We start from the raw sequence: 57671 nt of genomic DNA, 5'->3' as shown, positions 1-57671 counted from the left end.
AGCATCGCTACGATTTTCTGCAAAAGGTGCAGAACTTATTCAGCGGGCTGAGTCTTGGAAGTATCCTGATCCTGATTGCCCTTGGCCTATCGATTGTCTATGGTCTTGCAGGTATCATCAACATGGCGCACGGGGAGTTTCTTATGATCGGCGCTTATACCACTTATTGTATCCAGACTTTATTTACTGAGGTACTAAAGATGCCTTATACTGACCTGCTCTTTCTGATCTCTCTCCCACTCTCTTTCCTGGTAGCGGGTTTACTGGGTCTCCTGCTGGAAAGACTGGTAGTGCGGCACCTCTATGCCAAACCGCTGGAAAGTTTGCTGGCTACCTGGGGTGTCAGCCTGATCTTCATCCAGACAGCGCGTTCTCTTTTTGGTGATCTTACTGCGGTAAAAACGCCAGCCTTCCTTGCCGGTGGCTGGGCAGTATCTCCTCATCTTGTATTGCCTTATAACCGCCTGTTTATTATCGGCCTGACATGCCTGGTCGTTGTGCTCACTTATCTCATGCTCTACAGGACCAGACTGGGTTTACAGATCAGGGCCGTTACACAGAACCGGGATATGAGTGCATGCCTGGGTATTGATACGAAAAGGGTGGCGGCACTGACGTTCTTTTTCGGTTCCGGACTTGCGGGCATAGCGGGTTGTGCGATGACACTGATCGGGAACGTAGTACCTGATATGGGGCAGACTTATATCGTGGATTCATTCCTGGTGGTGGTGACAGGCGGCGTAGGTAAGATAGTCGGCACGATTGTATCCGGACTGGGAATCGGGTTCTTCACGAAGATACTGGAAGCATTTTTCCAGGCGGTATATGGAAAGGTGTGTATCCTTTTGTTCATCATGTTGTTCATGCAGTACAAACCTAAAGGGCTCTTTCCTTATAAAGGGCGTTTAGCAGAAGATTAAATTTATGGAAAAGGAAAAGAAAATTTACTACCTGCTCTTCATCGCTTTCTTCGCCTTGCTGCTGCCGGCGGGGCATTTGATGGGATGGGTATCTATCAATACCATATCACTGTGGGGCCGGTATTTTTGTTTTGCCATTGCAGCATTGGGCATTGACCTGGTATGGGGGTATACTGGTATTCTCTCCATGTGTCAGGCGTTCTTCTTTTGTCTAGGGAGTTATGGCATTGCCATGCATATGCTGCTCAAGACAAGTGGTGCTGCGTTGCCGGAGTTTATGGTATGGAATAAAGTAGCCGCTTTACCATTTTTCTGGGTACCGTTTCAATCTCTCAGCCTGTCTGTGATCTTATGCCTGCTCATCCCTTCCCTCCTGGCTTTTATTATTGGATATGTATTGTTCAGAAGCAGGATCAAAGGGGTGTATATGGCCATCATCACACAGGCCCTGGCACTGGCGATGTGGTTGTTGTTTTTGCGGAATGAAACGGGACTGGGTGGTACGAATGGACTGACCGATTTCAGGACGTTACTGGGATTGCCGTTGTCGAATACCTATGTGAAGCTGGGTTTGTATTTAGTGTCCTTATTGCTTTTGTGCCTGGCTTATTTCGCCTGTTACAAAATGACGCATTCCAAATTCGGAAAGGTTTTGCAGGCAATTCGCGACAGTGAACCGAGGGTGAATTTTACAGCCTATAAGGTAATGGATTATAAACTGGCAGTGTTCGTAGTCGCGGCTTTGCTGGCGGCGGCAGGTGGTATGCTGTACGCCCCGCAGACAGGTATCATTACCCCGGGTCGTATGGATGTAAAAGCATCCGTAGAAATGGTGATGTGGGTAGCACTCGGCGGCAGAGGTAAGCTGAAAGGAGCGGTAGCCGGTGCTTTGCTGGTAAACTTCCTGTATAGCATCTGCACCAGTTTATTCCCTGACTCCTGGTTGTATATACTGGGCTTCCTGTTTGTCATCACGGTATTATTCTTTGACAAGGGTTTTGTAGGATTAATAGATACGCTGACTAAAAGAAAAGAACCATGCTACTAGATGTGAATAACCTGGCAGTGTCCTTTGGCGGGGTGCATGCATTATCGCTCAGTCAGTTCAGGCTGCATGACAGGGAGCTGCGTGTGATCATTGGTCCTAATGGAGCAGGGAAAAGCACCTTCCTGGATATTCTTTGTGGCAGGACAAAGCCGGATACGGGGGAAGTAATGTTCAATGGCAGGGCGATACTGGGAATGACGGAAGTGAACATTGCGCGGTTGGGGATAGGCCGGAAATTTCAAAAGCCCTCCGTATTCCCGGGACTTACGGTGTACGATAATTTATTGCTGGCGGCGAAGATGAAGAAGGACATCTGGTCTTCCTTATTTTTCAGGCCATCGCAACTATTGCAAACGCGTATCCATGAGGTAGCGGAGAAAATCGGGCTGACGAACGTGCTGTCGTCTGTAGCAGGCGCTTTGTCGCACGGCCAGAAGCAGTGGCTGGAGATAGGAATTGTGGTATTGCAGGATCCGAAGTTATTATTGATAGACGAACCTGCAGCGGGGATGAGTGATGAAGAGACGTATAAGACAGGAGAATTATTGCTGGAATTAGCCAACAATCATGGCATCATCGTGATTGAGCATGATATGAAGTTTGTACAACAGATTGCCCGGGAAAGGGTAACAGTATTGGAAAGAGGGAAATTGCTGGTAGAAGGGAGTTTTGAAGATATCAGGAATGATCAGCGGGTGATCGACTGCTACCTGGGGCGTAATAATACTCAACTCGAAAATTTATGAGCAAGATTTTACAGGTACAAAATGTGGTGGCGGCTTATGGGCAAAGTACCATCCTGTGGGGCACCAGTCTGGAGGTAACAGCGGGTGCGGTGACGACGGTAATGGGGCGTAACGGAGTGGGTAAGACCACGCTTTTAAAAACGATTATGGGTATGATCAGTGCACGGGAAGGAGCAGTGATTTTCAAAGACAGGAATATTACTGCGATGGGGCCTGCAGGCAAAGCGAAAGCGGGCATAGCTTATGTACCGCAGGGCAGGGAGATTATCCCGAAACTGACGGTGTACGAGAACCTGCTGCTGGGATTGGAGGCAGCACCAGACCGGAGGGCAGGTATTCCGGAGGAGGAGATCTATCATTTGTTCCCGATACTGCGTGATTTCAGGAAAAGGGCTGGCGGTAACCTGAGTGGTGGCCAGCAGCAACAACTGGCAATAGCGCGGGCGCTGGTAAGCCGTCCTTCCCTCCTGCTGCTGGATGAGCCGACAGAAGGAATACAACCCAGTATCGCACAGGAGATCGGGCATATTTTGCAACGGCTGGTGCAGGAGAAGGGTTTGTCTGTACTGCTGGTAGAGCAAAAGATTGACTTTGCCAGGCAGGTGAGTGACTATTATTATTTTATGGATAGAGGCAAAATGATCAATCATGGGAGTGCGGAGGAAATGGACTTTGCTTCACTGGAAAGGCATATCGCGGTTTAATAAAAGACTACCTGGCAGCAAGGAATTTTATTATCTTCATAGCTATATGCATCGTATCTCAGAAGATCGCCGGGTTTTCAAATTTTTCACTGCTATGTATGCGGTGGCGCTCACTACGCTGGCCGTGCTTTCCATTGTGAGCCAGATTGGTATCCAACAGGCATTGAGTCACCAGATGCACGATTCTCATGTAATCAATTTCGCTGCGCGGCTACGTACATATAGTCAGACGCTCAGCAAACTGGCCTTACTGATCGAATCGGGGCAGGATATTGAGACGAATCGAAAAGAGTTTACCAACACCTTCATGCAGTGGCAGAAGTCACACGAAGGCCTGCAATCCGGCAATAACTTCCTGAACCTGCCTGCCAATGACCAGGATGAATTAAAGCAGATGTTCGACATTATACGAACGCCGCACCAGGAGATCTGGAAGGCTGCTTCGCAAATGAGTGCGATACTGAGCAGTGATAAGCCTGTTGATACAGCGGTCATTCATCCTTATGTGCAGACGATTTTAGCGTACGAAAAGTCGTACCTGCTGGGAATGGAGCTGATTGTATTTGATTATGATCGTTTTTCCAAGGAGCGGGTACGCAAGTTGAAGCAGGTAGAATTCCTGATGCTGGGATTGGTATTGCTCACATTGGTCATTGAGGCAGCGGTGATCTTTTACCCGCTATCGATGCGGATCAGAAAGGTCATCAAAGGATTGATCGCTTCGGAGGAAACTTCCAAGCAACTGGCAGACCAGCTACAGGAGGCCAACCGGTTGATGGAGCAATCGCATAGTGAACTGCGGGAGGTGACCTATGCACTGGACAGGGCGACCTATCTGGTAAAAACAGATCATGAGGGGCATATCATTTATGCCAATGATAAATATTGCCATGTAACACGATATAGTATGTCGGAGTTGCGTGGCAAACCGCTTTTCCATCATTACTTTGACCACCTGAATGATCCTGCGAGGAAGCTGGAGGTATGGCAGGGCGAGATCTTTGATCATGCGGCTGATGGTACGGGGTTCTGGCTGGATGTAACGATGATCCCAGTTTTTGATAACACGGGCAGGTTGTACCAGTACATGGTGATCTGCAGTGATATTACGAAGCGTAAAAATACGGAAAGAGAGATCCGGCAACTCACGGAAGAGAAGCTGCGGCGGCAGGACATGGAGCAGAAGATACGGAGTTATGCGATCATCAGCGGGCAGGAGAAAGAGCGTAAGCGGGTAGCGGCAGAGATTCATGATGGCATTGGGCAGATGCTGACCAGCCTGCGTATGAAACTGGAGCTGGTAGAAGATAGACTCCCCGAGCCGAATGTGGAGATCAGTAAAGTAAATGGGTTGCTGGTGAATATTATTACGGAAACGAAGCGGATCTGTTCTGACCTGTTGCCCAGTGTGCTGGAGGATTTTGGGTTGCGGGCGGCGATAGAGGAACTGATCAAGACCTGCCGGGAGACGGCCAGGAATGTGGCATTTAACCTGGAAGAATGCAACCTCTCCCAACCATTGCCACGGGAGGTGGAGATCGGTATTTATCGTATACTGCAGGAGGCACTGAACAATGCGATCAAGCACGCACAGGCTACGCAGATAGATGTTCATATAGACAGGGAGGAAGGTTTTCTGAACCTGATGATCCACGATAATGGAAAAGGGTTCTACTACGACAGTCAGCATTTCTTTTCACGCGAGCAGGTGAGGAAGATCAATGGGCTGCGTAATATGAAGGAACGCGCGGAACTGTTAGGCGGCACCTTAAGCATCAATTCACAACCCGGAAAAGGCACAATTATACAATTAGAAATCTCATTTTAAACCCATGGATAAAATCTCGGTATTTTTAGTCGATGATCACGAAATCTTCAGGAATGGCTTGAAACAATTGATCAACAGTGAACCGGATATGGAGGTATCGGGAGAGGCGAGTACTGGTGAAGATGCGTTGCACGCATTGAGTAGTAGTCAGCCAGATGTTGTGATCATGGATATCCGGATGCCGGGTATCAATGGTCTGGAGACGAGTACGGCCCTGTTAAAGGCAAGTCCGCGCACGCATATTTTATTCTTCAGTTTATTTGACGAACCGGACTATGTGGCAGCAGCGCTGGAAATGGGGGCAAGTGGCTACATCCTCAAGGACACCAGTAATAAGATCTTCCTGAATGCGATCAGGACGATCTACAGCGGGAAGTACTATTTTATCGGGGAGGTGAGCGATATATTGGTGAAGAAGTACCAGGCGGCACGGCAGAGTGCAGCACACCCGGTGGCGCAGGCGGCAGATATCTCATTGAGCAGAAGGGAGGAACAGATTATCAGGATGGTGAATAATGGGCTCAACAATAAGGATATAGCCGAGTCGCTGGGGTTGAGTATCAGGACGATAGAAGCCCATCGGATGAACATCCTGAGAAAGTTCCAGGTGAATAGTATCGAGGAGGTAATTGAGTACTGCAGAAGTGCAAATTTGTTGAAGGAAGAGTAGCTACCTCATTTTTCACATGTAAAATAGTCTGGTTCCTGTGAGAAATCTCCATTCAAAGGTGAAGATTTCTCACAGGAATTTCTTTTTAGGATCAATTTGTACAATTTTTTCCGTGTTTTGTGCATTGTTCCCCTTCCCCATCCTTCCTACTTTTGTTATACTAATTTGATCATTATCATATTAAAATAAACAGTTACAAAAACAGTGTAACAGTTGTAGGTTTAAGAAATGGCCGGAATACTCATATTCCGGCTTTGTCATTTGGTCAGGTTTTTTCTGCCGAACCCGACTTTCCGTCACACTCTTCCATTCCGGACTGACTTTTGTTGCTATTACCGCAGGAGAATAAATATTACATATGGCTTTTATAGATTATTATAAAGTACTGGGACTGGAAAAAACAGCTTCAGCCGATGATATCAAGAAAGCGTACCGTAAGCTGGCGAGGAAGCACCACCCCGACATGAACCCAAATGATAAGGAAGCAAACCTTAAATTTCAACAGATCAATGAGGCGAACGAGGTGTTAAGCGACCCTGAAAAGCGTAAGAAATACGACGAGTACGGCGAGAACTGGCGTCATGCGGAGCAATTTGAACATGCTAAGCAGCAACAGCAGCAGCAGGGTTACACCTATGGTGGTCAGACGGGTTTTGAGGGCTTTGGCGGAGGTGGAGAATTCTCTGAGGAGCATTTCTCTGACTTCTTTGAGTCCTTATTTGGCCGCGGAGGCGGAGCTGGTAGTAGCAGGGCCCGTGGTAAGTACCGTGGGCAGGATTATCAGGCAGAACTGCACCTTGGGTTGCGGGAAGCGGCTACTACACATCAGCATACGCTGAAAGTGAATGACAGGAATGTGAGAATTACTATCCCGGCGGGTATTGCCAATGGCCAGGTGATCAAACTGAAAGGTCATGGGGCGCCTGGTGGTAATGGCGGGCCTGCGGGCGATCTGTATATCACTTTCATAGTAGAGGATGATGAACACTTTAAGCGCGTTGGAGATGACCTTTATGCTAATGTAGATGTAGACCTCTATGCGGCATTACTGGGTGGAGACATCACATTTGATACCTTGAACGGAAAAGTAAAACTGAAGGTAAAACCGGAAACACAGAACGGAACGAAAGTCAGGCTGAAGGGTAAAGGGTTCCCTATTTACAAGAAAGAAGGAGAAGCGGGGGATCTGATCATCACGTACAACGTGAAACTACCTACAGGGCTGAGTGAAAAAGAGAAGGAACTGATCCGTGAGTTAGCAAGTGTTTCATCCAAAAACTAAGTATCATGATTAGCATTACGCATTATTGCACGATTCATAATATAGATACATCTTTTGTACATGCCTTGGCAGATGAGGGGCTAATCGTACTCACCATTGCAACTGACGGACCTTTTATTGAAGAAGAGCAGTTGCCTGACCTGGAGAGCTATACACGCTGGCATTATGAAATGGGCGTGAATACAGAGGGGATTGACGTGATCAGGCATTTGCTGGCCAGAATCCGTAACATGCAGCATGAGATGCATAATCTCCAGATGCGGCTACGGTTGTATGAGGATGGAGATTGAATAAAAAAAGCGATCGGTTTTTAGTCCGATCGCTTTTTTTTTTGAGATAGTTGTTGCGTTATTTTTCCATCAGCCATTGCTGCTGCTTAGTGGCCAGCTCGTAGGTCAGTACCCCATTTCGCATGCCTACGTAAATTTTCCCCTGGTACACGACCAATGATCGCGGAAATAGATATCCATTCCAGAAGCCCTTTTCGATCAGCATGTGTGATACACCATTTTTATCTACTGACAACAGGGACTTGTCGGTGATGATGATGATATTACCTGCGTCATCGATGTCTGCAGCAAGGGGTGTTGATTTCAGCTTTTTAAACGGAACGATTCCTTTCTTTTTGTCTACTTTGACAATGCTGTTGACCGTATCTGCATTGACACCATAGACTACACTTTCACCATCCAGTAATTTAATCAGTGGTTGTTCTGCTATTTTGGTTTTGCTTTTCCCATTGGAATCAAACCAATACAGGCTCCCTCCAGCCGCGGCCCGGTAAAATGCTACGAGGTAACCTTCATCTGTTTTTACGATCGAGCGATTTCCTGTCAGTTTACCGGAATCTGCCGGTGTCGGTGTGATCAAAAAAGGTAAAGGCTGATTAGCCGACATCAATCCTTTTGTTGCATACACTTCGCCGTATTTCATATATACAATGTAATCGGCGGCGCTTTCTTTATACTTTGACAAAGTCGGCGTGTCTTTCGGGATAGGGTGTGACTTCCAGTTGCTCAGGAGTAAATCTCCGTCCTGAAAGGAAGTTACGCATAGGGATAGTAGTAACAAAAGGCGCATAGTTGCTATTTTTTCCAGTCATTGTCTGCCGGTGTTGCATCCATAAAGATGCCGCCATCCAGTTTAATACCGGTCAGCTTTTTGGCTGCTGGTACAGTGAGTGCCAGGTCTTTGGTACCGGACTTCCACACGGCAGGTGTTTTATGTATCGTATCGGTGGTACCGTCTTCATAGGTCAGCACGATATCAAAAGGGATCGCGAAACCACCAACATTGTTGATGCCCAAATTTACTTTATTTCCGTGTTGATCGAAACGATAGAGTTTCAGGTCGATATAGTTATTGGAAAAGAACCAGTTATTGAAGAACCAATTCAGGTTCTGACCGCTGCCGGCATTGATGGAATTGAAATAATCCCATGGAATAGGGTGTTTCCCATTCCAGTTGTTCATGTAGGTATGCAGGGCCTTTTTGAACACATCATCGCCGAGTAGGTCTTTCAGGGCGAGATAAGACAGAGAAGCCTTACCGTAGGAATTGTTCCCGTATCCATGACCACTCACCTGGTTGGATTGGGTAATGATGGGCTGATCTTCTTCGGAAGACAGATCGCTGATATAGCTTCTTACGCGGAAGTTTTTGTAAAACTGATCTGCTTTCTCTTTTCCTCTTTCCGCGATACCGATCAGGTATTCAAAGGTGGTTGCCCATCCTTCGTCCATGTAGGCATAACGGCTTTCGTTGATACCCATGTAGAAAGGGAAGTAGGTATGTGCGATCTCGTGGTCCTGCACCAGTTGGGCAAACTCGAGATTGTCACCGGTGGTTTCATCATTCACCATCATGGGATACTCCATGTCTGCATAGCCCTGGAAAGCCGTCATCGTGGGGAAAGGATAGGCTACACCGGGCCACCGGGTGGAGAAGAAATTGAGGGCATAATGAGAGAACGCTACGGAATGATGGAAATCGGCGGCTTCATCGCTGTAAGCAGCCTGTATGCTGGTTCTGCGGTTGGTAGCGCTATCTACCACTACACTGGCAGCATCCCACACATAGTGATTACTGATACCGAGGGTAGCATCAGCGATGTTCCGGGAGGTGAAGACCCAGGTATTCCATGGGTGCTGGCTGGTCACCTGGTGGGTTTCCATATCTGCTTTGGTGGCAATATGGGTGATATCGTCGGTGGTATAGCTGTTTTTCAGTTTTTTGGCGACGGCAGGTTGCAGTACTTCGTCAGGGTTCTGTAAGGTGCCGGTACCCCATACAACGTAGTTAGCGGGCACTTTAACAGCTACTTTATAGTCGTTGAAGTCACTGTAGAATTCCACCCTATCCGCGTGCTCTATTTTGTCCCAGCCGTTGTAATCATCGTATACGGAAATGCGGGGATAGAAATAAGCGAGGAAGAAGGTGGTGCTGTCGATTGCGCCTTCCCTGCCACTCTGTACAGACATATCGTAATGCCAGCTGATGTGGAACTGCATACTGTCTCCGGCATTGAGTGGCTGGGGGAGTTTTACATCCGCTACGGTGCCCACATTATTATCGAATTGCACGCGCATACCGTTGATGAGGAGGGTATCGACGAAGACGCCGTCCGTGAGGAAGTCTTTGCTGACATAACCTGAGCGGGGTGCCTGATTCTTGTGAATATTACAGATCAGTCTGAGCACTATTTTCTTTAATGTATCAGGACTGTTGTTGATGTAACGGATAGATTCTGTGCCGTAGATGGTACGGGATGGCGGGTTAGCGGTGACCTGGATGTCGTATCTGCCTGTATTTTGCCAATACTTAGGACCAGGTTTACCGTTCAGGTCTCTGGTTTGATTGGTATAGGCTTTCTTAATGTTGCGTGGCTGATAAATGTCCTGCGCTTGTGCGATGGAAAAGAGACCCAGTAAAGCTACCAGGCTGCTAAAAGATTTGATCATGTGTTACCTGCTTTCGAAATTTATATAAAAATATATAGAATTTTCAGGGTGATGACCAAATATTCCAGCAGCGGTAGGCTTGTTATTTAGGCGTTCTGACGGATTATCTGTTCGATATTATGACCTGGGACAACGCCGGACTGGCGCCAGAGCACTTTACCATTTTTGAAGAGGATAAGGGTAGGTACACCTTGTATCTGGTAAGCGGAGGCTGCCTGCGGGTTTTTATCTACGTCTACTTTGATAATGCTGGCAGATTCGCCCACTTTCTTCTTCACATCTTCAAGGATGGGGGCCATCGTTTTACAGGGTCCGCACCAGGTAGCAAAGAAGTCTACCAATACCGGTTTATCGCTGTTGATCATTTCTGCAAATGTTGCCATGGTAGTTGTTTTAAGAAGGGGTGCAATTATTATTCCAGCACGCGAACACGTGTCAGAGTGGCAGGGAAAGAAGCTATGCTGTGAGAAATGGATACTGATCCAACAACTTCCACGGTCCATGCAGGTACTTCCACGTGCTGAAACCGGTAGTTGTAATTACAAACGGCTGAAATTGCTGTGATAATTCCTGGTGCAACTGCTGTGCCTTGAAAGCGGTTACTTTGTTTTGTACAGTGATATGGGGCCGTAAGGGCAGCTGATCCTGCCTGATTAGCCAGGGAGCAAATGCCTGCTGCATTTGTTCGTGTAGTTTTTTCAATTCATCAGAGACAAGTGTGTATGCCACGCAGGTACCCATCAGGTGCACTTTATCTACCGTCAACTGTAACGCGGGTCTTAACGCATGTTTCCTGAGTACATCCGGAATACTTGCTTCATTAGCAGGTAATTTATGAAACAACGTAATGTGTGCATCCAGGTAATTCGCATGCGCAGGAAAATGCTTTTCCCTCAACGCATTGAAGAATGCCTGGTCTTCCTTTGCCATATTCAGTGTAATGATCAGCGTACCCGTTTGTAAAATTTGTTCCATATAAGGAGACAAAATTACGTAAATTAGGAAACGATCTAATTCCGGCGTTTATGAGACACACTATTCTACTGGCGGTGATCATTTCATGGTCCCTCCCAGCCCTATCCCAGACGCATCCTGTTGAATACTACCTAAACAAGGCACCTTTTCCAATGCAGACAATTCATGACCCGGTCATTCCAGCAACGCAGTTTATCCTGAGTGATTATGGCGGTGTGGAAGGCGGCACTGTATTAAATACAGCAGCTTTTGAGCGGGCTATTAATGCCTGTGCAGCAGCCGGTGGCGGACATGTGATTGTGCCTGCAGGTACCTGGCTAACAGGACCGATTGTATTAAAAAGCCGGGTAGACCTGCATGTAGAGAAGGGAGCATGCGTATTGTTTACACCTGATCGTACATTATATCCGTTATTGCCCAATGGTCACAAGTTCGAAGTAGCGCCCCCCATCAGTGGCCGGGACCTGGAAAATGTATCTATCACCGGCGAAGGTACTTTTGACGGAAATGGACAGAGCTGGCGACCGTTGAAAAAGATGAAAGTGACCGCCGCACAATGGGATAAGGTAGTTGCCTCTGGCGGTGTATTGAGTGACGATGGAAAGATCTGGTGGCCGAGTCGGGAGGCCATGAATGGAGAGCAATATCTGAAGACGCTGAAAGAAGGAGCTACAGCAGCAGATTACCTGCCGGCAAGAGATTTTCTGCGACCTAAAATGGTAGTGATCACCAATAGTAAACGTGTTTTGATTGATGGCCCTACCTTCCGGAACTCGCCCAATTTTGTGATCAATCCGCAGAGGGTGAATGACCTCATCATCCGCAATACAAATGTATTTAACGAGGCCTGGGCGCAGAACGGAGATGGGATTGATATCAGCGCCTGTAAGGGAGTGATTATCTATCACACTACGGTGAATGCAGGAGATGACGGGATCTGTATGAAGTCGAGCGGAGATGGATCCACCGTGGCATTGAGTGATATTTTGGTAGCAGAATGTATTGTGTATCGCGCGCACGGAGGCTTCGTGATTGGAAGTAATACAGATGGGGGCATGCGGAATATCTATGTCACGCACTGTTTATTCGAGGGAAGTGATGTAGGCATACGGGTGAAGAGTAATAAAGGCCGGGGAGGACTGGTAAAGGATATTTATATTGATAGTATCCGGATGGTGTCAATTGTGAATGAGGCGGTGTCATTTGATACTTATTATGAGGCGGGAACACTATCGGGGGCAGCGGTGAAAATTCCTGAGTTCACAGACTTCTACATCAGTAATATTATTTGTAATAGTGCGAAAACAGCGATGTTGTTCCGTGGATTACCAGAAATGCCGGTACATCATCTGCACTTTGAAAATGTATATATACAGGCAGACAAAGGCGTAACAGCCGAGGCCATCAAAGACATCACCTTCAAAAATGTAAACTTTAAAACAACCCGGCAGCCAGCGATTCCACCAGATGCTGCACCATTTATTAAAATCACCTTATGAAACCTTATTACTTATTGTTGTTTGTAACTTGTACGGCCTGTAATCTGTATGATAAAGACCTGATGCACGCGGTTATCAATAAAGATGAAGCCAGTATACGTTATGACCTGAAACATCATGCGGACACAGAGGTCAGGGATGCGGAGGGATTTACGCCACTGATCAGGGCCGCAGCGGACGACGAGCCGAATATTGTAGCGACCTTATTAGGTGCACATGCACAGATTGAAGCAAAGAATAATTTCGGAGAGACGGCGCTATCATTGGCCGCTTTTAAAGGCTTTACAACTACAGTGAATGTCTTGCTATCACATCATGCGAATGTAAATACCCTGAACAGGGATAGCGTATCGCCATTAATGTATGCAGCCAGCAGAGGTCATTCAGAGATAACCGCGTTATTGTTACAACGGGGGGCACAACTGGAATCGGTTTCCAGGGAAGGATTGACACCGTTGGCGTACGCAGTATCCAATGAACATGAAGATATAGCGAAATTATTTTTAGATCATGGGGCGAAGGTCAACTTCACAACGCATGATCATGAAACAATGCTCATGTTGCTGGCAAACAGGCATAATGTATCATTAACAAAGTTACTGCTGGATAGAGGGGCGGATGTAAATGCGGTGGATGATAACGGGAATACCGCGTTGATGAATGCTTGCAGGAACAGGGATACGGGGATGGTGAAATTGCTGCTGAGCTATCATGCCCGTGTGGATGTGAAGGATGGGAACGGGGATTCGCCTTTGGAGCATGCGAAGCGTACAGGAGATAGTGCCGTGATTGCCCTGGTAGAGAAATGAAATTATTTATTAAAAGGACTCGCGATGGATAAACGCGAGTCCTTTTAATGTGATCTTATAAATCAATTAAACCACTCGCATTTCCTGTGCCACTCAAACCGCTGTATTTAACTACTCCTTTCGCATTACCATTTCTTGTAAAGCCCCAACCTGGAGAGTTATAATTAGCCACGCAGTTAGTAATCGTATGCGCAATGCTCTGACCGGAGCTGCCTAATTTAAATCCATTTCCATCGCCGTTAACTCCTTTACCATTATGTTCAGCAGTACAGCCGGTGATCTTTACAGGGTAAGGGTTGCCATAGAGGTCCCATCCATCATCTGAATTATAGGAGGCATAGCAACCTGTGAATGAATTACCCGCACCGCTGGAAAGTTTGCAGGCAAAGCCATCAGCATCTTCGCCACCAGCAGCAGCATCGTAGTTCTGATTAGAGTGGCAGTTGTTGACGCTTACATTATATGCACCGTTGTACACCTGGATGCCGGTATTGCCATTGTAATCGGCAGTAACGTTATTTACATAGTTATTACCGCCTGACTGGAATACGATGCCTGAGCTGGGGCCTCCGGTAATGCGTATGTTCTGGATATTCCAATAACTACCATTTACTTTTACTGCCCAACTGCCGGCTTTGGCGGCATTGAGCGTACCGCCGGAGATATTAATTTTGGAACTGGCAGTGCCGCTATTGAGTAATTGAAGGGTACTGGTAAGGTTGATAGTACCGCTGATAGTGATGATATCACCGGCTTTGGCATTAGCCACGGCTGTTTTCAGAGCGGCTTCAGTGGTGACAGTGGTGGAAGCGGCCGCGGTCACTTCGCCCAGGGCAGCTGTAGTAGCAGGAGGAGGCAGCTTTACCTGGTCTTCGTTTTTGCTGCAGCTGGTACATGCCATTAGCATTAGGGCAATCATGAGATTGTTCTTCATAACTAGGAAAATAAGAGGTTAAAAAATGAGGGTATGTTAGCTGCGCAACCAGTTCAAGTTTACAATAAATGGAGGATAAGTGAATGAGAAGACGGGGATTTATTTACGCAATCGTTCCCGGCAACGATGGCGGATCTACATTTGATTCGGGAGATAGAGGAGAAATTGCCTTCTCCTCTATCCTGTATGTGATGATGTTTCTATGGTGCATCTATTTTAGGGTAGTTATCTGTATTGTTATGGGTATTTCAACTCCCCTTTTTCCTGCATGTGCATTATCTTCAACAGCACGCCATTGGTCCATCCAAATCCATCCTGATTAGGGTACTCCCCTCCTCCACCGGCCAATGTTGTATCTACCACGTTATATTTCTCTAATAACTTACCGGTCGCCCTGAAAGTCTTTATATTCAAATGAGACCATCGGGATGCAATCTCGCCGGCCAATGAATCCTTATGATATTTCATCAGTCCTGCAATGGACATCCACTGTAATGGAGCCCAGCCATTTGGTGCATCCCATTGTTGACCCGTTTCAATGGGTGTAGCTACCAATCCTCCCGGCTGCAGGAATTCGGTTTGCAGTTCCCGCATCATTGTGTCGGCCTGTACCTGTGTAGCAATGCCAAAAAACAGCGGATACATGCCTGCCAGGCTGGGTATACCTGTACGGGCGTGCTTTTTGAAATCATAGTCCATGAACCATCCTTTGCCGTCATCCCAGCAATATCTGATGATATCAGCGGCTCTTTGCCTGGCGGCTTTTTCAAATTCAGCGGACCTGGCATTGTCACCTTTTTCGCGATAAGCAGTTGCCAACGTCATTTCCAGGTGATACAGCAGGCAATTCAGGTCTACCGGGATGATATCAGTCACATGAATGGTTTTTAATGTATGGCCGTCTTCAAACCAGCGGCTACTGAAATCCCAGCCGGTTTCGGCTCCGGAACGAAGTTCCCTGTAGACGTTTTCTTTAGATGTAGCAGCAGACTGTTGAGCGGTTTGAATATCTTCTGTATAGGCCTCTTCTCTGGGCCATGTTCCTTTATCAAAATAACGGTTCATCCTGTGTCCATCGGGGAGGTATACGACGTGTTCATCTGTTTCTTTTTTGGCAGTATGCATCCAGAAATCGTATTCCTTTTGTAATGCATCCAGGTAGGTAGAAACCGGGTGATTGCCGAGCGCCAGCATCAGGGAGAAGAAGGGAGGTTGTGAGCGTGTCAGGTAGTAGGTGCGGTTTCCATTGGGGATATAGCCATGGTTGTCGATCAGCCATACAAAGTTGTTGATGATATTATTAATCAGGGCAGTATCGCCGTCTTCTTTCAGGCCGAGCATGGTGAAGTAACTATCCCAGTAGTAAACTTCTCTGAACCGGCCACCCGGTACGATGTAGGGATGGGGCAGCGGGATGAGGGAGCCGCCTCGTTCCTGTTTATCAGGGGTCCGTTGCAATACGGTCCAGAGCGCATGAATGTGGGCAGAGACATCCTGGGTGGTATCGGTGATATAATTAGCGGCGGCGGGTGCGGGAATGATAAAGTGGTCATTTACGAATGCAGAGAGTTGAAAAGACGGTTGGTCTTTATATTTCCTGTAATCGGCCATGATTTCTCCGGGAGTTTGCTTTGGGATCGCATCGGCAAACGTCTTGCTGTCGGGGAAGATATGTGATGATTGGACCTGTTCAAAAAGCCCGGGATAGAGTTGTACGGGAGAGCCTTCCCTGGCAGAAGGTTTACAGGCTGCAAAACATACGATCAGGCAGATGATGTTTATTTTTCTCATATTCGTCTATATGATTAAGATATATTTTTCTGAATGTTTTTATATTGATTTTATTCGATATTGTAATTTACGTTAGTCATTTTTAAGATTTATAACGGGGGTGTTATTGTTTTGCTGTTTAATCCGATCGGAGTTTATTTGTTGTTTTATCCGATCGGAGTTTTATTTGCTGTTTAATACATCAGACTTTTACTTGATGTTTAACCCGATCAGCGTTTTGTTTGTTGTTTTATCCGATCAGTGTTTTATTTCCCATTTAATACATCAGACTTTTACTTGATGTTTAACCCGATCAGAGTTTTATTTGTTGTTTTATCCGATCAGCGTTTATTTCCCATTTAATACATCAGACTTTTACTTGATGTTTAACCCGATCAGAGTTTTATTTGTTGTTTTATCCGATCAGCGTTTTATTTCCCATTTAATACATCAGACTTTTACTTGATGTTTAACCCGATCAGAGTTTTATTTGATGCTTTATCCGATCGGAGTTTTATTTCCCATTTAATACATCAGACTTTTACTTGATGTTTAACCCGATCAGAGTTTTATTTGATGCTTTATCCGATCAGCGTTTTATTTGTTGTTTTATCCGATCGGAGTTTTATTTGATGTTTAACCCGATCAGAGTTTTATTTGATGCTTTATCCGATCAGTGTTTTATTTGATGTTTAACCCGATCAGCGTTTTATTTGATGCTTTATCCGATCGGAGTTTATTTGATGTTTTATCCGATCAGCATTTATTTGCCGTTTAATATGATCGGACTATTACTTGATGTTCAGACTTTATTGCCCTACTGAACTGTCATTTGCGATTTGCATAATACAATACAGTCCTGCTCAATTTTAATACTTTTTGTATTCGTTTTATGAGGGCTATACGTAATATCTTTTTTATCGGATCAATGACTTTGCTGCAATTCTCCTGCCATTTCTATTTTTTGTATTGGAGTCTCTTATCGTTGTGTTTGTGCTGCCTAGTTCCGGCAAAGCTAGATCTTTCGTGAATGGAAATGATTCCTGATAGTATATTTTCATTACCGGTTTCATAAATGTGCGCTGCTCCTGACTGTTTTATTCCCCGGTTGTCTTTTTTCTAATTGATGGCAATAACGGCATTTCCCGAGCGGATAATTATTAGAAGAAAATATGCAATTTTGTACAATGCCGCTCATACAGTCATACAATCCATTTGAACCACTCACGGTAGAAAGAATCCAGCAGTTACTGCTGATGGGCGAACCGATCCTGGTTGTACAGCGTTTTCAGTGGACAGGGATTATACCAGGAGCTGGGTTTATAGCGACGAGGTATCGTTATCCGAATGATGCGGAACTGCACCTGGCAGAGCTCTTACCTAATGAAGGTAAACTGGTAGATTTGGCACAACCTGCGCAGCGGGAGAAGTTACTGGGATTGTTGGCGCCGGGATCAACTTACCAGGTGTATGTTGATACGCTAAAAGACAAGAACTGGGCGAAGCTGATGAAGCAGGCCTATGCGGAGGATGTACGGAAATTTATCCAGCGTAAGACGTCGCTGAAAGTTGACAGGGATCACGGGGTGGACGTCGGCTTCCACCTCCGGTATGGACGGGTGCTGGCCGTGATAGACACGGGCACTCAGCAACTGGAAGTTCCTTTTTTTGATATTATCAAATAATCTCTATGTGTTACGATATTTCTTTTCATACGGATATTCAATTGACGCTGGATGTTTTTCCTGATCTTGTAGACAACAGGCAATTGGAATTGAACAGTGATGCGCTTATTCATGTGGAGGGGCATGCACTCCCGGTTTACTATGTGATTCATCAGAAGGATCATATACCACAGCTGACGAATATGGAATGGGGGGTGACGCCTTTGTATGTAAAAGATCCCAAAGAAAGGAAAACGCGGCGGTCAGGGATGATCAACGCGCGGAGTGAGCGGATACTGGACGATCATCAGTCTTATTGGTACAGGATCCGGAACAACCGGTGTTTGATTCCCGTGAGTGGGATCTATGAGCATCGCCAGATCACTGGCTGGAAGAATAAAGTGCCTTACCTGGTGCGGTTAAAGGAGACACCCTTGTTCTTCTTACCGGGGTTGTACCAGGAAAGTACAGAGGTAGATATGACTACGGGAGAGTTGTACCAGGAAGGAACTTATACTTTAATTACACGGCCAGCGAATGGGCTGATGGCACAGATACATAATAGCGGGGAGAATAAACATCGGATGCCGCTATTTGTGCATCATGAGCTGGCGAAACGGTGGATTGACCCGGAATTACAGGAGGAGGAAGTAAGGGAGATTTTGAGTTATGAGATACCGGCGGAGGAGTTGAGTTATGACACGGTGTATACGATTCGTGGTGGGAAGCAGCGGCCGGATCACCTGGAGAAAGATGCGCATTGGGAGTGGGCGGCGTTGCCGCCGTTGGGAAATGACAGGCCGTTGAATGCCGGGATGCAGCAAAGTCTATTTTGATAAGAGTGTAATCAGGGGTTCGGCACATAGCGGGATTCTCATCACCCTGGTAAAAGCGATGAATGATCCTGACCTGCACCTTCAGCGCTCATACTAATAACAGTATCCGCCGCTTACGGGTGCCGAGCCCTGATTATTTTATTCGCGTAGCTGATCTATGATGGACCCGATTTCCTTCAGGTACTTCCCATATCCCACTTTAATTCCCAGTTCCATAAAAACATATACCAGTATTGTTGATGCTCCAAGGATCACGATTCCCAAGGTGAGCAGATGGCTTTGGTCCATGAGTGCACCTAAGGGAATTTTTGCAACTAAAAAGAGTGACAACATGATTACCAATATAGGAATGAGGGAATAATTGAAAGACCGATACATTTCGATATTAATCTTGATATCGTAATATAAAGTGAAGAGGCTTTCTTTGGAATTGAGGGTGTAATTGTAGAGGCGGTTGTAGAAGAAATAGAAGCGGATGAAGTAGTAGATTGAGATGATGAGCATAAATGCGTAGGTCATGTAGAAGGCCAGCAGGAAATTGCTGTTCAGGCTGAGTATCTGCGGGAAGAAACCGGTGATGGTGAGAGCGATTGATTGAAGGAATAGTTCAGTTCTCATGGCGGTTCGGATTTTTTTCACAGGAGAACTTTTACCCTTGAGATCGTTGAGTGCGGTTGGTAGCTGGATGTTGTTGTTACTGTCCTGGTTCCAGGCAGCCTGGATGTCGTCAAAATTCATATCCTTGTAGTTTTATGAGTTCTTTAAGTTTAGTTTTTGCTCTGTTTAGTTTTACCCTGGCGTTTACTTCGCTGATGCCAAGCTGAAGGCTTATTTCCTTGTGGGTGTAGCTTTCGAGATGATAGAAAATTAAGGCTTTTTCTATCTTTTCGAGTTGCTGGACGGCTTTGTAGAAGTGAGAAAGCTGGAGTTCCTTGGTGTTTGTTTCGTTTTCTTCAGACGGGAGGTGTTCCGGGAATGAAGGGGTGGTGGGAGGCTTTCTCTTTTGTTTTTTGAAAAAGGTGATGGCAGTGTTTACGGCGACGCGGTACATCCAGGTGGAAAATTTGCTTTGGTGGGAGAAGGTGTGGTGGCTTTTCCAAAGTTGGTAGATGATTTCCTGGAAGAGGTCTTGTTGGTCTTCCGGGGATTCCATGTACATTTTGGAGATTTTGTGGAGGATGCCTTTGTGTGCGTTGAGGAGGTGGAGGAAGTCATTTTCGGAAGTCAAGGTTTGGTTTTTAGGTGAATGTTTTATTGGTTTGTATGTGGGGAGGGGGGATTGTTACAGGGGGGAGGAGGATTTTTTTAGTAGAAATCCTCTTTTGATAGCTTCCAAACTGATGGTAAGAAAATTCTCTGCCCAACAATGCATTCGTTATTAATACTTAAGAACTCCCGATACTCAGTTAATTCAAATTTATCGTTGTAAATACTAATCTTTTCTTCCTCGTAATTATTCTTGCAGTTTACAATCATTGCGGTATTGAAAATATAATTCTTGTATGTTTTTACTATTACCGTGAATTCTGCTAAACGTTCAACCGTATGGAAAAAAGCTAAATCCTTAAAATTCACATTGTGATAATTAACAATGTCGCAAAAGCTTCCGCCTATGTAATAAACAGTATCAAATTTTCCATCAATATGTCTTTCTCCAACATCAATTCCAATCTCCGCTTCATGATAAAATCTGTAATAAACTTCTTCAGGAGACAAAGAGTCTAAATTAATTTCTGTATTCTCATTCTGAAAATAATAAGATCTATAAAATTTATATTCCATTACTACAATTTTAAATATGGGCCAATGTCTATTTTACCACCTTTCTTTACGACAGAAATTTGGATGTTTGCATTTCTAATTTTAGTTATTGTACTTGCTTTACTCTTTTGAAAATATAATTCAAGGAATTTCTTCGTAAAATTGTCGTTACCTCTATATATATTATACCCACTGATTTTACCACCTACACCAAAATTATCGAGGATAACCTTAATTTTAACTGATGACCTGTACTTAGAGCGAATAGACTCAAACTCAGCTTCCTCTACTCTTATTGTTACATCCAAATCCCCCGGATCATCCATCCTCAAAGCACTCCCCTGCACATATATCCTCCCCTCCGGCAGCCCCCACTCCTTCGCCAACCCCTTCAACAATTCTCCAAACTCATCAAACTCCCGCAGACTGCTAAACAAAACAGGAAACCCCTCTCTCTTCACCGACTCCCACTTCTCCAACTGCGACATCACCTCCTCCAACGAATACATCCTCCTGTTACACGCATTAAAGATAATATCCTCTATCTCTGCCCTCCCCAACCCCAACTCCTTCCCTCTCTTTACCAACTGCCACATATTCCTTTTGGAAAACCACATATCTTTCTCCCCGGCTATTTTCAATAGCTTCCTGATATTTTCATATATCCTATCCGCCAACTCCTCTTCTCCTAATAACTCACCTAATACCACCTTTGATCCCCTCGGTGCCTCATCTACCCCTACCCTCACAATCTCCGACGCCTTACTAGCCGGCATTAACTTTCTAAACCCTTGTTCAGCTTCTATCACCCTATTTTCAGAAATCTCAACAGCTCCAATATTAGTAATAATTGGCCTATTACATACATCACATAATTTTTGCACCGTCTCCTCATTGCCAGCTGTAAGAACCACCAATTCCTTGTCCATAGGAATCTTTCTTTCTAAAATATATTTGTGCAAGGATTTGTGTGCTAAACTGCTTTCTATACCATTCTCTATAACATTTACTGTCTCTCCCTCCGAATGCAATGCCAAATACACCTTATTATCATTCATGTTACCAAGAATGCGCCTTGCCGTCAAAGCCTGCTCTTTACCCATTGATACCGTCCGGTGCACTGTTTCCAATGCATCCTCCGCAAACATCGCCTCCATCATCTCCACCGGCACATTAATCCTTGCATTCCTTATCCCCTTCACCGTCCCAACCGTCAGCGTGCCCACTGTATAAGCAAGTGCCAGATAATTGACATACTCCACAAACTCCGGATGATCTTTCACTAACTCAGGAGCAGCATTGGCATATGTTACAAAGTCTGTAAGCCCCACATTCAACATCTCCCAACCAGTCACCACACTCTCCGCCCCCATCATTCCCTCCATCCCTACTGCACATAATCCTGTATTCAATACCAACCCTGCAGACGTTTCCAGTGCTGACTTAGTATCCATCTTAAACAGCTGATACACCGATATCGCCGGCAAAACATAAGGAATCCCTTTCTCTAAGGTCGCCCCGAACGCTTTTACATCCCGCTTTGGAATCAATATAACATAGTCCAATGGATTGAACTTCCCCTTAAAAGGATTGATACTGCCATAATCCGGGAATAAAGCGGTACTCCCTCCACCTAATATGGGTAAGACAACATTGAGGTAGCTCGTCATCCCATCCCGTACTTCCAACGCTATCTTTTGTTCTGCATCTCTGAACGCTTCCGCATTACTGGCTGTTAGATACCCATCATCAAATACCAACCACTTTCTCTCTTTCATTAACTGACTGATCAAACCAAGGTCCTGACCAGGTTTTTCTTCATCTAATATTGCAATTGTAATTGCATTGCATAATTGAGTAAAATTCCCTTTTGATAAATATAGAAAGTCATAGGTATCTGACAAGAATCTATACAACAAATGCTCGCGCTGTAAGGTCTTTATTACTTTATACAATTCCCCTGTACTTGCACAATTGCTCACTATCTCCAGCATTATATTCTGCCCGCCAAACTCACTACTTGTTGCAGACCAACGCTGCCCATAGTCCCCTGTTAAAAGCTTAGCGATCAGGCAGGCACGGGCTTCAGCAGTCAGCCTTGTAAAAGGTGCCCTGGAAAGAAAGGAGGTCTTGGTGCCGGGTGTCACGAATTTTGCATTGACAAAATCCACTACATCATTGCCTGTATTGAAGTCACAACGCTTTAAACGCTGAATGCTGCTATCCAGCTCCTTATATTGCTGATGCATTCTCTTTAACTGATCAAATGTAAACACATCAGGAGATGTATTCCAATCTATATAGTAGAGCGCCGGGTTTTCATAATAGTAGCTAAAAAGCTCCCGGCTGGTAGCAAGTACATCTCCGGGAAGTCCAAAGATGGTCTTACAAATGGCTGCAATTTCTGCCTGCACCGCTGGCTGTTCTGACCCGATCACTTCCCGCATATAACGCTTATATTGCTGCGTGAAGAAATTATCCTGGCAGATACAACCATCATTTGGATACGATACGCCATTTACCTTTACCTCACAGGTAAACATGTCCTTTCCAAAATCTATTCTATTTATCTCGCCTCCGGGCGTATGTGAATGCGCGTAGATGTAGCTGGACGAATCATACTTCTCATAACTGTATCCTTTAAACCTTCCGTTACTCACAAAATAAATGGCGTTGTATTCTTTCCCCCCATATTCAAAGCTATTCAGCGAACCTGGCATAGCCGGACTATTTTTCCCGATGTCGTCATAAAATACTGACAGCGGGACTGCTCCCGCTGGTAATTTCACAACTGTACTATCTGGTGCGTAATACAATGAAGACGTCAGGGCTGATTGAACATCCTTTTGCAGGCATTTGTAGAGAGATAAGCCTTTTGTAAGTTCACTGCCGGCATCCTCTTCGAAGATGCCCCACACACTACCCGGATCATGGACAATGTCCCACTGAAATTTGTATAAAGCAAGGCCGGTACCGGTGGTCATCAGGTTACCATCTCCATCGTTTAATGATTTATCCGGAACCCTCCCCGACGAATTCACTACATGCGCCAGGGTATACATCCCATGCCCTATCTCGTGCGCTACCGTACGGGCGATCTCCTGATCTGTACCACCCTTGAGCCATACAAAACCAAATTGACTTTTGCGTGGCATTTTCCCCAGCAATCCAACGTCCTCACGCGCCCCTTCATTTACCACGAACAAATAGACCTGATCATTTGCTATTTGATGAGATTGGATATAAGCTTTCTTCATCGCTCTTTCCTCCCCCGTAAAACCATTGCTCAACAAGGCACTTTTGCTGTCTTCTAATACCCCATCCTGATCCAGGTCCCAGGCACTGTTGCCCTTAAATGAGTTGTCTGTTTCAACCGTATACGTTATTCCTAATCGACCATAAACAGTGGCCAGCACCTGTTTGATCGCATTTTCAGGAATAGCAATGTGTTCACCTACCGGTATCAATACGACCTTTTTCTGCAATGCGGGGTAACTGGGAATGAGTAACTTTCCTACACTGCTACCATCGGGATGTATCGCATACAATTCCTGGGCATCTGCGGCCGGCCCACCGGTGATGGTCACGCTACAATCATTACCCGCACAACGGGAAGGGAAGACGATGCCCTTGCCGTTTACAAATAGGACAGGTGTTGTGTCAGACCTGTGAGCTATAATCGTTTCCCGGGCACCAGGTATGATAGCTTTGGCACTAACGCGATATTGGCCATCCGCCAATGACTCATAGGCTGCAGGATAACCGGCGTTAAACACATCGAATGCATATTTATTATCAGCTGCAGCTGTAAAATCGACACGTCCATCAGAAAGCCGCAGCTGATTAAAGCTGGCTGCTTTAACAGCCCATGCCATATTTCGCCGGCCAACTTCATGGACAGCTCCCTGTTGGCTGACCTGGTAAATATTGCCATCTGCATCTTCCAACAATAATGGCAGCGTGGTATACCGTATAGCCTGCGTACTTCCATCTTCACTATCCTTTAAAGTGATCGTACGGGAAACTGTATCTACCACGATTCCTTCTCTCGTAAAAAGGTGCAGGTGTGTAGTGATATCTGCCACCAGATCACCGGTTTTGACCTGCCCCATATCATCTCCTCCATGCTGGGCATCCAGCTCTTCTTTGATGAATTGGCCGATGCCTTTTGTGACCGCATGCATTTCACCACTGATGGCGACCAGGTCTGTATTGACGACTATATTCCTGCAATATACCGCTAAACCAAAGCCTAATCCGGGAGTGATGATCCGCCCGGTATTAAGGGTGGTCAGCAATACATCATAGTGACCAATACGGATAATATTGCCCGCAGTTAATATAGGCTGCACCTGTCTGTTAGCCGGCAATGAAAGGCTCGTTGCATTTCCACAGACGATACTTTGTAATGCGGGTGTCTTGATTGTCAGCAACGCACTGAATTGGCTGTATACACCAGCCAGCTTCCATTGAAGTTGTGCTTCATACTCCCGGTCCGGTTCCAGGCTTGAAATTACAGCCGTTGTATCTGTGCTTAACCCTATCGTCTGCCAATCATACGCAACATTATTTTTAGCGACAGCCCGGTATTGCAGCCGGTAGCCGTCTACTGCTGTAGCTGGCCAATGGTAGCGGATCTGGCGTTCGCCATTAGCCATTCCGTACAATACAGGTCTCGCAGCATTTTCAAATGGGTTGCTGCCCAGATAGGTGAATGTACTACTTTGGCTAAAGCCCTGATTTTTATAAAGATCTTTCCCCTCTTTGTCTATAGCCTGCACTATCCAGGCGTATTGCAGGCTGTCTGTAAGCGGAGGGGCTGCAGGACCGTACAGGATGGTGGTGTTATCCGTGGTGGTAGTATACAGGGGGCGCGTACTACGGACGATATGATCCGGATTGCTTCCCGCTGGCTTTATTTCATACAGCGAGAAATTGTAGGATGTACCTGCCTGGCTGGTATTTCGGTTTGACCAGTTAAAAACGAGCGATTGCGGCTCCCGCTTTTCCACCCTGCTGCCACAAATCGGGAAGTTCAATAATGGCGGATCACTTTTTTGCAAAAAGAATACACTGGCAATGGCATTGCTGACCTGAACCTCTGGCCGGAGGCGATCATATGCCTGAAAAGTGAGGCGATAGGAACCCTCCGGTAAAGATTTTGTTCGCTCATACTCTTCGCGGCTATAAGTACCGCTAAAAAGAAGGTGATCTACGGAAAAGTAATCTGCAAGCGCAGTACCGCTGATGATGACGGGTACGCCTGCCGCTAACGTTATTGCCGGAGGATGGTAAGACGGCGACGTCCGCATGATCACTGTACCATTCCGCTCCAGGGTCATCTGCAAACTCACGTCATAACCGGGTTGGGTAAGATCCCGTTGTAAAAGGATCACCCGCAGTTGCTCACCGGCTCCTGTATAATAATCCGGTACGTAAAGGCTGTAAGGAGGAATGATCTGTGTACTGGCGATAACAGGATAATCCTGCGCCTGTAAGGTACATGTATAGGTCAGTAATAAAAGTATTAAACTCCGTAAGCGCTTCATGGGATAGGATTTGAAAGATATGGTGGCCGGCAGTGACCGGCCATCGTTCCATATTCACTCATTAAAACTGGCTGATTATGAATGGCAGATCTTTACTCTCATTTTCGGTCAGCACACGTAACAGATACACTCCTGGCAACACCTTTCCAAGGTCAAAATTATCTTCTATTAAAAGCAGAGGAGCGTATTGCTTCCGCTCTATTAATCGCCCATTCAGGTCATAGACGGTAATAACGGTTTGCTGCCTTTTATTTAACTGCACTTTACACTTAAAGTAGCCTTGGTTCGGATTGGGAGACATCATCACGGTATCTATGATGCTGGCTGGTAACTGATATACAGGTATGGATAGCGGATCATAAGGCAGTATCCTGACTGCTTTCTGCAGGTTGTAACAGCAACCGCCGAAGACAGCAGACATTTTTATCCAGTAGTCTCCCTGTTGACTAAACCTGATTAAGGGCGCGTTGTAAAGATCCGTACCCAGCCACTCTGCCGCAGAGGAGAACTCCCAGTTGACAGTATCCGGTGCCGGGAGACAGATTTCCCTGACAGCAAGTGTATCCGATACATTGTTCTGTGAGACGACCAGGAAGTTCACTGATGGTTGTATATTCTTTTTCGTAAGGATTACCTGTTGTTGAAGCAGACAGTCATTGGCATCCTTTATGACTACCTGATAATTTCCTGCGGGCAAGTTGTTAAATACTGAATCAGGCACCCAGTCTGCATCTTCTAATGAATAGGTATAGTGGCCTGTGCCACCATTGGCCAGTACTTTTATTATGCCGTCCTGCAAGCCATCGCAAACTCCTGCAGAAGCGATGTCCATTCTTAAAACTGCCGGCTCGGCAATGTTGTAGTCGCCGGTTGCAGTACAACCCTTTCCGTCTGTTACCACCAGGCGATATTGACCGGCCTGCTGCCGGACGATATCTTGAGTGGTTAATGATAATCCCTCCCACGAAAAATGATAAATACCATCACCACCCGATGCCTCTATACTCACTTCTCCTGTAGCTGTTCCATGACACTGAACCGGTTTAATTCTGGCCGACAAACGAATGGCAGGATCTTCTGCCAGGATGGTAGTTGCATATTTTGTCTGGCAGCCCCGTTCATCCTTTGCCTGTATGGTATAGCTTCCCGCTGATAAACCTGAGAAGGAAGGCGTTGTTATCCAATTTGTATTGTCCAGAGAATACAGATACGGATACGTTCCTCCGGATGTACTAAAACGGATACTCCCTGTTGTATCGCTTCCACAATAAACACCTCTAAGTTCTCTGATACTTATATTCAATACCTCATGACTCGTGTCTTCCAATATTGTTACTGCTGATAACTTCTTACACCCCCGGTCATCCAATACAAAAACATTGTAGTCCCCGGCCGGTAAATTATCAAAGACAGGTGATCCCTGCCAATTGTCATTATCAAGACTATATGACAATCCATATCCATTGCCTGAAGCGCCGATATCTATGCGCCCATCATTATTCCCCCTGCAGCTTATATGTGACAACCTGGTCTCAAAGCAAAGACTGTCAGGTAATCTAATATTGTAGGTATCTTCTGCCCAGGCCATGCACCCTTTTCCATCGGTTACCTGTATGTCGTATTCTCCGGGAATGTGCACCGGTGCAAGTGAATGATAAGTTTCTCCATGATCCCGTGAATATGCAAATGTATAATTGCCATCTCCACCGGATGCCGCAATATCAAATGCCGCACCATCCTCCAGGCATACAGCTTCCCGAATTCCTACGAAGTCGATTGATAGCTCTAAAGGGTTCATTATTTGTACCGTATCTGAAGTTACACTACATGCATTATCCCGCACGGTCACCCTATATGTACCGGGTTCCACATCTTCTACCTGCATGCCGGCCGCCAACCAGGCAGGCTGCCGTAACCGCTCCCAGGTGTAATTGTACCTACCTGTACCACCCGTTGCGTTTGCCTGTAAATATCCATTCGCAGCGTTGTAACAGGTAATTGGTCTGTGAGTTATTGTCACCCGCAACAACGGTGGTTCATAGATCGTAAACCGGCGGGACAGCGTGTCATTGCAGGACGGGTTGTTTCTCCTTATCTGAACCGTATACTCACCTGCCGCAAGATGAGTAAAATCTCCGGTTGTATTGGTCATTTGTACGGGGCCGGAGAGATGGTAAATACTTCCCCCATTGCCTATCACCTGTAAATGTCCGTCGCTAGCACCATGGCAGCTTACTGAGTCCGTCTTTACCAGTTGCAATGACAGGGGAACAGCGTCATTCACCACCACCAATGTATCCCTGGAAGGGCAGGCCGGATAGCTGGAGTCGGCTAACCGGACGGTATATCTTCCTGCTGGTAACCCCGAAAAAGACGTCTGTAAAATACCGGCATCATTGTACAGGGTAATGAGTGCACCCGGTGCTGTCACCGCTATTCCTCCATCTGCAGGCAAATGGCAGGAAGCGCCCCATGTATGTATGCCGCCGGTTAATACTGCTGGCTCTGTGAGCGTTACGCTCACCCGCTGTACTTCATGACAGGTCGTGTCACTCACCATCGCCTCGTATACGCCGGCAGCCAGGTTATTCCAATACCCTGTCGTGTTGTCCAATACCCGCCCGCCGGGCATTTTCAATGTATACTGATACCCACCCCCACCCGTTGCCTGTACCAGTATTTCACCATTGCGGCCGCCATGACATCCAATATGTGTCACAGACTGTATGTTTAGGGCCAATGCCGCGACCTCCGGTACTATCACCTTTACCGGCGTCAGGCAGTTACCCGCACTCCCCCCGGCATTAATCAACCACAGCGTATACGTTCCCGCTGCCACACCTTCCACATTTACACCTTTGGCTACACTATCGATTCCATCACTCCAATCTACCAGGTCACCGCAATTCATTGTACAGGGTGTCGTCACATTTCCGGGGCGTAATAACCAGTACATAAAAGGAGATGCACTGGTGAGCGCACTTCCCGGGAGACAGATCCGGCCATTTGCCTTTCCTGTACAGGCGGGAGTTACCAACACCGCATGCCCGTTCTTCAATACCGGAGGAGCTGGTATGATCGTACAATAATCTGATGCCTTGCTGTAAGGAGAATAATATACCCTGTCATTATACTGTGCTTTGACACGACAACGAAAGCGGGCATTCACAATACTGGTCACCGCCGGCATATACAATGCAGGCACAAAAGAAAAGGAAAATCCTGCCGAGGAAGAATCCAGTCCTTCCCAGGTTGACAATCCATTCAGATTATATTCCCATATCACACTCGTGTTCAGAATATTATCATTAAACAAAGGCCAGTTATCCGTTGAACGCAACTCCATTGTAGCATTCGCACAAGTTTGTGTAGCTGCCGAAGCACCTGCACTCACCTGGTTTGGCGCTACCATCTCATACACATATCTTACCGAGAAGTAACCCATATTACGCTCCGAACCATAAAACCGGAGCTCTCCCCGGTTCGTACTTACAGGGTAAATATTATCACTACTCACAGTTCCCAGCCAGGCATTATTACGATATAATACATAGGGAGGCATATGGTCTGCCCGGGCCCTGTAAACCGGTCCCCCATCCGCATCCAATGGAGCAGTACTCAGTGATATTGTTTGATCAAATGAAAGTGTGCCGATCGATCCCGGCTGTGTGAGATGAGCATAAACATTTACACTAATTTGCGCAAAACCAGACAGATGTAATAATAACATTATTACCGTGGTAACAAACTTCATGATATAGGCTTAATTGTTATCTTTTTGGTTGATATTCTTATTAAGAATATGGTCGCTAATGCAGCATGGACAATGGTTAACAATCATGCTGCCGTGGTTATTACGAATATACGAATGTATTCGAAATAAAAAATTAATTTTGAGAAAAACGACATGGACGAATCGCTCCGACTCGCATTCAAGCAATTCCAACATCTCTGGAAACCGGCGTCTTTTCCTTCCAAAACATTATTGCTCAAGGAAGGTGATGTAGCACGTAAAATTTTCTTCATCAAAAAGGGGTGCATCCGCAATTGGTTCAATCATGAGGGAAAAGAAATCAGTTTTCAATTCTTCTTCGAGGGCGACGCAGTTGCCTCCGTGGAATCTTTCAATAAACAAACGCCCAGCCCCTATTCTATCGAAACCATCGAACCTACCGAAGTCAGCTGGCTCGTTGCTGAAGACATGCAGCAAATGCGTGCACATCCGCTCATCAATACTTACCTGATGGACCGTGCCATCGACAGACAAGCCGCTTTTATCCAGCATTTCTTTTCCTTCCTGCGCGATACCCCGAAGCAACGCTATCAAAATCTCCTTGCCGGGCGGCCCCAGGTAATACAGCGTGTTCCTTTGCAGTATATTGCATCTTATCTGGGCATTACGCAGGTTTCCCTGAGCAGGATCAGAGCGCAGATCAAATAAACGGCTTTTTAACAATCGTTAAATTTTAACTTCCCGCATCTCCGGATCTTTGTGCTATAAAAATGACCTTCATGCAATTGATTCCTGTTTTCCGTGTTTTCGACTACAATAAAACAATTGAATTTTATGTGAACTGGATGGGATGTACTATTGAGTGGGAATATCGCCCGGAGAATAGCCCCTTCTACATGCGTATGTCGCTGCGGGGACTGCTGTTCGACCTCTCTGAACACCATGGTGAATGTTCTCCGGGAGGACGTTTTTCCATCGCAGATTTTGAAGGACTTAAAAAATATCACGAGGAACTGTTACTCAAAAACTACCCTTACAACCGCCCGGGGCTTGAACGCGTTGAATGGGCATCGGATACCCTCGAGATGACCGTGACCGATCCCTTTTCCAACCGCATTATTTTCAATGAAAAAGTGAAGGACTTTAACACTGTCAGTCCATCCGCTACCGCGCTTCTTTTTATCAAGTCTTTTACGCAAATTCCCTTTATGAAGGAGGCGGCTGACTTAATCAGTGCCCCTGCCGGCGATGCTGAAAAATCGCCCTTCTTCCATGCAAAAGTGCAGCATTTTGAAAACAGGTATTATAGTATTAATCACATGCTACAGCCTACCGGCATTACGAATATCCTTGAACTCTCTTCAGGCTACTCTTTCAGAGGGCTGGACATGGCGGGTAAAAAAGCCGTGCATTACATTGATACAGATCTTGAAGATGTGATCAGCCGGAAAAAACAATTTATTGATCGCCTGCAACAAGCGCCGTTACAGGGATACCTGGAACTGAAAGCGCTGAACGTACTGGACGAACAGGCATTTGAAGCCATAGTCCGTTCATTTCCCGCAGGTCCTGTTGCAATTGTCAATGAAGGATTACTGATGTACCTGAACATGGATGAAAAGAAACAACTGTTGGCGACTATTCATAAAATATTGACGATAAGAGGCGGTTGCTGGATTACTGCCGATATCTATATTCCTTCTCCCCTCGATAGCAAACAGTATCATTCTGAGCGACAACAACGCTTCCTTGATTTTCATAAGGTGGAAGAAAACAAATTCGCTTCTTTCGAAGCAGCTGCCAACATCCTTGAAGATGCAGGTTTCACTATCACAAAAACAGCTTCAGACGAAATAAAGTTCCGGGATACCTGGCTGCTAAAAATAAAATAATATTTACGATTCTCCGTTTAAGTAGGCATGTAGCAAACTTTCCCTCACCATAAAATTGAAAGACCATGAAAACCATGCCTATGCTGCTATGGGCAGCGATGTTACTGCTATGCTTCGGTTGTAACAAACGAGAATCCTCTATTACTTTAAAAAACAACAAATTAGCTGTCGCCAATGCCTCTCCTGCCGGAGATGTGGTAGGCAAAATTGTCGTAGGTTACCAGGGTTGGTTCGCCTGTACCGGAGATGGCTCTCCTATCAATGCCTGGTGGCATTACACGCAGGATTGGTCAAAAATTCCCGCTGCTACCAACAACGGTATTAAATCATGGCCTGATGTCAGGGATTACACCACCACTTTTCAAACCGGATGGCCTGCATTGGGCAACGGCACTCCTGCCAGGTTGTTTTCTTCTTACAGTGACCAGACGGTGAACACACACTTTCGCTGGATGCAGGAGAATAATATTGATGCCGCTGCTTTGCAACGTTTCAATCCCAACGGGCAGGAAGGTCCTACCCGTGATGCGATTACTGCAAAAGTAAAAAGTGCTGCCGAAGCCTATGGCCGAAAGTTCTACATCATGTATGATGTAAGCGGATGGGCGAATATGCAGTCTGAAATAAAAACGGACTGGCTCACTAAAATGTCGGCCTACACTTCCTCTGCGGCCTATGCAATGCAGAATGGCAAACCGGTGGTTTGTATCTGGGGCTTTGGATTTAATGATGACAATCACCCCTGGTCTGCCGATGTATGCCTTGACGTCATTAACTGGTTTAAGAACCAGGGATGCTATGTAATTGGCGGCGTACCTACGCACTGGAGGGAGGAAAACAGTGATTCAAGACCTGCGTTCCTCACTGCATACAAAGCATTCAACATGCTTTCGCCCTGGATGGTTGGCAGGATCGGGAATGCCGGAGAATCTGACAACTTTTTCACCAACGTTAATACGCCTGATCAGGCTTATTGCAATGCGAATGGCATCGACTATCAACCCTGTGTGTTGCCCGGTGACCTGCAGGAAAAACAACGCGCACATGGAGACTTCATGTGGCGGCAATTTTACAACATGATCCGCGTAGGTTGCCAGGGTATTTATATCTCTATGTTCGACGAATACAACGAGGGCAACCAGATTGCAAAAACAGCAGAGAGTGCAGCCTTTATACCTGCCGGCTCGGGATTTGTTACTTTGGATGAAGACGGTGTAGCCTGTTCCGCTGATTATTATTTACGGCTGACCGGTGATGGTGGCAGAATGCTGAAAGGCCAGATCGCCTTAACTTCCATCAGACAGACACCTACTCAACCCGGAGGTACTGCCAATAATCCGGTAGGCATGACCGTTACCCTGAAAGGGACCAACAACCTGTATGTAAGCAGCGAGAATGGTACACAGCCGATGAACTGTAACCGTACCGCTGTCGGTGGCTGGGAATCCTTCCTGGTAGTGGATGCCGGCAATGGAAAAATTGCCCTCAGGAATAACGATAAATATGTATCGTCTGAGAACGGCTTACAGCCCATTACCTGCAATCGAACTGCCATTGGCATCTGGGAACAGTTTGACTGGATCACCAATACAGACGGGACCATTTCTTTGAAAGGGAGTAACGGGATGTATATTTCCAGCGAAGATGGTTTACAACCGATGACTTGTAGCAGCGCCAGCGCTGGCAGTTGGGAATCCTTCCGCATAAATATGTAATTTTAGCGACCCGCTTATGCCAAAACATAAGCGGGGCTTTTATGCTGGAAATCATTAAAGGCTTTACCCACTACCTGGGAGTATCTCCGCAAGTCTATCTGCAGTTACAGGTAGTGATGTGCATCGCTGGCAGATAAAAAAATGGCGCCATCTTATTGATGACGCCACTCCTGAAAATATACTATTGTGCTGCTTTAATATTATTGTTCGGTTCGTGATCTGCATACCACTTACCCAACGTAGTCAGGTTGCCATTGGCATCCACCAGCGAGGAAGGCCATAAACGGGCACTCGTTGGAGAACTGGAAAACCATGAATATCGCTGTACGTAAGGCAATGAATCCAACCTGGGCAGTAAACGCTGCATAAAGCCCAGTACCTGCGCCGGTGTATACATATTACCGGCTACAGTCGTTGCATTGTTATCAACTGTGGCAAACTCCGTAATCCAGATGGGTTTATGATATTTATTGTACAAGTCGGATAATACTGATACAAAGTGGTTATCATCCAATCCTACATACATGTGCACGCAAATAAAATCTACCCGGTAGTTCTTCACGATACAGGAATCCAGGAAATCGTAGATCCATTTCTGCGTAGGCCATGCTGCTGCGGGGCTACCCAGCGGCAAGCCGATGCTTTCCAGTTTAGGCCACAGTTCCAGTGCTTTTGCCACCGTCATATTAGACTGATCGGAAAGATCCGGTTCATTGAAACCAAGGATATACTTTACTTTTCCTTCTTTTTTCAGGTTATTTACGTAAGCGATGTTTGCATCGGTGACATTGCCCGTACCCCAGAACATGGTGACAAATTCTGCGTTCCGCGGTGCTACATCCAAAGGAGCATCGGTACCCCAGGTGTAGAACCAGTTGGCTTTTAGTTGTACGATGTTTCCATTCCAGGTACCATCTTTTGTATTCGTACTAAAGCAAGCACCCTTTTTGCCATTTGAAGAGCCGGATGTTGTTGTGTCATCTTTCTTGCTGCAGGCGAAAAGCAGGGTAAGGGAAAGAATGAGGAGTGAATTGGTTTTCATTAAAATAGGTTACTACAGTGAGTGATTAAAGGGGCAAAGATATTTATTTTCTATAATATTTACAGGACCGCCCGTTATTGTGTACTTTTAGTGTAAAGACACAACCTATGAAATTATTCTCCATTGTACTACTGCAATTGATCCTCTTTAATTGTTATTCACAGACGATTACAGACAAAAATTTTGCTGACCGGAATGGGTTTCAGGAAGCCAGTTATAATGGAAAAAACGGGCCGAACGGCAATGACGGCGCTAACCGTTTTGCCATTGTATTATTCCATATGGCCAAACGCGGTGGCAATGGAAAGCCGGGTAAACAGGGTCCTGCATTACAGGTACGGGTGTCCGCTTTTCCTTCCGGTGATTCTGCTATTTTGCTGGTGACGGTTACAAAAGATGGTGAAAAAAAAACAGACAAATACTATGTAAACCCGAAACATGGGAAGCTGACTATTTCAGCGAATGGAGGCGACGGTGGTAATGGCGGAGATGGGCAGGATGGTGCCGTGCCTACTGAAAAACGACCTTATGGTAACAGTGGAGGTAACGGCGGGAATGGTGCAGATGGCGGAAATGGCGGCACGATCAGGGTGATCTTTGATAACACGGCAGTTAAATATGCTGATTGCAATTGTATCTTCTATAATAATTTTGGTGGAAAGGGTGGAGAACATGGTAAAGGCGGGAAAGGTACCGGCACGACATCTGCAGATGGGGAACCGGGTACAGACGGGGGAAATGGAATATCCGGACCACGCGTGTTGATTGAGGGTCCGGATAAGAAGGTCATACAGATCAGATAATTTTAACCCCACCGGCATGCAACACAAAGCCAGTCTTCAGGCGAGATGCACCACCTTTGACAGTAGGTATTTGTTGCCGGTGCAGCACATGATTATTTACCCAGGCGGGTACTCATATCCACATCACCGGGATTCTCCACCACCGGTATTGCAATATCTGCCCGATGGCCTACAATGGGATTCAGGTAATTGTTGTATATGCCGAGCAGGCCATCTACCACATTGTCCGGGCCCAGGATGGGGCTATAGGAAAAAGCGTAGGAAAGGTCTTCGGTATCCTCTTCTTTTTTCATGAGGAAATAACTGCTTTTTATGAAGGAACCTGCATTTTCGGCTACTGCAGCGGCCGCGATGGGAGCTATTCTGGCCCATTCATCCGGCCAGATTTCTGATGCAGGACGGGCCATCATTGCAGGATGCCCTTTGCCTGCAAATGGGATAAATGCATCGTTGTAAAGATGTATAAATTGCTCGCCCCACCAGATAAACATGGGCTGCACCGAAGTGAGCATGATACGCACACAGGCGCGTAAATGCAGCGGCCATGTATCGGGCGTACCAATGATATTCTCATTCCATTGATGAATGTGCATCAATTGTCCGGTCTCCCCTCCATTTACAAATAATTCTTTTGGGTCCATAAGCGTCATTTTATTATTTCATACTCACTAATCATGCCTAAGCAACTCGTTCACCACTAATAATAATTAACATCCTTTTAGGTATTTATTAAGTACTTTAGCTGCTCTTACTTTATAACACCACCTCTTCTGCTCACCTTTAAATTTTAACCATATGAAACAGCAGCAGACAGTATTGATTATTGATGATGACGCAGACGACAGGCTCTTTTTGACAGAAGCAATCACAGATGTATCGCCCGGTTCACACATGCACAGCTGTAACAGCGGTTTAGAAGCCCTTGACCTGTTGACTAAAAAAATGATCGATTTACCTGACTTTATTTTCCTCGATCTGAACATGCCGAAGATGAATGGAAAAGAATGTCTTGTTGAATTGAAAAAAATCCTGCGTCAGACACTCACAAAGATCATTGTCATGAGCACCTCTAACATGAAACGTGATATTGAGGATGCACTGCAACTTGGTGCTCATTTATTTTTCACAAAACCCAGCACTTACACAGAACTGTGCAGTCATGTTAAGAAGATCATTCACGGCAAATCGATTCAACTTCCTTTTTTGATGAAATAGCTTATATAAGCATTATAGCTATGCGCCTCAGGCATCTATAATGGTTATAGCGGGCATATATGTTTGTATGGTTTCCGTGAGGAAACCGGGTGTACTTTTTCCATTAACCCTAATTGTCCGATCTTTGCGCTACGAAAAATGAAGGAGCAAATTATGGAATTCGGAATCAGCACTTTTGGAGAAGTTACACCAGATCATGTACCTGGCGGGGCGTTGAATGCCCATACCCGCATGCAGGAATTACTGGCAGAAGCCAGGTTATCCGACGAGATCGGACTAGATGTATTTGCGGTTGGTGAACATCACCGGCCTGATTTTATCATTTCCGCCCCGGAAGTTGCCCTGGGAGCAATTGCAGCCGTAACGAAAAATATCCGGTTGTCCAGTTCTGTCACGGTATTGAGTTCTGCCGATCCGGTACGGACCTTTCAAAACTTTGCCACCCTGGACCTTATTTCCAATGGCAGGGCCGAAATTATGGCCGGCAGGGGCTCTTTTATTGAGTCATTTCCCCTGTTTGGCTATCATTTAAATGATTATGATGAGCTGTTCATTGAGAAACTGGATATGCTCACCCAGATAAATAATAATGAAATTATCAGCTGGCAGGGTAAATTCCGGGCGCCCCTGCGGGAAAGAGGTATCTACCCCCGTCCTTACCAGCAAAAATTGCCTATCTGGCTTGCCATTGGCGGTACCCCCGCTTCTGCTGCCAGGGCCGGCAGAATGGGCTTAGGAATGACCGTTGCCATCCTGGGAGGCATGCCTAAGCAATTTCAGCAAATTGTACAGTTATTCCGCCAGTCAGCAGCCGATGCCGGTCATGATGCCGCACGCCTGCCACTGGCTATTAATAGTCAGATGTATATAGCAGAAGATTCGGCAACTGCTGCCAACGAATTCTGGCCCACTTACGAAAAACTCATGAACCGGGTGGGTGAAGAAAGAGGCTGGTCTCCTATTACCAGGGGCCAGTACGAGTATTTACGCTCTCCTGAAGGCCCGCTTTTCGTGGGAAGTGTGCAGGAAGTCGTGGATAAAATCATCTACCAAAGTAAACTTTTTAACAATACCCGTTTTCTCGCACAGATTATCAAAGGAGACCTTCCGCACGACAAGATGCTGAATTCCATCGAGTTGTTAGGAAGAAAGGTAGCCCCCGCCGTTCGCAGCCAGCTACAGGCTGAACAGTAAAAGGGAATACCGGTCATCCTGAATATTCTTGGGAAAAGACAGGGTTATATTTACATTTGTACCTGTTAGGATCAACGCTATAAACCGGACTAAGCATGTATGACATTTGTTGTATAGGACATATTACATTAGATAAGGTAGTGACTACCCGCTCGGTGGTACATATGCCAGGTGGAACTTCATTTTATTTCTCCAGTGCCATACGAAATATGGATGTTAAATATTCGATGGTAACAGCACTCGCTGAGAAGGAGATGTACATTGCCGAAGAAATGAGAGCAAAAGGCACTGAAATCGTGGTACTGCCAAGTACCAATACGCTCTACTTCGAAAACATTTACTCAGAAAATCAGGATCATAGAACACAACGGGTAAGTCAGCTGGCAGATCCGTTCACTCCTGGACAACTGTCTGACATACACGCCCGTTTCTTTCACCTCGGCCCGTTGGTAGCCGATGATATCCCGGTGTCTGTGATCAGGGAACTGTCTGCGAAAGGGAAAGTTTCCCTGGACGTACAGGGTTACCTGCGTAAGGTAGAAAATGAACAGGTGATTCATATTGACTGGCCTGCCAAAAAAGAAGCCCTCCAATATGTACACATCCTGAAAGCCAATGAATCTGAAATGGAAGTGCTGACTGGCACCAATGATGTTCGCAAAGGCGCTATTACCCTGGCATCATGGGGTGTAAAAGAGGTGATTATCACACTCGGCAGCAGAGGATCTGTCATCTACAAAGACCAGACTTTCTACGATATCCCGGCTTACATTCCAGCGACTTCGGTAGTGGACGCCACCGGTTGTGGAGACACTTATATGGCCGGCTACCTGTACCAGCGCGCGAAGAATGTGCATCCACAAGATGCAGGGGAATTTGCAGCAGCCATGGCAACGCTGAAGATTGAGGGATCCGGGCCTTTTACCGGAAATGCGGACGATGTGACCACGTTTCTGGCTGCTAACCACAGTTTTATGTTTTCACTGACGGCTTAAAAAGCCTGTAAATAATTGAAAAAGACCCGTTTGCTAAAAAAGCAAACGGGTCTTTTTTTTGCATTAAAATCCCTGTTTACAGGGATCTTATACATTGTAATATTATTTAAATTCGCCCCTGCAACCAGGTTCATCAAATAATCTGGCACAATTTTACAGGTCTATAAACAGATGACTTAAAAATTACGACCATGAAACAGATATTTTTAGCTTTAGCAACATCAACCGTTTTATTCGCATGTCATAACTCAGCAGACCAGGCGGCTATTGAAGCAGCCAAACAGGAGGCGGTGGACTCAGTAACTACAGCGAATGCTATTAAGCAACAGGTAATTGACTCTATGAAAGAAGTAAAGGCTGCCGCACGTGAACGCCACGCAGCAGTTGCCTCTCAGAGTAGCAGTGCAAATACCTACAGCAGCGAAGCCCCGGCTACTACAACGACTACCACCAAAAAGAAAGGCTGGAGCCATACCGCCAAAGGTGCCGTAGTAGGTGCGGGTGCAGGTGCCATTACGGGTGCTATTGTGAATCCTGATCACGTGAAAGGGGCTGCTATCGGTACCCTCATTGGTGCAGGTGTAGGTGCTGGTACCGGTGCTATCGTTGATCACGCGAAGAAGAAGAAAGAAGCGAACCAATAAAACAGAACCATACATTTAGATCCCGGCTACAGCAATGTGGCCGGGATTTTTTTTATTACCAGATATTGCCGCTCCTCCTTATCTTTAAGGCCTATGCAACTAACTTTTCGTACATCCCTGCTTTTTACGTTAATTTTTTTGGGCTTTAAAGCCATTCCGACCGTAGGTCAGGACAAACAAGCCATTGACGACCTGGTGAAAAGGATCATGCGATCACAGGCCATGCATTTTCAAACGCGCTTTATTCCACAGGAAAAAGGGCACGATGTGTTTGAACTGGAATCGCAGGGCAATACCATTCTCCTGCGAGGCAGCAATGGCCTGAGTATAGCCAGTGCACTGAATTATTATCTCAAGCATTACGTGCATTGCGATATCAGCTGGAATGGCACCAATATGGATCTGCCCAATCCACTGCCGAAAGTACCGGCCAAAGTGCATAAACGGACTCCTTATCAATATCGTTATTACCTGAACTATTGTACATTCAACTACACCATGAGCTGGTGGAAATGGGACCGCTGGCAATGGGAAATTGACTGGATGGCGCTGAATGGAGTGAATATGCCATTGGCACTAACTGGCCAGAACTCAGTGTGGAGCCGGGTGTACAAGAAGATGGGGTTCACGGATGCTGACCTGAATAGTTTTTTCAGTGGTCCCTGCTTCTTTAACTGGTTCTGGATGGGTAACCTGGATGGATGGGGCGGCCCGCTGCCACAGCAGTTCATGAAAGACCAGGAGGAGCTGCAGAAAAAGATCCTGGAAAGAGAACGGTCACTGGGCATGCGCCCCGTATTGCCTGCATTTACCGGGCATGTACCACCGGCATTCACAAAGAAATTCCCCAATGCCAAAGTGAAGAAAACAAACTGGGACGCAGGCTTTGATGATGTGTATATCCTGGAGCCGGAAGATCCCCTGTTTTCAAAGATCGGGAAGGAATTTATAGAAGAAGAAACCCGCACTTTTGGTACGGATCACTTCTACTCTTCTGATACCTTTAATGAAAACCTCCCCCCTACCAACGATTCTACTTACCTGCATACCATCAGCAAAAAGATCTTCCAGTCGATGATCGATGCTGACCCCAAAGCAATCTGGGTAATGCAGGGATGGATGTTTCATTACCAGAAAGATTTCTGGCATCCCGCACAGATCAAAGCCCTGCTCACAGCGGCGCCTGATGACAGGATGATAGTGCTGGATCTGTTCAGCGACAACTTCCCGGTATGGAACAGAACCCATGCATATTATGGTAAGCAATGGATCTGGTGTATGCTGCAGAACTTTGGCGGCAATATCGGCATGTATGGCAGAATGGATCATGTAGCACACGATCCGGCAAACGCCCTGCATGATTCTACCGCCGGTAATATGGTGGGTATTGGTGTGACACCTGAAGCGATTGAACAGAACCCTGTCATGTATGCGCTGATGATGGATAATGTATGGAATGATCAGCCGATTGATCTGGAGAACTGGTTAAAGGAATATGCATGGCGCCGTTATGGTAAGCAGGATCCGGATGCGGAAGCGGCATGGGCCATCCTGCACAAGACCGTATATGATGGCGGTTTAACAGAGGGTACACCTGAAAGTATCCTTACCGGCCGGCCTACATTTGATACCGTAGCACACCGAACGCTGACACACCTGAACTATGCGCCGGGCAATTTACTGCCGGCATGGGATCATTTGATCACGGCTGCAGAAGTCCTGAAAGGCAGCGATGGTTTCAGATATGATATTGTGGATGTAACCAGACAGGTGATGGCGAACTATGCGGATTCCCTGCAACAGCAGGTAGCCCGGGCCTACAAGGCAAAAGATAGTGAACGCTTTAAGAAATATAGCGAAGCGTTTTTAGTATTGCTGGATGATATGGATCGCCTGCTGGCAACAAGAAAAGATTTCCTGTTGGGGAAATGGCTGGCAGATGCAAAGAGTTGGGGAACGAATCAGCAGGAAAGGGCATTGTATGAAATGAATGCAAGAGACCTGATTACATTGTGGGGAGATAAAAAAAGTCCTTTGCATGAATATTCTTCCAGGCAATGGTCTGGAATGGTGAAGCACTTTTACAGGGCCAGGTGGCAGCAGTTCTTCGACTATGCAGGTGAATGCCTGAAAAAAGGACAGGCGATAGATGTAAAAGCGTTTGAAGAGAAAATGGAGGATTGGGAATGGAACTGGGTAAATGCAAAAGAGGTGTACCCGGTAACGACGAGTGGAGACGCGGTGGCAGTGTCGAAAGAGATGCACCATAAGTACCGGGAATTGCTCCGAAAAGTGTACTAATTCTGCCTGCATGTAAGCACCATGAAGGTGGGAATGGTAAAACAAACAGTTATCCGAATAAATCTTTGCAAAAACCGGCGTTCGCCAACGGTTTTCAGCCTGGAAGCCTGTATCAGAAGCATGATACAGGCTTCTCTTTTTCAGGGGATATCTACTATGATTCTTCAGTGCTTTTCCGATACCAAATGATCACCAATATATCACCAAAAGGGCACCTCAATATCCAATCGATATACAAGTGCCCTTTTGGTGTACTTATGATGAAGTAATAGTTACGGCGTCATACTATAGAAAGGAAAAAAAAGAGGCCCCTCAGCGTTGTGCTGAGGGGCCTCCTTACTGGCAGAACGTGCAGGTTTATATTTTGGCTGTTGCCAGCAGTGCTTTTATTTTCTGTAATTGTTCCGGCGTAGTGTATGCTGCCAGAATTTTCAGGCTGAAACAACCATAGTCCTTAAATACTGTTATCGTATTTGCATCGTTGGAAGTGCTGGCAGCCATTCCTTTCAGGGTTTCGGTACCTACAGTCAGTTCAGCATTTGCTTCCCCTTTTGATGCGGCATCTGCTAATCCGAATGTGATGGCAGCACCGGCACCTTCTTCAGGTTTCACATCGCAAATGGTGAACAGTGTACCTTTGTCTGCCTGTGCGTCTCCCAAAGTAAGGGTCTTTTGCCTTACCATGTCTTCGGGTGCGTTTTTGGCCATTGGTACGTAATACTGGATCCTTCCTAATGAGGTTTGCAGGAACCATTCATTGGGCAGCTTTAAAGAGAAGCCCAGCTCTTTGTTTTCATACATCCAGTTACCATCAAAGTGACTGGAAAGGTCGCCTGTGGAGATGGCGGTAGTTTTCGTACAGCTACTACCACATCCTGTCCCGATCAGACAGGTGATAATAGCTGCCAATAACAGGAATTTTGCCTTTGGCATAGGGTGTCATTTTTGGTTTATAGCACGGGAATATTCCCAAATATTTATTGCTTCAACTTTCTGTTTTACTGGATAGATATATTGTTTGGTTTTTCATCAGGATCTGGAAAATTTTTATTTATCTCGCGGAACTTCTCCTATACATTTACAACCAGTTATTTCAATAGGATCTGCAAAAATTTTTGGTTGTTCTATATAACCTTTAAATATACGAGTTCCGGGAAATTCTTCATTACGTCCAAGTGTCCATTTATTTCCGATGGACAGGTTAACCGGGTTATCCAGTTTTGTTTCCCCTTTCAAAACGCCGTCTATGTAAATCTTAAGTCCCTGTTTATCACACACACCGGCGATATGATGCCACTGGTTCAGCCAATGTTCCGGCAAAGGTACTGTAATATCTCCCCGGCCCCATCCCCCGGCAAAAAAACTTAACATTCGGCCATCTACGATCTGCAGCACGTGGGTATCTCCTTTGGCAAATACATCCACCAGGCCAGAGGTCTGTTCAAGCGGATAGATCCAGGCCATCATGGTGAGTGTCGTGCCCATTTCGTCGAGGCTGGGGGCGTTCGGTATTTCTATATAAGTGGTTGAGTCGGAAACGAATGGATGCTTATCAGGTGCTCCTTTCCCGCCTGTTGAAATAATGGCTGCATGGTTGCCGAAGCCAGATATATCTGTTGTACCGTCCAGGGATAATAACAGCGATTCCAGTGGATCTTTATATACTTTGAACCGGCTGCTAACCCCTAAAATGTTAACATTGTGCCAGCCGGTTGCCGCAGCTTTTACCTGGCAGCTGACTACTTTTTTCTCACCGGGTGCTAAGGTGAGTTTTGCCGTGTAAAAAGGCTTCCCATCCAGGCTGACGGGAATAGAGAATGATTTCGTGCTCCCCTGCTTATTCCGGACGGAAAAGGCTATCTGCTGCAGGCTGTCTTTCCTGATCAATGGTTTCAGTACAAGATCAGCGATAACAGGGGCGGCATGCAGCAATGGCGCCTTGATCATTACCTGTCGTTCTGCCGCTTCGTTCAATTGTACCAGGTTCTCTCCTGCTTTATACAAATACACCTGTATTGAGTCCCTTAACCTTGCACCTTTGCCTATCAGGCAATTTTTAGCACCGTAAAGCTGGCCGTTCAGCATCACATTTACCCTATATACACCTGCATCTCCATTGTTGATCAGGGTAAAACCTATGGGAAAAGGCTGGTCCGGAGCAGCCACTGAATCCATCGTGATTTCTGTGAGCCGGACGACGGTACGATTCACATTTTCACGGGCTGCCACAGGGGCTATGGTCGTTTCGAATTCCAGGGTGCCCCCCTGCTTAATGAAATCATGCGCCATATTCAAGCCATTGTAGGCTATCCCATTTAAGCGTACCTGTTGTACATATGGATAGTGGGTATTATGGTTTTTAATGAGCAGCGTCCTGCCGTTTTTCAGGTGCAATTTCATTTCCCTGAAAAACGGAATACCCAGGACATACACCGGTTTACCTGGTGCTACCGGATATAGGCCCATGGCACTAAAAATATACCAGCTGGAGGTAGCACCCAGGTCATCATTGCCGGGTAATCCGCCAGGTGTATTGGCGAACCTGTCTTCCATAATTTTCCTTACCCACAATTGTGTCAGGTCGGGCCGGTTAGCCTCGTTAAAGAGATATGGGACGTGAAAGACAGTTTCATTGTCAAAAATGATATGTTGCCTATCCAAAGCGGTATCCAGCCGGAGGGCGAACAATTCGTCTCCTCCCATCATATTGATGAGCTCCCGCGGATGCTGTGGCACAAAAAAGGAGTATACCCACTGGTCACCTTCTTTATAACCTGTATTGCCGGGATTGAGTTTGAATTCATTTTTATAACGGGGAAGCAGGAACAAGGAAGGGACATGCAGTAAATGTTGGAAAGCAAGGCTTCTGTCGTCTTTTACCTTCTCATGCATCGCTTCTTTTGTAAACAGGTTGAGCGCCCAGTCGTCATAAGCATATTCTACGGTCCGCGTTACAGATTCGGGCCAGGTAAACGGTACATATCCCAGCTCATGATAGGCCTGCATATCAGGTTGCAGGTAAGGTGTGTCATTGATGCTCTTTTGCATCGCCTGGTATACTTCGTCCCTATCCATCGGGATACCCTTGAAATAAGCATCTGTAATGATAGGAACGGCATGATTGCCCGTCATACTTTCAGTAGGCAAATGGCCTGTAGCATGATATACTTCCAGCATAGAACGGATCATCGCTGCCTGCACGTCAGGATACAGAAGGCTGAGCAATGGGTGTAAGGTGCGAAAAGTATCCCAGGGAGAAAAGCCGCTGTAATGCCCGTTATTCAGCCATGGCAACAACAGGGAGTGATAGAGTGCCGTATAAAATATGGTCTTCCCTTTTTCATTGTCATCATTGATCTCCACAACAGCAAGCAGGTCATTCCATTGCCTGTAAGTGTCGGCTTTCACCACGTCGAAGGCGCGATGCTCATTTCCTATAGCCGCTTCAATGACCGTGGTACCTTTGCTGAATATATATAAAGTGCCGCCATTTACCGTGCGCTGTTCAACCGGTGGCGTATTGAAATGAAGTGATTCGCTGGCATATACCTGTGGCGTTTCCCTGTCCGGGAATGTGAACCTGAAGATCCCGCCATCCGGTGAAGCAGTTGTTTCTACAGTGGTATGGTTATCCCTGAATACTACCTTGTAGTAACCCGGTACCGCATGCTCGTCCCTGTGAGAAAAAGGGCGGCTGTAGTGATCCGGATCAAAGGAATGGCTTGTGCTGACAGGCATCACAAACACACTCCCTGCTGCACCTCCGGGGAAACCGCTATGGTGATACATACAGGTAAAATAACAGATTGTACTATCCTGATAGTCATAGCCCCGGGCACCGGTTCTTCTCGTCTCCGGTGTCAGTTGGTAAAAGCCGTGGGGAGCCACTGCACCGGGATAGCAACCGCCTTCATTCCCCCATTTGGTGACAACCGCGCTTTTGGTGGTGCCGATGAAAGGATTGACGTAGGCTGCCGGCTGCATTACCTGGGCGTGTGCTGTACTGAAAAACAGGAACAGGAGCAGGATGTGGCGTATGTTGGCTGATAGATTCACTATGACGTTGTGGTTTGCGCTAAAATTATAAAAATTCCCCAACAGTGTGTGCAAAAAAGGACACATGTCAGGATGAGTGGGCGTAAAAGTAGGCTCATCGGGGCAAAGCACTTATAGCGTGGTGTATACCTGATCCATGCTGATATAAGAGTGGCTGTTGGCATAGTATTCGTCCCTCTCTGTATATACGTTATTTATTAATCCTTAAATTTTTTCACAATGGCAAAGTATTCAAGGAAAAGCGGCGAAAAAGTGGAGAAAGTAATGCATGAAATGCATGAAGGAAAACTGAAAAGTGGCAGAAGTGGTAAGAAAGTAACGAATCCAAAACAAGCAATAGCAATAGGATTGTCTGAAGCAAGAGAAGAAGGTGCAAAAGTGCCTGAAAAAGGGAATAAAAAGTCTGCTGCTAAAAAGTCAACTCCGAAGAAAGCGACCGCTAAAAAGGCGGCTCCTAAAAAAGCCACTGCTAAAAAGGCGACCGCTAAAAAAGCAGCACCTAAAAAAGCAACTGCGGCGAAAAAGACAACAGCTAAGAAGGCCACCGCCAAAAAAGCAGCTCCTAAAAGAGCGACTGCAGCTAAAAAAACAACTGCTAAAAAGGCGACAGCCTCAAAGAAAACTACGGCTAAAAAACCCGCTTCCAGAAAGGCTACCAGAACTACTGCAAAACGTGCCACCAGCAGGAAGAAAGCTGCTGTACATGCATAAAAATAAAGGGACCAGCTACCAGTATACTGCATGAGCAATCCAGTTTGTAATAGCTGGTCCCTATACTTTATAATTCTTTTAAGGCATCTTTATCATCGTATTGCAGGATCAGCTGCTTCAGTTGTACCTTCAGCTTTGCGGTGATCTGCTCATATCCCTTCCTGCCATACAGATTATTCACTTCACCCGGATCCTTCTTCATATCAAACAATTCCCAGCCGTGTTCTGCGCCATAAAAGCGGATCAGTTTATACTGTGCAGTACGTATCCCAAAATGCGGGGATACATGATGTGGTTGCGGGAACTCATAGTAGTGATAATACATGGCGTTTCTCCAGCCTTTATCGCCCTTCAGCAACGGTACGAACGACTTACCCTGCATATCAGCAGGTACTTTCACTCCCGCCATATCCAGTATACCGGGTGCCCAGTCTATATTTAGCAGGAATGCATCATTCCTGGTGCCTGGCTTTACCACACCGGGATAACGGATCATAAACGGTGTACGTAACGACTCCTCGTACATAAACCGCTTGTCAAACCAACCATGCTCACCCATATAAAACCCCTGGTCTGATGCATAAATCACCACTGTATTCGCTGCCAATCCTGTACTATCCAGGTAATGCAGTATACGGCCTATATTCCTGTCGAGCGAATGGGCGGTAGACAGGTAATCTTTTAAGTACCGCTGGAATTTCCATTGCACCAGTGCATCGCCTGTCAGGTGTAAGGAATCAAATTCGCGGGTGATGCCATCATAGTAAGCGGCGAATGGCCGTTGCTGGTCTGGCGTAAACCGGCGAAAGAAACTCTTTGTATAATCAACGTGTACTTTCAGATCTTCCATTAACCGCATGGTTTTGTCTACCGTCATATCCTGATGACCGGCGGCATCACGTCCCATATAGTCGTCGTGGAATGTCTCCGGCAGCGGAAAGGTGACGTTATCATACGCACCCAGGTCCTGCAGATCGGGTAACCATTCGCGGTGTGTTGCCTTCTCTCCTATCACCAGCATAAATGGTTTACAGGTATCCCGATTATTCAGCCAGTTGAAAGAAAGGTCAGAGATGATGTTGGTCACATAACCCGGAATGCGGGCGGTATCTTCTTTACTGATGAAATCAGGATTGTAATAATTGCCCTGACCTGGCAGTATCCTCCAGTAATCAAATCCCTGTGGCAGGTTGCCCAGGTGCCATTTTCCAATCCATGCTGTCTGATATCCATTCTCCTGGAGCAGGCGGGGGAAAAGCGTCTGGTTGACGTCAAATTTCTGTTCATTTAGCGGGTAACCGTTCTTATGACTGTACTTCCCGGTCAGCAAGGTTGCCCGGCTTGGCCCACAAATAGAATTCGTCACCATGGCATGGGTGAACAATACGCCTTCCCTTGCTATACGGTCAATATTAGGTGTCTGTGCAAGCTGGCTTCCATAAGCACTGATCGCCTGGTATGCATGGTCATCGCTAAAAATGAAAATGATATTTGGCCTTTTTGTTTGTGCAGGCACCCTATGTACTGTCATAAAAAGACAGATAGCAAACAACAGGATATATTTCATATAGTTCTATTTATGAAGATGCAGACTAAAGGTACTACCCTTCCCTTCTTCGCTCAACACGGAAAGAAAACCATTATTTTTCTGTGCAAATTCCTGACTAAGGCTGAGGCCTAGTCCTATCCCTTTTTCATTGCCGGTACCCGGTGTGGAATGGATTTTATCGGCGGCAAAGATCCGTTCCTGAACGTCTGCTGTCATGCCGACCCCGAAGTCGGCCACGGAAATGATCAACTCATCGTTCCTGTCCTCCATGCTTAAGACAATAGTCGCTTCCCTGTAACTGAATTTAATGGCATTGCTCAGTAAATTGCGGATAATCAGGCGTACATGCTCCTGATCAGCATAGACGATGCAGGTATATTGCGCAATATCGTTTTGCAAGTGGATATGTTTCTTTTGGAACTGAGGCTGTAAAAAGGTAATCACTTCTTCGATCAGTGCCACGAGATTGAAATGTGTGGGTTGGGGTGCAATGCCTTTCATCTGGGTATAACACCATTGCAGCAGGCCATCCATATTTTCCTGCAGGTTCCTGGCCTGTAGAGTGAGCAGGCGGGAAGATTCTGCGAAGTCCTTGCCCGACAACATATCTTCCTGCAGGAGGTCCAGCATAAAAAAGAGTGTATTGATGGGTGAGCTCATATCATGCGCAAGGATGGAAATGAGTTTTTCCCGGGTTTTATTCGATATGTTCAGCTGCCGGTTCGACTCTTCCAGTTCCTTTGTATACCCCATGATCTGCATCCGGAAATAGTAGAGACAAAACAACAACATAATGAGCAGGATAACTGCATTTGTAATCCTTCTACCTTCAGTGGCCTGGTGAATGACCGTTATTGGCGCCAAACGATGGGTTACTCCCAGCAATACTGCACTGAACACACTAAGGGCCAGCATCACCCATTTATTGTTCAGCAGGATCAGAGACAGGCATACTACCAGTAGCAGATACAACTCCATATTGTTGTTATACATCAGTGCACTGGCAGAGAGTTCCAATGCACAAACAGGCATGGTGATCATGGGACCCAGGTCGTACTTCTTCTTTTCATTAAAGTATACCATGCTATACAGGCAAGCCATGGTGGTGATATTGATAAGTACAAGCAGGTAATTTCCCAGACAGGTATTGATAATACTAAACAATAGAGAGATCGTCCCGCCTGTAACACCGGCAATATTAACGGTGCGGATCTGGCGGTTGCGTGCGATGCCATTGACTTCTTGTACCCCGGTGTTTAAAATTCGGTTAATGAAATGGACTAGGTGTGGGATAACAACACGTTTACTGTTCGTTTGGACATTCTTCATTCATAACCCTGTTAAAGTAAATAGCCTCTCTGGAAAGTACCGCAATTTATGTCAAAAAGTATTAATAATCAATCGGGCAACTGGCCATTTCCGAACAATTCATGTACTGTTAGCGAACATATCCGCGCATTATGTTCATATAATTGCTTAGTTTTCAATAAGGGGGATATACGGCACTTCCTTTGTCCGCTCCCTGTACCCAAACTGATTGTATGTTCCTGAATTACGTCCTGATCGCCTGGCGGAATATGAATAAAAACCGCTTTCATACCCTCCTGAACATTGCAGGGCTTGCCGTTGGCATCGCCTTTACCTGCATGATTATGGCGCATGTATGGAATGAGCTTCAGGTGAATAAGGATCTCAAAAACGCCGACCGGCAGTTTATCATCCGGAGCAGGTGGAAGGATCCGAATATGGGATTTGACCTGGCGACAGCCGGCCCATTGCCCCGGGTATTGAAAGAGCAATACCCTGCGCTGGTAAAAAACTATTACCGATGGGATGGTGTTACGCTCACCATACATGGCGATCAGAAAGATTTTAAAGAAAATGTACAAATCGGCGACAGCACCTTTCTCAATATGTTCGGATGTAAAGTACTGGCAGGCAACGCATCCAATGCGCTGTCAACGCCCAATTCCATGATTATGACCGAACAGGTGGCCATCAAATACTTTGGCACAGTGAATGCCATTGGCAGATCTGTAGCAATTGAGAACATGGCGGGGCAAAGGCAGGCGTTTATGCTGACGGCTGTGATCCGGCCTTCGCCTGATAATGCGGCTACTGATCTCATTTCCAACTACAGGAGTGGCATCATTCTGCCAGAGAGTAGCATCGGCTATTTCGGGAGAAAGATTGAAGACTGGAAGAATGTTTTTATTGTAGGTTATGTAGAATTACAACCAGGTGTACAAGCTAGCCAGTTATACGCGCCTATTAAGAAATTGCTGAAAGAAAACACTGCTGCAAATGTATATGAAAACCTGACACCCGAGGTGGTTAGTGTACGGGACAACTATCTTAACCAGAATAATGGATTAGTCAGAAGAATGTTGTTCACCCTTTCAGGTATTGGTGTATTTATATTGTTGATGGCGGTGATCAATTTCGTCAATATCTCTGTGAGCCGTGCTGCTTCGAGGATGAAAGAAATTGGTATGAGAAAAGTACTGGGTGGCAAAAAACAACAGCTAATCATGCAGTTCCTGACAGAGTCAATGATCGTTGTTGCGATCGCGACTGTGCTGGCCTGCTGCTGTTACATCCTGATGGCACCATTGTTTGCACAACTGGTTGGTAAATCGCTACCGGCATTAGGTGATTTCCCGGTTTATTTTGTGGCTTACCTGCTGCTGTTTGTCTTCCTGACGGGCCTGGCCGCAGGCTTATACCCCGCATTTGTATTGTCTGCATTGCCTTCATTGAACAGTTTAAAAGGGACCTTACAATCAGTAAAAGAGCATATACTGTTGAGGAAATCGCTGGTTGCTTTTCAGTTCTTTACAGCGTTAGTGGTGTTGATTGGAGCGTTTATTATTACGAAACAGGTGCAATTGTTTTTTAGTAAAGGGATTGGATATGACAAAACATTTGTGATCAGTGCACAGGTACCGAGAGACTGGTCACCGGCGGGCGTCGCCTGGATGGAAGGTATCAGGAAGCAGCTGGCCGAAAGCCCGGTAGTCAAAGATGTATCGTTGTCCTACGAGATCATGGATGGCAATAACGGGGGAAGTCTGAATGTCTTTCCACCAGGAGGCGATGCGACTACGGCGATCGCCGCATTTCAGTTTAGTACCGACAGGCATTTTGCGGGCACATTTCAGGTGCCGATGGTAGCAGGCGAATACCTGGGAAGAGAGGGTATGCCGGTAAATGTACATACAATTGTGGTCAATGCAAAGCTGGCAAAGGCCCTGGGATATAATGATCCGGCAGCGGCCATTGGGCAACAGGTGAAATTTGCTGAGTTGCAGGATGCCTATACAATAGGCGGCGTAACGGAGGATTTTCATTTCCAGTCCATGCAGCAATCCATCGCGCCTATGGTATTCTTCCCGTTGGAGGCCTTTAACAGCTACCGATATTTTATCATTAAAATAAAAGGGAACAATGTACCTGACGCCTTGAACCAGCTGCAGCAACAATGGGCTACTCTTATGCCGGGTGCACCATTTGAATATCAATTCATGGATGAAAGTCTGGCAAAGATGTATAGAAGTGAAATCCAGTTAAAGAAAACAGCCTATACGGCCACGGTACTTGCATTGGTAATAGCCTTGTTGGGCGTAATTGGACTGGTATCCCTCACGATACAGAAACGAACCAGGGAAATGGGCATCCGTAAAGTGCTGGGGGCATCTGTCAATAGCATCATTGCACTGTTTATCAAAGACTTTATGTCAGTGATGATCATAGCGAGTGCGCTGGCCTGTCCGGCGGCCTGCTACCTGATGCGCTACTGGTTAAACAGTTATGAATATCACATAGAAATTACGGCCATGCCTATCGTAGCGATCATTCTATCATTAGGACTACTAACGTCTGTGATAATTGTGCTGCAAACATTAAAAGTGGCGTTTGCCAATCCTGTAAAGAGTTTAAAGACGGAGTGATCAAAAGTTAAATATTGTTTTTTTTGTGAAGGCCGCTGTTTTTACAGTGGCCTTTTTATATCCTGTTGATAATCATGTATCCTTTGTTATACGAAAGTAAATTTATAAAAAGTGGATTTATTCAATAACTTTACATTATAATTTAATGTAATACACTGGTCAACATCCCTGTGCCATATCCCTATACCTACAACTCCCTCAGAACAAGGTTCGGATAAACTTGTGCTGGAAAACCTGTGTGTTCCCTTTTTGCACCATAACATTTAAGAATGAGTGAACAAAACAAATTGTTGGTAAACAGGCTGTTACTTGCCTCTTTACTGTTGTTCGTAAGTAAGGTCTCACCTGCGCAATGTACGACTGACCCGGCGTCGGGAACGGTAGTGAGTATGGCTGGTGTGTATACAAACGACGACGGTGATGCAGCTACCCGCCGGGACAAAGAGAACGGTATAACCGACAAGGCAGATGTATTACATGGGATTGAAAATGTGGCGGTTAGTATTTCTGATGTGTATGCAAATGAGTATGGTCATGCTACTACCCGCCGGGACAAAGACAACGGTATAACCGGCAAGGCAGATGTATTACATGGGATTGAAAATGTGGCGGCTGGTATTGGTGAAAGGGGAACGACCTATATCGCCGGTGCTGCTACGTCTGCTGACATCGCGCTGGCCACGCTGCGTATCGCCAAAACGACGGATGGCGCCGAACCAGCTACGAACGGTGCGGTAGTGATCAGTATGGCTGCAGGGTACACAGCTGGCAGCAATATCACTGTTTCTTATACTGTAGCAGGTACTGCCATGAATGGTACTGACTATAAAACCCTGTCAGGTACCGTGGTCATTCCCGCCGGTGCTAACAGTATCACTCTCCCGATCGACGTGATTGACAATTTTAAAATAGACGGTACAAGAACTGTGACGCTCACACTCGTCAGCGGTACGGATGGTACGAGCACCTTCCTGCCTGGGAATGATTATACCACTACTGTCAACATCACAGATAATGACGTGGCCAGTTTCCAGGCATGGAAAGTAGCCAGCCTCCCGGCTACTTCCAGGGACGGTAAAGTACAGCCTGGTGAAATTATCACTTACAAGATCTACGTAAGGAATACCAGCAATGCGGCTATCGGACCATTGACTGTCACAGATAAGATACCAGCCAATACCAATTGGGAAAGTGGCTGGCAACTCTCATCCGGTGTAGTTGGCTTACCCATCACTACGATACCTGCGGGAGGACTGGTGGAAGTGACATTCCAGGTGAAGACTTATGAAAACCTGGATGGGGTTGACTGGATCAACAACACCGCCTATGTATCGGATGGAATTAACAAACTGCCTACTTATGCCTGTGATCCCAAAACAGGCACCTGCGATACCATCACCAGGGTACCTGTGAGGGCTTCCAGGGGAGACCTGAGCATTACTAAAATGATGGCAGCAGAAGGGCCGTTCATGATTGATGATTACATCACGTACAAAATGGTCGTGAAGAACTTTGGTAATAGTACTTTCACCAATCTGGTGATGACCGATTCACTGCCTTATAACCTGGATGTGCCTAATAATACGACAACGACGAAAGGGAGTGTTGCCACGAGTCTGCAACCTAAAAAAGTAACCTGGTCGGTGAGTGAGCTGTTGCCGGGGGATAGCGTGGTCGTGACCTTTACCAGCCGTATAATGAGTGGTGAGGAGGTATTCAATACTGCATACGTAGTGGCCAATGAGGGTGAGGATGACTATTCGAATAATATTGCAATCAATAAAGAAGCGGTCATAAAGAAGGACCTTTTCTTTATAAATGCGTTCAGACCGGGCGGGGTGCAGAACAACCGGTTTGTCATAGTAGGAATTGAGAATTATCCGTCGGCTCACCTGCTGGTATACAGCCGGCTGGGGAATGTGGTGTACGAGTCCAGTAAATATAATAATGACTGGGGCGGCGATAATCTTTCGACTGGTGAATATATCTATAAAGTGATTGTGCCCAAAAAGGCGGGGAAAGTGACTTATACGGGAACAGTGCTGATTATCAGATAGTTTAGAGATTTATAAAGGCCGGCTTTGTGGGAAGCCGGCTTTTTTATGCGCTGACGGGATTGTAGTAATAGTAGCGTGGGTGTAAATAATCCGGGCATCTAAATAAAGATGGTATTGACCATTAATATATATCAGTCCGTTAGGGTCGTTGATCCAATTTTTGATAGCGGTAAAATGATAGGCTGGACGCTGAATGTTATCTACCTGGGCGTAGGTTACAACGGGCAACAGGCAGCATAACAGGTGGAATAATTTCATGATGGGCTGACATTTAATTGTATCATTAAGTTAAACAATGTTTAACTTATTTAACATGGGAAAAATTACGGGAACGGGCTAAAATATTGTAAATTTAGATAACAGATTCCACTGATTATTTGCAGCTGTTTTACAGATTGAAATCATTTTCTTCCGCATGCTTTTTGCATAAATTTAGTAGAACAATGTAGAGGGCAGCAGCCATTATTGATTGATCAAAACTTTGTATTATGAAAACGATGCTTATTCCCGTTGATTTCTCCGCAACAACAGAAAATACGATTCGTTTTGCCAGCGAGTGGGCCAACCGGTTTGGATACAATCGGATTATCCTGTTAAAGACGTTTTATGATAATGTGTTTGACAACATTGCAGTATCTGCGGAATATGCGCCTGTGAGCCAGGATTTCAGGTGGCAGGAGAGAAAAGAAAGCACGGAGAAACTGGATAATATGGCCGATGAACTCAGTGCAAGATTTGGTGAAGGAATGACGGTATTGACCGCGATTAGTGAAACACCGCTGTTAAGGGCCATCAACGAGACTATCCGTGAAGAAGGGGTCGACATGGTGCTGTTGGGTAGTGATAATTGCCGGTCATCTGATAATAGTTTTATAGCGGGGAATATCATCAGTATTGCAAAGATCTCTCCTGTGAAGGTGTTGGTAATACCATCTGACTATGCTTACAGACCTGTTCGGGATGTACTGCTGCCGTGTGACTACCGGGTCATGCATAACCTGGCGAAGCTGAATGATCCGAAGGATGCTGCGATGGCAAAGGATGTACAGTTACATGTGCTGAATGTAGATGCAAAAGAGCGGTACCTGAATCCGGATGAGGATTTTAAGAACCTGGAGGCGCATTTACATAGTTATCTGCAGAATTTTAAGCATGATATTAATTATAGTAATGAGAAGAATATCATTGACGGAATTATTAAGTATACGAATGTGAATGATTTTCAATTGATCATTTCACTCCCGGGAAAACATAGTTTCTTATATTATCTGACGAATAAGAGTATCTCTGAGGCACTCTGCAGAAATTCGAAAGTACCGGTAATGATATTAAAATAAATACCTGATTGGTTACTAAAACAAAAAGGTGTACCGAATTAAATCGATACACCTTTTTTGTAGCTATGATGATTCTAAAACACCCTTGGATTAGCCATCCTCACTTTGAATCCGGGGAAAGTATATCCTATTGATACTTCATGCGTACCGCTACTATACCCATTCAATGGGCCGGTGGTTATATCATAGGCATATCCCACCCGCATATTCTGTACGGGAAAAAGTTCAATTGCTGCGACTACGGCATTGCTGTAAGCCAGTTTGCTTTGTAAATAATCCTTGTCATACAGGTTTACTCTTGTGCGATAAGAACCGCCCAGCCAGATAATGTCTTTGTAGAGGATGAATGTATTCAAGTCCAGGCTGGTAGGTCCTCCTAAGTCATCTTTCAGCAGGAAAGAAGGCTTCAGCTGGAAATCTTCATTCAATGGCAGTAATACGCCTGCAGTGAGGTAGTAGTGCATTTTGGATTGTGGCACCAGTTTGTACTTCCCGCTTTTCAGGTAGTTCACGATCATATTATCTACCGAGAATCCGGCAAAGAAACGATCATTGGCAAAGTACACTCCTGCCCTGGCATCTGGTGATAAAGTGCGCTGAACACCTGCCGGCATACTGGTTTCAGGGTCATTGGTGACCAGTTCGGCGGTATTGATGCTCTTTTGTAAGAGACCAAAGCTGACACCGAAGGCGAGCCTGGAGCTACCATCTGCATTGAGCCGAATGCGGTAGGCGTAACTACCATAACCGCCCAGGGTACTCTGAGCGCCCAGTTTGTCGCTGGTGAGCTGGAAAGCCAGACCAACGTTATCACTTGCCACAGCTGCATCCACCGCTACTGAAAATGTACGGGGAGCACCGCGGATGCCCGTCCACTGACTGCGATAGAAACTATGCGCATTCAATTGCTCCTTGTAGCCAGCATATGCGGGATTGATGTAAATCCCGTTAAACATATACTGGCTGTACTGTGCATCCTGCTGGGCCTTCAGTGTCAAAGACCCTGCGAATAATAAGCCTGCAATTAAAAATATCTTCTTCATGGTTTTCAGCGCTAATCACATTAATTGTTAAAGTTCCTTACCAGTGTAGTGTATCCTTTGATCACTTCCCATCCTGAACTAGCTGTGCGCCTGATACGCAGCAGATAGAAATAAGTCCCTTCGTTCAAGCCATCTCCTTTCCATGTATTCTGGTAATTCTTTGCTCTAAATACTTCGTTACCCCAACGGTTTACGATGATCAGTTCTGTTTCTGCATATTGATTCAGGCCTCTGATCTCGAATACATCGTTTCTGCCATCACCGTTCGGTGTGAACAGGGTTGGTACGGTGATCTCTGCGAATGATGTAGAGATCCTGACAGTGGCTATGTTGGTAGTTTTACCATCAGCGGTTTTCACCTGGTAGGTGAAGGTATCGTCACCGGTGTAACCTGTAGCAGGTGTATAGGTGATGGTACCGTTGCTGTTTACAACGACTGAACCGTGGGTAGGCTGATCGATGATTGTAACAGACCCGGTTTCGAAGGTCGATGTGCCGGCGCTGTCGTTTGCGAGGACGTCGATATCGAGTGGTGTGTTGGCAACAACAGTTAAGCTGTCGTTTACAGCTACCGGATTGTTAGTGTTGTCGGGTGTTACGGAAACACCTATTGTTACGCTGGTTTCGTTTCCTTTATCATCTTTGACGATGACAGTGAAGGTATCGGTGCCGGTGTAGCCAGGTGCTGGTGTGTAGGTGTAAGTTCCGTCTGGATTTACGACTACTGTACCGTGGGCTGGATCGGTGCCTCTGTCGAAGGTGATCGGATCGCCGTCTGGATCGTTTGCGGTGATGGTACCGGAAACGGGGTGATCCTGTTCGGTGGTCGCGGTTTCTCCCCCGGTTACTACGGGTGCTTTGTTCGGTGTAGTAACGGTTACGGTAACAGGCACGCTGGTTTCGTTCCCTTTATCATCTTTGACGATGACAGTGAAGGTATCGGTGCCGGTGTAGCCAGGTGCTGGTGTGTAGGTGTAAGTTCCGTCTGGATTTACGACTACTGTACCGTGGGTTGGATCGGTGCCTTTGTCGAAGGTGATCGGATCGCCGTCTGGATCGTTTGCGGTAATAGTACCGGAAACGGGGTGATCCTGTTCGGTGGTCGCAGTTTCTCCCCCGGTTACTACAGGTGCTTTGTTCGGTGTAGTAACGGTTACGGTAACAGGCACGCTGGTTTCGTTCCCTTTATCATCTTTGACGATGACAGTGAAGGTATCGGTGCCGGTGTAGCCAGGTGCTGGTGTGTAGGTGTAAGTTCCGTCTGGATTTACGACTACTGTACCGTGGGTTGGATCGGTGCCTTTGTCGAAGGTGATCGGATCGCCGTCTGGATCGTTTGCGGTGATGGTACCGGAAACGGGGTGATCCTGTTCGGTGGTCGCGGTTTCTCCGCCGGTTACTACCGGTGCTTTGTTCGGTGTTGTAACGGTTACGGTAACAGGCACGCTGGTTTCGTTCCCTTTATCATCTTTGACGATG

General features: G+C 46.0%; 45 protein-coding genes (1 of these 45 running past the window's edge). 25 read left to right on the top strand and 20 right to left on the bottom strand.

The genetic code is table 11. The annotated features are described in order from the left end of the window. From urtB to ABDW33_RS19270, 8 genes are all read left to right on the top strand, one after another. Positions 1 to 920, top strand: the 3' portion of a protein-coding gene (gene urtB / locus ABDW33_RS19305; protein ID WP_343691729.1) for an urea ABC transporter permease subunit UrtB. Its footprint begins 709 nt before the window's first position; the window shows 920 of its 1629 coding nt (coding positions 710-1629); its start codon lies off the left edge, out of view; the stop codon is at positions 918 to 920. Positions 921 to 924: 4 nt separating this feature from the next. Continuing rightward, positions 925 to 1968 carry an urea ABC transporter permease subunit UrtC gene (gene urtC, locus ABDW33_RS19300; RefSeq protein WP_343691728.1) on the top strand — a complete coding sequence of 348 codons (1044 nt, stop codon included), beginning with the start codon at positions 925 to 927 and terminating at the stop codon, positions 1966 to 1968. Further along, on the top strand, positions 1959 to 2714 hold the full coding sequence (urtD, locus tag ABDW33_RS19295; protein ID WP_343691727.1) for an urea ABC transporter ATP-binding protein UrtD: 756 nt from the start codon (positions 1959 to 1961) through the stop codon (positions 2712 to 2714). Before urtC ends, urtD begins: the two co-directional genes overlap by 10 nt. Then, positions 2711 to 3418 carry an urea ABC transporter ATP-binding subunit UrtE gene (gene urtE, locus ABDW33_RS19290; RefSeq protein ID WP_343691726.1) on the top strand — a complete coding sequence of 236 codons (708 nt, stop codon included), beginning with the start codon at positions 2711 to 2713 and terminating at the stop codon, positions 3416 to 3418. The genes urtD and urtE overlap by 4 nt, the downstream gene beginning before the upstream one ends. A 46-nt stretch (positions 3419 to 3464) precedes the next feature. Further along, positions 3465 to 5246 carry an ATP-binding protein gene (locus ABDW33_RS19285; RefSeq protein WP_343691725.1) on the top strand — a complete coding sequence of 594 codons (1782 nt, stop codon included), beginning with the start codon at positions 3465 to 3467 and terminating at the stop codon, positions 5244 to 5246. A 4-nt stretch (positions 5247 to 5250) separates the two neighbouring features. Next, complete coding sequence (locus ABDW33_RS19280) at positions 5251 to 5916, top strand: response regulator transcription factor (RefSeq protein ID WP_343691724.1); 666 nt, start codon at positions 5251 to 5253, stop codon at positions 5914 to 5916. A gap of 358 nt (positions 5917 to 6274) precedes the next feature. Continuing rightward, a complete protein-coding gene (locus ABDW33_RS19275) occupies positions 6275 to 7198 on the top strand; it encodes a J domain-containing protein (RefSeq protein ID WP_343691723.1) in 924 nt (307 codons plus the stop codon). Between the two features lie 5 nt (positions 7199 to 7203). Beyond that, positions 7204 to 7488 (top strand): chaperone modulator CbpM, encoded by a 285-nt coding sequence (locus tag ABDW33_RS19270; protein WP_343691722.1) that lies wholly within the window; start codon positions 7204 to 7206, stop codon positions 7486 to 7488. A 58-nt stretch (positions 7489 to 7546) separates the two neighbouring features. Here ABDW33_RS19270 and ABDW33_RS19265 read toward each other — a convergent pair whose 3' ends face one another. The 4 genes from ABDW33_RS19265 to ABDW33_RS19250 form a co-directional block, all read right to left on the bottom strand. Further along, a complete protein-coding gene (locus ABDW33_RS19265; RefSeq protein ID WP_343691721.1) occupies positions 7547 to 8278 on the bottom strand; it encodes a hypothetical protein in 732 nt (243 codons plus the stop codon). A 5-nt stretch (positions 8279 to 8283) separates the two neighbouring features. Continuing rightward, on the bottom strand, positions 8284 to 10158 hold the full coding sequence (locus tag ABDW33_RS19260; RefSeq protein ID WP_343691720.1) for a M1 family metallopeptidase: 1875 nt from the start codon (positions 10156 to 10158) through the stop codon (positions 8284 to 8286). Between the two features lie 86 nt (positions 10159 to 10244). Next, on the bottom strand, positions 10245 to 10541 hold the full coding sequence (trxA, locus tag ABDW33_RS19255; RefSeq protein WP_343691719.1) for a thioredoxin: 297 nt from the start codon (positions 10539 to 10541) through the stop codon (positions 10245 to 10247). Positions 10542 to 10614: 73 nt separating this feature from the next. Then, entirely contained in the window at positions 10615 to 11133 is a 519-nt protein-coding gene (locus ABDW33_RS19250) for a 2'-5' RNA ligase family protein (RefSeq protein ID WP_343691718.1), read from the bottom strand. 50 nt (positions 11134 to 11183) lie between these two features. On the opposite strand from ABDW33_RS19250, the gene ABDW33_RS19245 reads away from it, so the two are divergent. Together ABDW33_RS19245 and ABDW33_RS19240 are read left to right on the top strand one after the other, a co-directional pair. Then, complete coding sequence (locus tag ABDW33_RS19245; RefSeq protein WP_343691717.1) at positions 11184 to 12632, top strand: glycoside hydrolase family 28 protein; 1449 nt, start codon at positions 11184 to 11186, stop codon at positions 12630 to 12632. Next, on the top strand, positions 12629 to 13441 hold the full coding sequence (locus ABDW33_RS19240; RefSeq protein ID WP_343691716.1) for an ankyrin repeat domain-containing protein: 813 nt from the start codon (positions 12629 to 12631) through the stop codon (positions 13439 to 13441). Before ABDW33_RS19245 ends, ABDW33_RS19240 begins: the two co-directional genes overlap by 4 nt. 55 nt (positions 13442 to 13496) lie before the next feature. On the opposite strand, the gene ABDW33_RS19235 is transcribed toward ABDW33_RS19240, so the two are convergent. After that, complete coding sequence (locus ABDW33_RS19235) at positions 13497 to 14375, bottom strand: right-handed parallel beta-helix repeat-containing protein (RefSeq protein WP_343691715.1); 879 nt, start codon at positions 14373 to 14375, stop codon at positions 13497 to 13499. A gap of 237 nt (positions 14376 to 14612) precedes the next feature. Beyond that, positions 14613 to 16166 (bottom strand): alpha,alpha-trehalase TreF, encoded by a 1554-nt coding sequence (gene treF / locus ABDW33_RS19230; RefSeq protein ID WP_343691714.1) that lies wholly within the window; start codon positions 16164 to 16166, stop codon positions 14613 to 14615. Between the two features lie 1151 nt (positions 16167 to 17317). Between treF and ABDW33_RS19225 the strand changes: the two genes are divergently transcribed. Next, complete coding sequence (locus tag ABDW33_RS19225; RefSeq protein WP_343691713.1) at positions 17318 to 17830, top strand: hypothetical protein; 513 nt, start codon at positions 17318 to 17320, stop codon at positions 17828 to 17830. A gap of 5 nt (positions 17831 to 17835) precedes the next feature. Beyond that, positions 17836 to 18645 carry an SOS response-associated peptidase family protein gene (locus tag ABDW33_RS19220; protein WP_343691712.1) on the top strand — a complete coding sequence of 270 codons (810 nt, stop codon included), beginning with the start codon at positions 17836 to 17838 and terminating at the stop codon, positions 18643 to 18645. A 138-nt stretch (positions 18646 to 18783) separates the two neighbouring features. On the opposite strand, the gene ABDW33_RS19215 is transcribed toward ABDW33_RS19220, so the two are convergent. The 5 genes from ABDW33_RS19215 to ABDW33_RS19195 form a co-directional block, all read right to left on the bottom strand. After that, positions 18784 to 19383 (bottom strand): hypothetical protein, encoded by a 600-nt coding sequence (locus ABDW33_RS19215; RefSeq protein WP_343691711.1) that lies wholly within the window; start codon positions 19381 to 19383, stop codon positions 18784 to 18786. Further along, the gene (locus ABDW33_RS19210; RefSeq protein WP_343691710.1) at positions 19373 to 19873 is read right to left on the bottom strand and encodes an RNA polymerase sigma factor; all 501 of its coding nucleotides are present in this window, start codon (positions 19871 to 19873) and stop codon (positions 19373 to 19375) included. The genes ABDW33_RS19215 and ABDW33_RS19210 overlap by 11 nt, the downstream gene beginning before the upstream one ends. Positions 19874 to 19950: 77 nt before the next feature. Beyond that, positions 19951 to 20427 (bottom strand): hypothetical protein, encoded by a 477-nt coding sequence (locus ABDW33_RS19205; protein WP_343691709.1) that lies wholly within the window; start codon positions 20425 to 20427, stop codon positions 19951 to 19953. A 2-nt stretch (positions 20428 to 20429) separates the two neighbouring features. Further along, positions 20430 to 25955, bottom strand: coding sequence for a fibronectin type III domain-containing protein (locus ABDW33_RS19200; protein WP_343691708.1), 5526 nt, complete (start codon positions 25953 to 25955; stop codon positions 20430 to 20432). 61 nt (positions 25956 to 26016) lie between these two features. Next, positions 26017 to 29709, bottom strand: a complete 3693-nt coding sequence (locus ABDW33_RS19195; RefSeq protein ID WP_343691707.1) for a T9SS type A sorting domain-containing protein — start codon at positions 29707 to 29709, stop codon at positions 26017 to 26019. A 153-nt stretch (positions 29710 to 29862) separates the two neighbouring features. Here ABDW33_RS19195 and ABDW33_RS19190 point away from each other — a divergent pair, with 153 nt between their 5' ends. The 3 genes from ABDW33_RS19190 to ABDW33_RS19180 all read left to right on the top strand — a co-directional run bounded on the left by ABDW33_RS19190 (position 29863) and on the right by ABDW33_RS19180 (position 33295). Next, positions 29863 to 30396, top strand: a complete 534-nt coding sequence (locus ABDW33_RS19190; protein WP_343691706.1) for a Crp/Fnr family transcriptional regulator — start codon at positions 29863 to 29865, stop codon at positions 30394 to 30396. Between the two features lie 71 nt (positions 30397 to 30467). Beyond that, complete coding sequence (locus ABDW33_RS19185) at positions 30468 to 31580, top strand: glyoxalase superfamily protein (protein WP_343691705.1); 1113 nt, start codon at positions 30468 to 30470, stop codon at positions 31578 to 31580. Positions 31581 to 31645: 65 nt separating this feature from the next. After that, a complete protein-coding gene (locus ABDW33_RS19180) occupies positions 31646 to 33295 on the top strand; it encodes a lectin (protein ID WP_343691704.1) in 1650 nt (549 codons plus the stop codon). 181 nt (positions 33296 to 33476) lie between these two features. On the opposite strand, the gene ABDW33_RS19175 is transcribed toward ABDW33_RS19180, so the two are convergent. Further along, positions 33477 to 34337, bottom strand: coding sequence for a glycosyl hydrolase (locus ABDW33_RS19175; RefSeq protein WP_343691703.1), 861 nt, complete (start codon positions 34335 to 34337; stop codon positions 33477 to 33479). Positions 34338 to 34444: 107 nt separating this feature from the next. On the opposite strand from ABDW33_RS19175, the gene ABDW33_RS19170 reads away from it, so the two are divergent. Further along, entirely contained in the window at positions 34445 to 35140 is a 696-nt protein-coding gene (locus ABDW33_RS19170; RefSeq protein ID WP_343691702.1) for a hypothetical protein, read from the top strand. Positions 35141 to 35232: 92 nt separating this feature from the next. Here ABDW33_RS19170 and ABDW33_RS19165 read toward each other — a convergent pair whose 3' ends face one another. Then, entirely contained in the window at positions 35233 to 35781 is a 549-nt protein-coding gene (locus ABDW33_RS19165; protein WP_343691701.1) for a hypothetical protein, read from the bottom strand. A 154-nt stretch (positions 35782 to 35935) separates the two neighbouring features. Between ABDW33_RS19165 and ABDW33_RS19160 the strand changes: the two genes are divergently transcribed. The 5 genes from ABDW33_RS19160 (at position 35936) to ABDW33_RS19140 (ending at position 41489) form a co-directional block, all read left to right on the top strand. Further along, positions 35936 to 36355 (top strand): response regulator, encoded by a 420-nt coding sequence (locus tag ABDW33_RS19160; RefSeq protein ID WP_343691700.1) that lies wholly within the window; start codon positions 35936 to 35938, stop codon positions 36353 to 36355. Between the two features lie 153 nt (positions 36356 to 36508). Next, on the top strand, positions 36509 to 37549 hold the full coding sequence (locus tag ABDW33_RS19155; RefSeq protein WP_343691699.1) for an Atu2307/SP_0267 family LLM class monooxygenase: 1041 nt from the start codon (positions 36509 to 36511) through the stop codon (positions 37547 to 37549). 95 nt (positions 37550 to 37644) lie between these two features. After that, entirely contained in the window at positions 37645 to 38544 is a 900-nt protein-coding gene (locus ABDW33_RS19150) for a PfkB family carbohydrate kinase (RefSeq protein ID WP_343691698.1), read from the top strand. Positions 38545 to 38735: 191 nt separating this feature from the next. Beyond that, positions 38736 to 39188: a hypothetical protein gene (locus ABDW33_RS19145; protein ID WP_343691697.1), complete on the top strand. Its 453-nt coding sequence runs from the start codon at positions 38736 to 38738 to the stop codon at positions 39186 to 39188. A 93-nt stretch (positions 39189 to 39281) separates the two neighbouring features. After that, positions 39282 to 41489, top strand: coding sequence for an alpha-N-acetylglucosaminidase (locus ABDW33_RS19140; RefSeq protein ID WP_343691696.1), 2208 nt, complete (start codon positions 39282 to 39284; stop codon positions 41487 to 41489). A 357-nt stretch (positions 41490 to 41846) separates the two neighbouring features. Here the strand turns inward: ABDW33_RS19140 and ABDW33_RS19135 are convergent, their stop codons facing one another. Continuing rightward, positions 41847 to 42422, bottom strand: a complete 576-nt coding sequence (locus ABDW33_RS19135) for a hypothetical protein (RefSeq protein WP_343691695.1) — start codon at positions 42420 to 42422, stop codon at positions 41847 to 41849. A 114-nt stretch (positions 42423 to 42536) separates the two neighbouring features. After that, entirely contained in the window at positions 42537 to 45545 is a 3009-nt protein-coding gene (locus ABDW33_RS19130; protein WP_343691694.1) for a GH92 family glycosyl hydrolase, read from the bottom strand. 219 nt (positions 45546 to 45764) lie between these two features. Between ABDW33_RS19130 and ABDW33_RS19125 the strand changes: the two genes are divergently transcribed. Next, positions 45765 to 46256 (top strand): DUF6496 domain-containing protein, encoded by a 492-nt coding sequence (locus ABDW33_RS19125; protein ID WP_343691693.1) that lies wholly within the window; start codon positions 45765 to 45767, stop codon positions 46254 to 46256. A gap of 67 nt (positions 46257 to 46323) precedes the next feature. On the opposite strand, the gene ABDW33_RS19120 is transcribed toward ABDW33_RS19125, so the two are convergent. Both ABDW33_RS19120 and ABDW33_RS19115 read right to left on the bottom strand, forming a co-directional pair. After that, positions 46324 to 47823 carry a sulfatase gene (locus ABDW33_RS19120; protein ID WP_343691692.1) on the bottom strand — a complete coding sequence of 500 codons (1500 nt, stop codon included), beginning with the start codon at positions 47821 to 47823 and terminating at the stop codon, positions 46324 to 46326. A gap of 6 nt (positions 47824 to 47829) precedes the next feature. Continuing rightward, positions 47830 to 49134 carry a HAMP domain-containing sensor histidine kinase gene (locus ABDW33_RS19115; protein WP_343691691.1) on the bottom strand — a complete coding sequence of 435 codons (1305 nt, stop codon included), beginning with the start codon at positions 49132 to 49134 and terminating at the stop codon, positions 47830 to 47832. Between the two features lie 212 nt (positions 49135 to 49346). On the opposite strand from ABDW33_RS19115, the gene ABDW33_RS19110 reads away from it, so the two are divergent. Then, positions 49347 to 51755: an FtsX-like permease family protein gene (locus tag ABDW33_RS19110; RefSeq protein WP_343691690.1), complete on the top strand. Its 2409-nt coding sequence runs from the start codon at positions 49347 to 49349 to the stop codon at positions 51753 to 51755. Between the two features lie 269 nt (positions 51756 to 52024). Beyond that, positions 52025 to 53812: a gliding motility-associated C-terminal domain-containing protein gene (locus ABDW33_RS19105; protein ID WP_343691689.1), complete on the top strand. Its 1788-nt coding sequence runs from the start codon at positions 52025 to 52027 to the stop codon at positions 53810 to 53812. Positions 53813 to 53821: 9 nt separating this feature from the next. Here ABDW33_RS19105 and ABDW33_RS19100 read toward each other — a convergent pair whose 3' ends face one another. Further along, positions 53822 to 54070, bottom strand: coding sequence for a hypothetical protein (locus ABDW33_RS19100; protein ID WP_343691688.1), 249 nt, complete (start codon positions 54068 to 54070; stop codon positions 53822 to 53824). Positions 54071 to 54300: 230 nt separating this feature from the next. Between ABDW33_RS19100 and ABDW33_RS19095 the strand changes: the two genes are divergently transcribed. After that, complete coding sequence (locus ABDW33_RS19095) at positions 54301 to 55149, top strand: universal stress protein (protein WP_343691687.1); 849 nt, start codon at positions 54301 to 54303, stop codon at positions 55147 to 55149. A gap of 74 nt (positions 55150 to 55223) precedes the next feature. Here the strand turns inward: ABDW33_RS19095 and ABDW33_RS19090 are convergent, their stop codons facing one another. Beyond that, on the bottom strand, positions 55224 to 56192 hold the full coding sequence (locus ABDW33_RS19090) for a type IX secretion system membrane protein PorP/SprF (protein WP_343691686.1): 969 nt from the start codon (positions 56190 to 56192) through the stop codon (positions 55224 to 55226). A 20-nt stretch (positions 56193 to 56212) separates the two neighbouring features. After that, the coding region (locus ABDW33_RS19085) for an Ig-like domain-containing protein (protein ID WP_343691685.1) at positions 56213 to 57671 on the bottom strand (1459 nt) is incomplete at its 5' end.

This window comes from Chitinophaga sp., assembly GCF_039596155.1.
Classification (GTDB): domain Bacteria; phylum Bacteroidota; class Bacteroidia; order Chitinophagales; family Chitinophagaceae; genus Chitinophaga.
This window is presented reverse-complemented; position numbering and strand designations above follow the sequence as displayed.

Coding starts and splice junctions, on each gene's coding strand:
- ABDW33_RS19215 (WP_343691711.1), bottom strand. CDS start 19,383: ATGAATTTTGACGACATCCAGGCTGCCTGGAACCAGGACAGTAACAAC.
- ABDW33_RS19165 (WP_343691701.1), bottom strand. CDS start 35,781: ATGGACCCAAAAGAATTATTTGTAAATGGAGGGGAGACCGGACAATTG.
- ABDW33_RS19235 (WP_343691715.1), bottom strand. CDS start 14,375: ATGAAGAACAATCTCATGATTGCCCTAATGCTAATGGCATGTACCAGC.
- ABDW33_RS19265 (WP_343691721.1), bottom strand. CDS start 8,278: ATGCGCCTTTTGTTACTACTATCCCTATGCGTAACTTCCTTTCAGGAC.
- ABDW33_RS19110 (WP_343691690.1), top strand. CDS start 49,347: ATGTTCCTGAATTACGTCCTGATCGCCTGGCGGAATATGAATAAAAAC.
- ABDW33_RS19190 (WP_343691706.1), top strand. CDS start 29,863: ATGGACGAATCGCTCCGACTCGCATTCAAGCAATTCCAACATCTCTGG.
- ABDW33_RS19200 (WP_343691708.1), bottom strand. CDS start 25,955: ATGAAGCGCTTACGGAGTTTAATACTTTTATTACTGACCTATACATGT.
- ABDW33_RS19170 (WP_343691702.1), top strand. CDS start 34,445: ATGAAATTATTCTCCATTGTACTACTGCAATTGATCCTCTTTAATTGT.
- ABDW33_RS19150 (WP_343691698.1), top strand. CDS start 37,645: ATGTATGACATTTGTTGTATAGGACATATTACATTAGATAAGGTAGTG.
- ABDW33_RS19225 (WP_343691713.1), top strand. CDS start 17,318: ATGCAATTTTGTACAATGCCGCTCATACAGTCATACAATCCATTTGAA.
- ABDW33_RS19250 (WP_343691718.1), bottom strand. CDS start 11,133: ATGGAACAAATTTTACAAACGGGTACGCTGATCATTACACTGAATATG.
- ABDW33_RS19125 (WP_343691693.1), top strand. CDS start 45,765: ATGGCAAAGTATTCAAGGAAAAGCGGCGAAAAAGTGGAGAAAGTAATG.
- ABDW33_RS19285 (WP_343691725.1), top strand. CDS start 3,465: ATGCATCGTATCTCAGAAGATCGCCGGGTTTTCAAATTTTTCACTGCT.
- ABDW33_RS19175 (WP_343691703.1), bottom strand. CDS start 34,337: ATGAAAACCAATTCACTCCTCATTCTTTCCCTTACCCTGCTTTTCGCC.
- urtC (WP_343691728.1), top strand. CDS start 925: ATGGAAAAGGAAAAGAAAATTTACTACCTGCTCTTCATCGCTTTCTTC.
- ABDW33_RS19280 (WP_343691724.1), top strand. CDS start 5,251: ATGGATAAAATCTCGGTATTTTTAGTCGATGATCACGAAATCTTCAGG.
- ABDW33_RS19105 (WP_343691689.1), top strand. CDS start 52,025: ATGAGTGAACAAAACAAATTGTTGGTAAACAGGCTGTTACTTGCCTCT.
- ABDW33_RS19095 (WP_343691687.1), top strand. CDS start 54,301: ATGAAAACGATGCTTATTCCCGTTGATTTCTCCGCAACAACAGAAAAT.
- ABDW33_RS19115 (WP_343691691.1), bottom strand. CDS start 49,134: ATGAAGAATGTCCAAACGAACAGTAAACGTGTTGTTATCCCACACCTA.
- ABDW33_RS19155 (WP_343691699.1), top strand. CDS start 36,509: ATGGAATTCGGAATCAGCACTTTTGGAGAAGTTACACCAGATCATGTA.
- ABDW33_RS19145 (WP_343691697.1), top strand. CDS start 38,736: ATGAAACAGATATTTTTAGCTTTAGCAACATCAACCGTTTTATTCGCA.
- ABDW33_RS19140 (WP_343691696.1), top strand. CDS start 39,282: ATGCAACTAACTTTTCGTACATCCCTGCTTTTTACGTTAATTTTTTTG.
- ABDW33_RS19195 (WP_343691707.1), bottom strand. CDS start 29,709: ATGAAGTTTGTTACCACGGTAATAATGTTATTATTACATCTGTCTGGT.
- ABDW33_RS19135 (WP_343691695.1), bottom strand. CDS start 42,422: ATGCCAAAGGCAAAATTCCTGTTATTGGCAGCTATTATCACCTGTCTG.
- urtE (WP_343691726.1), top strand. CDS start 2,711: ATGAGCAAGATTTTACAGGTACAAAATGTGGTGGCGGCTTATGGGCAA.
- ABDW33_RS19100 (WP_343691688.1), bottom strand. CDS start 54,070: ATGAAATTATTCCACCTGTTATGCTGCCTGTTGCCCGTTGTAACCTAC.
- ABDW33_RS19275 (WP_343691723.1), top strand. CDS start 6,275: ATGGCTTTTATAGATTATTATAAAGTACTGGGACTGGAAAAAACAGCT.
- ABDW33_RS19180 (WP_343691704.1), top strand. CDS start 31,646: ATGAAAACCATGCCTATGCTGCTATGGGCAGCGATGTTACTGCTATGC.
- treF (WP_343691714.1), bottom strand. CDS start 16,166: ATGAGAAAAATAAACATCATCTGCCTGATCGTATGTTTTGCAGCCTGT.
- ABDW33_RS19260 (WP_343691720.1), bottom strand. CDS start 10,158: ATGATCAAATCTTTTAGCAGCCTGGTAGCTTTACTGGGTCTCTTTTCC.
- urtD (WP_343691727.1), top strand. CDS start 1,959: ATGCTACTAGATGTGAATAACCTGGCAGTGTCCTTTGGCGGGGTGCAT.
- ABDW33_RS19160 (WP_343691700.1), top strand. CDS start 35,936: ATGAAACAGCAGCAGACAGTATTGATTATTGATGATGACGCAGACGAC.
- ABDW33_RS19245 (WP_343691717.1), top strand. CDS start 11,184: ATGAGACACACTATTCTACTGGCGGTGATCATTTCATGGTCCCTCCCA.
- ABDW33_RS19205 (WP_343691709.1), bottom strand. CDS start 20,427: ATGGAATATAAATTTTATAGATCTTATTATTTTCAGAATGAGAATACA.
- ABDW33_RS19185 (WP_343691705.1), top strand. CDS start 30,468: ATGCAATTGATTCCTGTTTTCCGTGTTTTCGACTACAATAAAACAATT.
- ABDW33_RS19120 (WP_343691692.1), bottom strand. CDS start 47,823: ATGAAATATATCCTGTTGTTTGCTATCTGTCTTTTTATGACAGTACAT.
- ABDW33_RS19270 (WP_343691722.1), top strand. CDS start 7,204: ATGATTAGCATTACGCATTATTGCACGATTCATAATATAGATACATCT.
- trxA (WP_343691719.1), bottom strand. CDS start 10,541: ATGGCAACATTTGCAGAAATGATCAACAGCGATAAACCGGTATTGGTA.
- ABDW33_RS19220 (WP_343691712.1), top strand. CDS start 17,836: ATGTGTTACGATATTTCTTTTCATACGGATATTCAATTGACGCTGGAT.
- ABDW33_RS19240 (WP_343691716.1), top strand. CDS start 12,629: ATGAAACCTTATTACTTATTGTTGTTTGTAACTTGTACGGCCTGTAAT.
- ABDW33_RS19090 (WP_343691686.1), bottom strand. CDS start 56,192: ATGAAGAAGATATTTTTAATTGCAGGCTTATTATTCGCAGGGTCTTTG.